Here is a 43,076-nt window from a genome sequence, read left to right on the forward strand (position 1 = left end):
GCCGCGTGTTCCGCGCCGTGCTCACCGACAACGGCCCCGAGTTCTCCGACGAGGACGCGATCGCGGCGCTGCTCGGCGAGGGGCCCGGCGAGACGAGGCTGTTCTACTGCGACCCCCGGCGCAGCGACCAGAAGGGCGCCTGCGAGCGCAACCACGTCGAGATCAGGAAGCTGCTGCCCAAGGGCCGCGGCCTCAGGTTCGACCGGCTCGCCCCGGCCGACCTGGCGCTGGCCATGTCGCACGTGAACTCCGAGCCCCGCGGCGCGCTCGGCTTCGCGACGCCCGCCCGCGCCTTCCGGGCGATGCTCGGCGGCGACGCGGCGGCGCTGCTCGAGGCGTACGGCGTGGAGGACGTGCCCGTCGAGGAGCTCGACCTGACGCCGGGGCTCATCGAGCGGGCGCGCGCGGAGAGGGGCGATGCCCCGCTGTCCTAGCCTAGAAGGAAAAACGGAATAGACGGACCGACCGTCCGGCTGAGTCTGGGAAGAGGCGCCGGGCGGCGGGCGGAGCATGGCCACCGGACCCATCGAAACACATCTCCCCCGTTCCTTCAACTGGGAAAATGCCGCCCCCGGACCCCGGGGGGGGCCGCGGGGGCGTTCGGCTAACTGCGGGAATGGCCTATTTGCTCAATGTGTTCGGCTGAGATCGAAAATCAACCTATCATTTAGATCAATTTATACGGCATGCGCTTTGGCATGACCATTCTGGTGAGTTAGAGGCGCCGAAGCGAGTCCGGTATTTTGGCTGTATTTTCCTTTGCCGTCCGCTAGTTCAAATAAAATAAATTACTTGCGTATTGGCTGCAGGATTGGATATTAATTAGCAATGCTACGTGACGGTACCCTCACATATGTTTCCCTTTTCAGCTCCGCAGGCGTCGGCTGCTATGGTTTTAAACAAGAAGGGTACCAATGCATCGCTTCCAATGAACTCAACGCCCGTAGGATGGCTGTACAAAAGGCTAACAGCAAATGCCATTTCAATGAGGGGTACATCATTGGCGATATTACCGAATCTGTGGTCAAGGAGAAAATTTACAGCGAAATAGATAAATGGCGTAGGTTGGGCAATGATTCAGTCGACGTCCTTATCGCAACGCCACCCTGCCAGGGGATTAGCGTAATTAACCACAAAAAAAATAAGAACGACATTGCTCGCAACAGCCTGGTTGTAGAATCAGTTCACATCATAAAGCAGGTACAGCCGCGGTTTTTCATATTTGAAAATGTTCAGGCATTCCAAAAAACGATTTGCGTCCCAAACAATGGAGAGCCCGTTCGCATTGGTGAATATATCGAAAAAGAGCTTGGCACCAACTATGAAATTTGTGCCAGGATTCTAAATTTTATGAACTATGGTTCAAACTCATCAAGGACAAGAACACTCGTAATAGGAGTCAATAAAAAATATCAGAATTTTATTGCCCCCATTCAGCTTTTCCCTGCCTATCAAACCGAAAAAACCTTGAGGGAAGTCATCGGCGGGTTCCCAAAATTGGAGTGGGGAGAAATCTCCGGCTCTGACTTTTACCATGCTTTTAGGACCTATAGACCCCAAATGCGATCATGGATTCACGACATTAAAGAAGGTGAGTCTGCGTTTGACAACACCGATCCCGAGAAGAGGCCCCATCACTTTGTCAACGGAAAGCGAGTCGAGAACGCGAGAAAAAATCGCGACAAGTACACTAGGCAGCTTTGGGACAGATTCCCCCAGTGCATCACAACCCGAAACGACCAGCTTGCTGCGCAAAATACAATTCACCCCGAGCAAGATCGAGTTCTCTCTATTAGAGAGCTCATGGCACTCATGACTATTCCTGACAGCTTTCAGTGGGTTCCGTATCAGCTTGCTGAACTAAATAATATGCCTCACGAAAAAAAGAGAGAGATCTATAAGAAACACGAGTTGAACATTCGTCAATGCATCGGCGAGGCAGTGCCGACAAATATCCTTCGGCAAGTTGCTTCTCGCATCAGGGTATTTCTTAGCAGTAGGCATTTAGGGCCCGCCGAGACAACTACAGTTGTATCGACTCTCACAAATAAAGGGAAGGACGCCCTGCAATCTTACATAAGCGATAACCCAGACAACCTTGACGAGGCTTCTTTCATGAGGGTTGTTGAACTCTGCAATGCAAAGCGTGAGGAAAATGCCGCCTATTACACGAATCGTTTTATTACCAGCAAAATTGGTAGTGCTTTACCGATCTTCACCAAAAATCATATTCGCATTCTCGAACCTTCTGTTGGTGCGGGCGGCTTTCTACCAGTTGTTTTCAAAACATATGATTATATTCCAAAGGTGACATTGGAAATAGTCGATATCGATGAAGACAGTCTTGACGCTTTAAAATTGTTACTCAGGCGCATGGAAATACCTGACAATTTTGAAATTATTTTTCATAAAGCTGACTTTCTTGCTGAAAAATTCTCCCAAAGGTTCGATCTAGCTATCGGGAACCCTCCTTTTTCAAAAATAAAAAACCCCTCAAAAGAGGTCATCGAGACACTCAAGCTGAATGTCAACAAAAATACAAAAGATACGGCTGCGGCATTCCTTGAAAAATGCACTCGCATCAGCAATTGCGTTGCAATCGTTTTAAATAAAACTATTTTGAGTTCCTCTGAATATGAATTGACTCGCACAATGCTAAGGAACATGAGAATCGATACCGTTATTGACTTCGGTCGTTCTGGTTTTAGCGGCGTTTCAATTGAAACAATGTGCTTGATCGTATATCCGAACTCAGCCCCAGGGAAGACGACGGTTCGCAACACAAAGCACAATTTATTGCTAGAACAGAAGCAGTCTTACATTACCGACAAGAAGTATCCGTGCTTCCTTCTCTACCGTAACGATTCCTTTGACGCCGTTGCTTCCAAACTGTCTTTCGACGCATTCCGGGTATTCCGCGATCGACAGATTACGAAAAGAATAACAACTCATGTTTGCACCCCTAATTCAATATGGGTGATTAAGGCGAGGAACATTAACGATGACGGTTCTGGCGTTACCCACCTTAATGGCTACGACGTTTATATCGACGCTGATGCTGCACGGGAAACCAGCGCATTCGCCTATATGGATCGAAACGATGTCTATTTGACTCCAAACATGACGTATAACCCTCGTGTTATACGGAATGATATCGGCGCGATTCCCGACGGCTCAGTCGCAGTGTTGATTCCAAAATATAAAATGAAGCTATCTGAACGACAGAGACTCTTTTTCTCCACCGACGAATACCGTAGCTTCTATCGTATCGCAAGAAATCTATCTACTCAGTCAATTAATGTCGATGCTGTTAGTGTTTTTTTCTATGGAGTGTTGAAAGATGAACAGTGCTGAACTCGCCGCATTCTTTGCTCGCCATGAATACGACCTTAGGAACACGCGCAATGGCTGCTGGATTGACCAAAAATGCACAATGGACGTTGTCTGTTTTGTGGCAAATCAAATAATTGACTATCTCGAAAGCGGGGGCGCCGAGCCATTTACAAACAAGGATATCTGGAAATACCGAGGCGCCGTCGATCAAGTCCAGATGGAATTTACAAAACCAAATCCTTTGTCGAGAGCCATGGTTGATGAATACAATAAGTTTTATCGACAAATTATGAAAATGCTAGCAGCAGCTGGGGTGCTCAACGAGACAGGCAAAAGACCGATTTATTTTACAGTTGCCTCGTATGAAGTGCTCGATTATATTTCGAGAAAAGATGTAAACGCCCTTCTTTTCCTCTGTGGCTATATCGAAAAAACACTTAAGGATAGCTGTGCATGGAAACCTTTCAGAATCTTTTTTGAAGAGCAGGATGAGGCGTCTTACAAGAGGCTGAAAGAAGCTTTCGCCTCCTTTGAAATTGCGAATACGCCCAAGGGAACCCCACGCGAAGCCAATCGTATATTTGCAAAGGTTGTTAATCCACTAGCATTCAGGCGTAATATGCACGGCACTGTTGGTGGTCATTTATCTCCCAATGTAATTACTAAAAACGACATTATTTACAACCGCCCAAATTGGCGAGATGTAAATAATGGCAAAGATAATAACATCGCGCGCAGTCAATTTGTTCCTCTCGTCGAGTATGACAGCAAGAGCGAGCAGGCGATCGCCAAGGCAATGGGTGAAGTTCGTAACCTAAACACTGCCTATCGTGATGGTCGCTCCGAAGTTCTAGACTGGAACGCCACTGACATCGCAAACGCGGCCCATCATATGTTCCCGAAAAGCCAGAAAAAGGAGATTGCGTCCTATCGCGAAAACCTAATTATGCTTACTGCCGCTCAGCATATGGGAAGTGCCCATCAAAACGGCAAGACCTCTACCATTGACTTGAACTATCAATACAAATGTCTCGTTTCCAAATTACGACGAATCCAAGAATATTCTGTCGATAGTAATCCTGAAGTTGCACATTTTTACAGCCTTGAACGCTTCGCGTCCGTTCTGGATATCGGACTCGAAACAGATTATTTTAAAACCCTTCCATTTCTCGATTTCGCACCAATAGAAAGTGGTCTTGATCTTTTCTACCCCGACCATCCAAAAATGAACATCAGCTAACACGAATGGCAGCCGACAGTCAGGAATTCATCTCGGACTGTCGGCTGCCATTCGCAGGAGCATCCCGTAAGGGCCTCATCCACCTATTTCCCGCGCTCCTCATACCCGCGCTCAAGCTTCTTCCCAAGCTCCGCGGCATTGCGCTTCGTCTCCTCAATAAACAGGTCATCGATAGCCCTGTCGATTCGCACGCAGGTCTCGAAATGCTCGTCCTTCCAGGGCAGATCGAGTCCCAGACTCGTATCCCAATAGCCGCCGAGCTTTGCGTTGATTACGTCCTCGGGGTACAGCACGTCGCGACGAACGCCTTCAATCGCCTCGTCCTCGTCCATATCGCAGGCTGCATCGTCCTTCTCGAGGCACTTGCGCAGCTCCTTTTGCTCGCGGATGCGATGCAGCGCGCTGGCGCACACCACAGCCAAAAAGCGATAACGTTCGCATAGGTCCCATTCGCCGCCGAGCCATACGCGATAGCCTAGAACGACGCTTGCAGGCTCCTCGTTCAGTAGGAACAGTTCCCACGGGTACACCTCAGCACACGCGGCCTCCCCTGACTTTTGCGCGCCACTGCGTGTAAAGGCGCACGGCTCCACGTCGTAATAGCCAAAGCCGTGGCCTGCACCACGACGATTGATGACATGCTTGGGCAACAGGACGATCTTGTCGCTGGGCTCGGGATCTATCTTCCGCAGCTTTTTGATCTTGCGGCGGGCGCGCTTTAGGTCGCGCTCGTTATCGACACGGCCACGGTCATCCGGCTTGCCGCCGTATCGCAGGGCAACCTCGGGTGCCAGGATCTTTGTGTCAGCAGCGCACAGCAGGTCGCTCACGGTGGGCAGATCTTCCCACTCAATACCGTCGACATCCCAAATCCTACTCATGTTCAACCTCTTTCTGGCTGTTCAACTACGTGCTCATTCGCCCTGTTTAACGTGCTTGTAGGGCATATGCCCCGCTAGAGCGCCTTCTTACTCGGAGCAATCACCTCGTCCACCAGGCCCAGCTCCAGGGCGCGCTTGGCGTTGCACCAGCAGTCGCGCTCGGTGAGCTCGTGGAACTCCTGCGCGCTCAGGTTGCCATGCTCGGCCAGCAGCTCGTCCAGCTCGGCGCGCATGGCCGCTGTATGCTGGGCCACAATCTCGATATCGGTCTGCTGCGCCATGCCTGTGCCGCCCATCAGTTGGTGGATGAGCACCTGCGTGTGGCGGTACACCTGGCGGTGGTCGCCGCAGGCCAGGATCACCGCGGCCATCGAGGCCACGACGCCCTCGCCCACCGTGATCACGGGGCAGTCGAGCGACTGCATGGTGTCGATGAGCGCCAGCCCCGCCGTAACGCTGCCGCCCGGGCTGTTGATGATGAGGGTGATGGGCTCGGCCGCGCTTTGATGTTCCAGCACCAGCATGGACTTAATGAGGCCGTTGCAGGTTAGGTCGTTGACCTCGCCCTCCAGCAGCAGCACGCGACTGTTGAGCAGCTCGCTTGCCATATCTACGGCGGCAACGCGACCGTCCTTAGACTTCTTGATGATGCTGGGTTCACGATACATAACGGACATGGTAATTCCCTTCTAAACGGAATCGGTAAGGAGGCAAAACGGGGCCGCACGGTTTACGGCTAATGGAAGCCGTGCGGCCAAATAAGCAAGATGGAGCACGCGAAGCCGCAAGGACTAATCCCTCAGCCACTTGGCCGCATTGGGATGATCACCGCAAAAATACTTCTTGGCACGGAAGGGGCGCATGCCGGTCACTTTGACCAGACAATCGGCGCGCGGCATAAGCCCCACCTCGCCCGGGGTTATCACGCAACCGCGCACATCGACGGCAGTGCGCTCGGCGCCCACATAGTTGGTGCCCAAAACCGACTCGCCACACAGCTCGCTTATGTAGTTCTGCGTCGCGATGTTGCTGCCGCCGCCCATGTAGACCAAGCTGTCGCAGTTATCGAGGATGGTATGAGCTGTGGTTTCGCCATACACACCATCGAGCTGGCTCAACGACTGCGCGCACATCAAAAAGCTCATGCCACGGCTGCGCACGGTCGCAATACTCCGCTCAAAATCGGGGATGCGGCCCACGTTGGGAAACTCATCCAGAATAAACTGCACGCGGCGCTGCAAATGCCCACTAGGGCTGGCGTCGGCGCGGCGCTGGGCCAGGTTAAACAGCTGCTTAAGGGCAACGTTGGCAAGCCATGCATTGGTCGAGTCGTTGTCGCTCACCTTAAGATCGATTACGCGCTTGCCCTCGTCGATACGGTCAAGACGCATTTCATCTTTCTCATAGACGCGCATAAGCTGGGGAGTCTTAAGCCGCGAGATGGTCGCATTGAGTGTGATCAGAATACTCTTAAGCGTCCTATCGGCTGCTCCGCGAAAATCGCGGTACTGCTCAACGCCATACAGGTCCGCGTTCGCCGACTCATACCTGCCAAGAAATTCCTTGGACTCCACCTGCCCCACAAGGTAGTCCAACGGAAATCGGCCCTCGCCATCTCCCGTGACCTTGATGAGCGCGGCCAGCTTAAAGACGTTGTTCATCTTAAGGTAGCGGCGCGGAGCCGTGGGATCCCCACCCGGCGCAAATGTGCCGGCAAGGCACTCCAAAAGGAACAGGATTCCAATAATCGCTCGGAGCAGCAGATCGCTCGCGTTGTCCCAAAACGGGTCGTTCCTAAAGCTGCGCCCATCAGGATCGACCCCCTCCATGATTGCCGCCACTGTGGTGGGGATATCCTCGACATCCATCACGTAACGCAGAGGGTCGTATCCGGCCGACCGCTCGGGATTAACAGTATCGAGAACCGTTACCTCGTAGCCGTCCTCTTCAAAGCCTTTCCCCGTACGGCGCAGCAGCTCACCCTTGGTGTCTGTGACCACATAACAGCATTCGTGGTGATTGAGCAGGTTGGGCAAAACGAAACTCGCCGTTTTGCCGCTGCCGGTTCCGCCAAAGACAAACACGTTGTTGGACACGCTCGTCTCCCAGTGCTTATCGCCCTCGTAAAAAGCAACCGTGGCACCGTGCGCCAAGATCACATCGCGCTGCTCATCGCCGGACGACAGCGCCTGCATTTCCTCCTTGGTCGCCCACTTCTTGGCTTGATACTCCGTTTGCTGTGCGGCCTCGTAGCCGTACATCTTAATGACCGACATGTCACGGCCCCTTTCTTGTCGATGGTTCTGCGTAGTTGCTAGGAAATACGGCCGATGCCTTCGCCCTCCTTGGGGCTTGTCGCGCATGGCAACTTGACCGCGCCGTCAATCAGTCGCTCGGCCTGCGCCACATAGCTCTCGCGCGCCACGGTTGAGACCGTCCCGTCGCGCAGATACGCAAGCAACGACTCGATCATCAGCTTGTCGAGCAGGTCGTATCCCTTGGCCTGAGCGTAGTTGAGGGTGTAGCGGTCCCGAAGCCTCTGTACCTTGGTTGCCAAATCGGTTTCCATCTTTTCCTCCCTGTAATAAAAGTTCTGCCGATTGTCCGAAAGCGCCTCAAACGGGCGTTTGACACATAGCTCGAAGTTGAAACGCGAACTCGCATCGAATACGCGTTGCTGAATCACGCGGTAACGTTCGAAAAACATGACGGCATCGTCTTCGTCCGCCGTAAATCCATGCGATCCATCGCGATGCACGTGGTCGCTGGGTCTTTTGTAGTCGATGCTTCGCACAAAGCGAGACGGAATGCGTCCCCCTTTTTCGGACGAGTACTTCATACCTGTCGAAACCTGCTCAAACATGAGCACGCCGCTCGATTTAAAGCGCGGATTGCTTCCGTGCCGAAACAGGCTAATTAAGATGGCCATGCAGCGCATACAGTTATCGCGCTGGGGAAAGTACAGCGACAGCAAAGCGAGCGCCGCCGCGGCCAAAAGCTCGCGAGCCTCGTGCACATCGTCTCGATACTGCTCGGGCACCAGCCCGGGAATATCGGGTGAATGCTTTTCCAGTACGCCAACAAGCGCCTTAGCGAGGCGTTCAACGTTCTCCTCACCGCAGTACGGATACGGAAACGGCTTCTCTGCCTTCACGTTCTTTTCGCACATGCCACGGAGGTCTTCGTCGAGCGTGTTGAGGAATACCTCATAAATGTTGTCTTCGTTCTTCATGGATGCTTCTTCCTGTCCAGTTGCAAATGTTTGTCGGTAAGTTTGTTCTAGGTTTTAGAATGTTCTGAGGCATAGGTAGTAGTTATTGACCTAACCTGCTGCTTCGTAAGTGAAATTGCCCTGCTCGATAGCGCAGTTTGCCTAAAGGCTGCATAGCGGTTGTATCAAGCAGTTATTATTGAGTTGGTTTTGGATTGCTTCGAGGATAGCACAGTGCGCTGTTCTCGTCATTAGAAATTATCAAATTATTCTGCTAATATATAACCCACTAAGAAGAAAGGTCTCTATACATGCGTGAAACAACATCATTGCCACGTCTCACCGCCGCCGCCCTCTCACGCGCGCTTAATCTGGAGCAGGGCAGCCGTCTACTCACCGTCCGTCTGCCTGGCGCCATCGACTGTAAGGCGCTTCGTGAATGTTTCAGTCTGAACAGCAACGGCGTACCCGATATTTGCGAGCTTGAACCCGGCAGGCAGGGCGCGGGCAATGGCGATGAGGCTCCGGTGTTTATCGACGCATCGGGGTATTACTGTACGGGCAAACACGACATCGAAAAAGAATGTATCGCCTTGATCGATTACTTAGAGCCCGGCTACCTCGATTTCTGTGACTGGGGTCCCTTTATTTGGTGTCTGTATGCGCTCGCCCTTTCGAATCGCACTCGCGCAGCCGTAGTGCTGCCCGCCGACCTACTCGATAAAGCCGAGCAGGCGCGCACGATCCTGATACGCGAAGGACTCATCGAGAGCGTCGTGTATTTGCCACTTTCTGAACCCAGGCCCTACATGACAAGCGCGCTTCTCATACTGTCTTCGGGAAATCGCAGCGTTGCATTTCGCAGCGCAATCGAATCCGGGCCGCGTTTTCGATATGTGACAGAAACATCGTATTACTCAGATATCACCTTTGCTATCTCCCCCGACTGGACCCGCATTGATACCAATACGTCCAGATCAACGCCTATCGAAACGTCCACTTTTGCCACGCGTGAATTGCTGCTGCATCGCGCAGCCCTCTCAAAAGGCAAAATCAGCCTTATCAGCCTCACCCGAAACTACAGGGCTACGCTCGGTGACGCTTTTACGCGAGTAGCTCCATTTATGCCCCGCGAGAGCACCACATCAAACGACATTGATGCAATCGAGGTACGCCGCATCTCATCTCAGGATTTTCAAGACGGCAACCTTCTACCCGTAGATGCTGTAGAGAGTGCAAATGGCTCGGATTCCAAAATCGTAAAGGTGAACCCCAGCGTTCTCGATCGCTACGAACTCCGCGCTGGAGATATCGTCATGCCACGCATGCTGGGTCGCTACGGCGCGTCCAACCTGCTCGTCGTCAGCGCCGATGACGCGAAGCAACACCTGGTTGCTTCGCATAACACCACCGTCATTCGCCCGTCGTTCCAAACGATGACCGAAGAGGAGCGCGTGGTGTTTTCGGAGATAATCGTTGGATACCTTACAGAAGGCCATGGAGCGCAGCTGATTCAAGCATTAACCGAAGCAGCCAGCATCCGCGCCATCCGCCCTAACGACCTGTTCGAGATCGAAGTCCCGCCAGCGCTCGACCCGCGCACGCGCGAGTACAGCGAATCCATCAATCGCTTCGCCGAGGTCGTAGACGCAAAGAAACAAGCCGAGGCTGCCGTCGCCCAAGCCCAGCGCGACCTCGAAGCCGCAAAGAAGGCCGTCACTCAGGTGGTCGACCAGACCTGCGAATAGAGCATAGACGGCAGCAACGTCCCAAGCCGGCGGCAGGAACTGGTCCTGCCGCCGGCTTAACTATCCCATGTCCTCCGTTTCGCATTAGCCGTTTAGCACAACCAGCAATGGCCTCATCAGTTCGCGTCGTTTGGCGGTTTTAGAGTTCTCTTCCACGAGTTCTTTCAGCCGCTGCGTATCGAGCCCACGCCCAAGCGCGTCGTGATAGGCATCGATGATTAATGAAGGATCCTCGCAATCGAGGCAAAGATCGACAAGCGTGCGCTCGGGTTTGGTTACCGGCAGGTCGTCGAGCCAAACGATATCCTGCTCAGCAATCTCGCGCTTTGCAAAAGAAAGGGATTCGTTTCTTGTATTGATGCGCATGGGTGCGGTCATTCTGTAGGGGGACAGATAGAAATCGCCCATTTGCTGTAGGTTCGCCGCAGTCGTACCGCTCACGGCAATGCCATCCCACTGGCGCTTTCTCTCCCACGCGCAAAGGGAGGGATTGGTGAGCTTCCAAAGAGCGTTGAGCTCGTCGGTGTCTCGGCGCTGTGTTCCAACCATCCGGTAGGCGCCGTGGCATATCCGCTCAAGACGCCCCGCACGGCATGAGTGTGCCAGCGCATCTCGAGAGATGCCCATGCGGGCCGCCTGGGCCGTAGTGAACACGCCCTCGCTCTCGGAAAGCTCACTTATCGCCGTTATGTTGCTAAAGTACTTCATGTCGCAATTATAGGATATTTTCAGACTTTTGCAACGTGATTTTGATTCTATATGATCGGCATGCCTTGTTTGTCCCTTTTCTGCCGCTGCCCTGCTGCTTGGCAACAGCTCTTCTCCATCGAGGTCTAATACTTTTCCGCGAAGTGAACGGCTGTTTTTGGACCCCTGGAGCATCCGCATTTTTCGGCGGCAAAATCGCAGGATTCCAGTATCGAAACCGCAGGAAACAGTGGCCTTAAAGTGTCGATGCTTCGGGGGTCCGATTTAGCTCGTTCACTTCTCGGAAAAGTATTAGACCTCGCTGCTAGCTACCCAGAAGGACACCTCTCTCTTCCCTACTGCCACCCAAAAACTCATCCAACATTAATCTTGGCTCAAGAATCGCTTAATCTATAACCTGCACTATAGAGTTCGACCAAGGGCGGAGCGGTGCAACGCAGGCCGCCGAACACAACGCTCGCGCCTGGGTAGATCGCCCGGCGTCGCGCCCATCGAACGAAAGGAAAGGTCATGGACGACCTCGAAAAAGTTGAAACTATCCGCACCAAGTGCAACGTGAGCTATACCGATGCCAAGGCCGCGCTCGACGTCTCCGACGGCAACGTTCTGGACGCCATCATTTGGCTCGAGTCGCAGGGCAAGACCCAGACCACGTCGGCGCACGCCGCCACCGAGTCCGCGCCGGCCGACGAGCCCTCGGCCGAGATGGTCGCCGCGCAGGTCGCCTACGAAAAGTCGAGCGAAAAGACCGACTTCTCCAAGAAGATGGACGGCGTGTGGGAGTACCTCAAAAAGCTCTTCCGCCTGAGTCTGGACACCAAGTTTATCGCCACGCGCCGCGACGCGATCATCCTCAACATCCCCATCCTGATTCCCATCGTCGCCCTGTTTGCCTGGGGCGCCACGATATGGCTGATGCTGCTTGGCCTGTTCTTTGGCATGCGCTACCGCATCGATAGCGACGGCGACGTGCCCGGCAGCATCAACAACCTGATGGACAGCGCTGCCAATGCCGCGGACGACATCAAGCAAAATCTGAACGACGACAAGTAATCGCAGACGGGAGCACGCATGGCACGGATCCTGATCGTAGAGGACGAGGAGAAAATCGCCCGCTTTGTGACGCTCGAGCTGGAGCACGAGGGCTACCAGGTGGAGCACGCCGCCGACGGCCGCACCGCCGTTGACCTGGCGCTGGAGCGCGACTACGATCTGATTCTGCTCGACGTGCTGCTGCCGCAGCTCAACGGTATGGAGGTGCTGCGGCGCGTGCGCAAGCACAAGGATGTGCCGGTGATCATGGTCACCGCGCGCGATGCCGTGATGGACAAGGTGGCCGGGCTCGATGCCGGCGCCGACGATTACTTAACCAAGCCGTTTGCAATTGAGGAGCTGTTCGCACGGATCCGTGTGGCGATGAAACGCTCGGAAGCCGTGCGGGCGGCTTCGGGCGGTGCGGGCGGGTGCGCCGTTGCGATACCCCCGGCTAGCGACTCGGCCAAGACCTCTGCCGTGCCCTCCCCCGCCGTGCTCACCGTGAGCTCGGTTGCGCTCGACCCCGACCGCCGCGAAGTCACGGTCGGCGGCTCGCCCATCGCGCTCACGGCTCGCGAGTTCGACGTCCTCGCCCTGCTTATGGCGCACGCCGGCACCGTGCTCACGCGCGAGCGCATCGCGCACGAGGCGCTGGGCTACGACTACGTGGGCGACACCAACAACGTCGACGTGCACATTGCGCACCTGCGTGCCAAGATCGAGGACGCTGGCGGAGCCCGTATCATCCAGACCGTGCGCGGGGTGGGCTATGTCTGCCGTGCGTAACGCCGAGGCCAAGCGCGTCACCTCCATCGCCCGCGCCATCAACTGGGGCTATATGTGGCGCCGCTTGGTGAGCTACGTCTGGCTGGATCTGTTACTGCTGCTTGTTGCGGCGGCGATCCTCGTCTATGGCTACAACCAGACGCTGCCCGATGGCGCGTTTACCGCGGGATGGATCCCCGGCGCCGCCGTTCGCAGCATGTCGCTGACCCCTGCGCGCGGCTGGGACCTGACCACGCTCACCTATACCGTCGAGCTCGCGCGTAACACCAAGACCTTCCCCCTCGCACAGGACCTCGTCACGCTATGGCCTCTCTGCCTTGTCGTTGCGGGCTGGCAGGTTATCAGCGTGCTCAACATGCTCGGCGGAGCCCGCCGCGTGCGCCGCACTATGGCGCCGCTCAACGACCTGGCCCTGCGCGTTGACGAGCTCGGCCGCATGCAGCTCGCCGGCGGCAAGATGGAAACGCTCGAGCAGGCCATCGAGCGCGCAAGCGTCGACTCGCCGAGCGTCACCACCGGCGATGCCGATCTGGCGAGTATCGAGGTCGCGCTCAACCGCCTGCTGCGTCAGATGCAAGAGGCAAAGCTGCAGCAGATGCGCTTTGTCAACGATGCAAGTCACGAGCTACGCACGCCCATCGCGGTGATTCAGGGTTACGTGAACATGCTCGACCGCTGGGGCAAAAACGACCCGGACGTGCTGGCAGAATCCATCACCTCGCTCAAAGCCGAAAGCGAGCATATGCAGGAGCTCGTGGAGCAGCTGCTGTTTTTGGCACGCGGCGATGCCGGTCGCACCGTGCTGCGGCGCGCGAATACCAACCTGGCTGCACTGGTCGGCGAGGTTTGCGAAGAATCACAGATGATCGATGCCGGGCACACATATCGGCTGGCGTACGATGCCGCACTTACCAGCGACCCGCGCTGCAGCGCATCGGTTGACGTGGCACTCGTGAAGCAGGCACTGCGCGTGATCGTGCAAAACGCCGCCAAGTATTCGGACGCGGGCACGCCCATCTCGTTTGGCGTAGCGCCGGATGCGGGCGCGGGCACGATCGACATAGCCGTTGAAGACGAGGGCATCGGCATGAACCAGGAATCCGCAGCTCAAGCGTTCGAGCGGTTCTACCGTGCCGACAACGCACGCGATGCCGGCGCACAGGGCTCGGGCCTGGGGCTCGCTATCGCCAAGTGGATCGTCGACAGCCACGGCGGCGTCATCGGCGTGACCTCGGTCGAGGGCGTCGGAAGCCGCTTTACGATTCGCCTGCCACGGTAGGGATGCCCCCTCGTGGATCGAGGTCTAATACTTTTCCCGAGAAGTGAACGACCATATTCGGACCCCCGAAGCATCCGCATTTTTCGGCCGCAAAATCGCAGGATTCTAGCATCGAAACTGCAGGAAACGATGCCCTTAAAGTGTCGATGCTTCGGGGGGCTGATTTGTCTCGTTCACTTCTCGGAAAAGTATTAGACTTCGGTTTTTTGACCGTTGCAAAAGTCGATCCCTCGGCATAAATAAAGGGATAAGGCCATGCGGCCCTATCCCTTTTTGCTAGCTATGGCAGCTTGTACGCTACTCGCGGCACAGATGCACGGCGAAGCCGGCGAACTCGCGCTTAAAGTACACAAGCTTGGTGCTACCGTCGGGCAGCAGCGCGCGCGACTCCTCGTTGACCTCGAGCCCGCGCTCGGCAAACCACTTCTCGGCCGCATCGATGTCGTTGACGGCAAAGCCGATGTGGCCCTTGGTGCCACGACCGTTCTGCTTCATGATCTCGACCAGCGAATCGTTAAAGTACGAAACGGGGGTCTCGATGACGGGCAGGCCCATCATCGTCGAGAACAGCTCCGCAATCTCCAAGGCGTCTGCCGGGTCGGCGGCGTTAATGCCCACATGGGCAACGCGCATACCAAAGAGCTCTACCGGATTGGCGTTCTGCTCACTCATGCAGTCAGCGCCTACTGAGCCATGACGTCAAGAACGGCCTTCTCGGCAGCGACGCGGTTCATGCCGGTCATGAAGGGCACGCCGCTCACGTACGGGCAGGTGAGGCCCTCGGGGGCAACGGTGGTGGCGATCAGCAGGTCGGCGCCCTCGTCGCAAGCGTCCTTGGCCTCGGAGATGGCGCACTGCACGATCTCGTACTTGTCGGCATAACCGTTGGCGTCGAGCATGGTGGCGACCTTCTGGGCAACGAGCGTGGAAGTGGCAGCGCCAGCACCGCAAGCCAAAACGATCTTCTTCATAGGTAATGTCTCCCTTCATGGTTTACTTTAGGTAAGTGTACCGCAGCGAGCGATGGCGCTCGGCCTCGATGAGCTTTTATGCCAGTTTGCTTGCGCGCTGCGTATAATACATCTAGTACGTGTTGCCATACCGCTCGCTTTACGAGCGACTAAGGACCCTAATATGCCCGATTCCCGCACCCTCTGGACCGCCGTCGTTATCATCTGTATCGCCGTGTCGGTATTCTTTAGCGTCAAAAAACGTACCACGTTTAAGCGCCTGCAGCAGCTTATGGCTGCCAAGCGGTGGGACGAGTTCGATCGCCTGCTCGACGCCAAACTCACCAGTATGCTGTACCCGCGCTACAACCGCGACTACCTGCGCCTGAACTCCTATCTGCTGCGCGAGGACCACAAGCGTGCCGACGAGATGTTCGATTTGCTGCTGGGACTCAACCTGCCCAAGATGCAGCGCGTCGACCTGGTAATCAAGGCCTTCAACTACTACGTTGGCCAGGAGGACCGCAAAAAGTCCAAGGAGTTACTGCACGAGATCAAGGGCTTTGAGGGCGGTCAGGCCGAGGCAGTCGCGCACGAATGCCAGCTGATGTACGACACGATGATCCTCAAGCGCCACAACGACATCCCCGAGCTGGAGCGCATGCTCAAGGAGGCCGGTGACGACAAGGTCAAGAGTTGCCGCCTGGAATACCTGCTGGCCCTGCAGTACAAGAACAAGGGCGACGAGGCCAAGTTTGCCGAGTACTTGGAAAAGTCGGGCCAGCACTCGATGGCTGTCAACGCGTAACGGGCGGCTTGTGCTAGACTTCTAGTCTCACGGGGGCGTGGCGGAATTGGCATACGCAGGAGACTTAAAATCTCTCGCCGCAAGGATTGTGGGTTCGAGTCCCACCGCCCCTACCATATGGAGCTTTCGAGCCCGTGTCCCCCAGGGATGCGGGCTCGTTTCTTTTGGACGCCGGTGGGGCTCGAACCCGCGAGGGGGCGAGCGTCAAGCGGACGCGCAGCGTCCGCAGCGAGCCGGCGAGGGCGCCGACAGGCGGCCGAAGCCGGTGCGTATTTGCGCAGCAAATACGCGGACGTCCCACCGCCCCTACCACGTATTGTTTACGGGCCCGTGTCCCCCAGGGATGCGGGCCCGTTTCTTGTGGATGCCGGTGGACTTTAGAAGTTGCGGTGGAATAGTTCCTGTTTTGACTGGTTACCAGCTTATTTAAGAACTATTTCACCGCAACTTAGATTGGCACTCCCACATTTTTCGATGGAAAAACGTGGTTATCTCGCACATTTTCCGATGGAAAAACGTGGTTGTGTCGCACATTTTTCAAGGGAACCGTCCAAAGGGCCTTATACTAGCCAAGAGAGTTGGGAGGCAATATGCAGCGACAGCTTATGAGTGAACTTATCGCTTGGAAATCGAGAGCGAATCGCAAACCCCTCTTGCTTAAGGGTGCCCGCCAGACAGGAAAGACTTGGCTTCTTAACGAATTCGCGAGCCAACAGTATCGAAACATCATTAGTTTCGACTTTATGCTCGAACCGAACGCACGCTCGCTGTTCGATGGAGACCTCGACCCCAAGCGCATCATCTCCCAGATAGAGCTTCTTCGCGGCCAAACCGTAACTCCGGCAGACACGCTCATCATCTTTGACGAGATCCAAGAGGCACCGCGCGGCACCACCTCGCTCAAGTACTTCAACGAGCTTGCGCCCGAATACCATATCGTCGCAGCCGGCTCCTATATGGGCCTCGCGCTCCGGCGCGAAAACGAGTCATTTCCCGTCGGCAAAATCGACCAGCTCACCATGCGTCCCATGGGGTTTACCGAGTTCGTTCGCGCCGTCGATGGCGACCCGCTCGCCGACGCCATCCTTGCCGCAGACATGAATCTTCTGGCAAACGTTACCGAAAAGCTCGAGCACTTGCTCAAGGAATACCTCGTTGTCGGCGGCATGCCCGAAGTCGTCTCCGCCTTCGCCGCGACCCGCGATTTCATCGAAGCCCGCAGGCTTCAGCAACAAATCATCGAGGCTTACGAATCCGATTTTGGCAAACATGCGCCCGCCCGCATTGTCGAGCGCATGAGGCTGGTTTGGAAATCCCTCCCCGGCCAGCTTGCAAAGGAAAATAAAAAGTTCATCTACGGAGCCCTTCGCCCCGGGGCGCGCGCACGCGATTTCGAAGAGAGTCTCCAGTGGCTCATGGATTACGGAATCGTTCATAAGGTGCCGCGCGTTTCCGCTCTCAGGGCACCGCTTTCGAGCTATGAGGACCTCTCGGGCTTCAAGCTGTTTTGCATCGACACCGGCATCCTCGGCGCGCTCTCCAACCTCCCACCGACCATCGTCCTGGACGGCTCCGCTGTTTTCACCGAGTTTAAGGGCTCGCTCACCGAGCAATATGTCGCACAGGAACTCTTGCTGCAAGACAAAAGTCCTGCGTACTGGTCCTCTACCTCCGGCAATGCCGAAACCGACTTTGCCATCGACCATGCGGGAACCGCGCTTCCGCTTGAGGTCAAGGCGGCGGAGAACCTTAAAGCGAAGAGTCTGAAAATAGCCTGCGAAAAATTCAAACTCATGCGTTGCGTGAGGACCTCCCTGGCGGCATATAGAGACGAGGACATGCTCGTCAATATTCCGCTTTGGGAGATTGGGCAGATCGACAACCTGGCATAGGCGCTGTGGGGACGCCCCGCAAGGACTGGCCCAAGGTGCCGGCAGAAAAGGAACGTCCCTAAGTGCCGGCTGTTGAGTTGCGGTGGAATAGGGACTGTTTGGGGCCCGAAAGGGCGATTTTAGTCCGTATTTCACCGCAACTTATTGGAGGGCACTCAGGCTGGGGATCCAACCGATGGTGGGGGTCGCGCCGTCGAGAACCTCATTGATGGTAGCGGCCATGCCGGCGAGTAGGCTGTTCTCGCTTACGGCGAGCGTGTCGTAGCCGCCGGCTCGCATAAGCTCGCGGATCACCGCGGCGCCAGCGAGAATCACGCCCGCGCGTTTGGGCTGCACGCCCGGCAGCGCGGCAATGCCTGCAACATCCAGCGTGGACATGCGCTCGATAGCAGCCGAAACCTGATCCAGCGAAAGCTCGCGCAGGTGCACAAAGCTCGAATCGTACGGTTCCAGCTCATGAACGAGCGCCACGAGCGTGGTGACGGTGCCACCCACCGCGACCAAGCGCTCGGCGCGTTCAAAATTGCTCGGCAGGCCCTCAAAATAGGCAGCGAACTGCTCGCCCGCCCAGTTGGCGGCGGCAGCAAGCTCGCCGTCCGTTGGCGGCAATGCCGAGAAAAACCGCTCCGTCACGCGGCGGCAGCCAATGTCCAGCGAACGCGTGCCCTCCAGCGCAAAGACCCCACGCTCCGGTGCGTACACACCCGTCGCGAGTTCCGTGGACCCGCCGCCCGAATCCGCGACAATAATGCGCTCGCCTGCAAAGTCGTGCGCCACGCCAAAAAACGTCAGGCGCGCCTCGACCTCGCCCGGAATCACCTGCGGCTCAAGCCCCAGATCGCGCAGGCCGTCCAGCAGCAGTGCGGCATTGGATGCATCGCGCGCGGCGCTCGTGCAGGTGGTGCAGATGCACGCGGCCCCAAAGGCACGTGCCTCGTCCACAAACATGCGGCACGCAGCGAGCACGCGCTCAACGGCCGCCTCGCAAAAGCGGCCCGTCGCGTCCACGCCCTCACCCAGGTCGGTAATCTCGGTATGCTTGGACGAGTCAACGATCGCACCGGCCTCGACCTGCGCCAACACCAGTCGCGACGACACCGTTCCCAGGTCGATCGCCGCCACCTTATATCGTTTGTCGCAATGCGTCATTGCAGGCCCCCTCCGAACAATCCTCGCCTATTCGCCGCTGGACGCGACCGTCTGACCCTCGACGCCGTTAAATCCAAACAGCATGTCGAGCGTCTGGATGTACCACGGCACGTCCTTGCCCACCTCTTCGATCTCTTTGGCCACTTCGCTGGCCTTTTTGGCGTTCGACGACTTCTTGCTCGAAGACGAATCCGAATCGTCGTCCAGGCCCAGCACGTCAATCTTGGTCTCGCCGGGCATCACCAGGCCCAGATCCTCGGTCGCCGCGTCCTTAATGCCCTCCTCCGAGAGCAGTTTGTCGACGCTTTTCTGCAGCTCGTCGTTGTACTGCTGGCGAATCTCGACCTGCTTGGCCAAGATGTCGCTCGAGCGTTTGGCAACGTAGAGGTCGCGCACGGGAAAGTACAGGCTCACGAGCACCAGGGCAACGACAATACCGATAAACAGTCCACGCTGGGGCCCATGGGTAAAGTCGTAGATTGCCTTAATCACCGCGTTGTCGTTGGCGTAGTGCATGAAGTCCGAGCCCGAAAGACGGCTCGAGGGCTTGGTCGACTTGTCGTGCGCTTGAGCAGACGGGCGCGATTCGTACGTCGCGCGCGACGGACGGTCCGGGCGATGCGTCGACATATTCGTTTGAGCATGGGAGTGCGAAGTGCCCGGCGTGCGATGCGTGGGACGGGCAGCACCCGTATATTCGGGCCCGCCAAGCTGCACCGAATGCGCGCGGCGAGACGACGGCTCACGCGAACCGGCGGAATAGTACCTGTTGTCGTAAATCTGATCCATGTGCGCCTTGTGCGGTTGAGGTTTGTTTGCGCTAAGTATTCTAGTTATAGCACGAGCGCGCGCACCGCCTTCGGCAGCCTTTGCTCGACATAAAAAAGGCGCTGAGCCACACGGCCCAGCGCCCAATAGCGGCCATCAGAAGTGGAACGGAGCCGAGTCAACTCCGCCCCCGCGAGCACCGCTTGTTTAGCGAATGTTGTAGAACGCAGACTTGCCGGCGTAGCGCGCGCTGCCCTCGAGCTCGTCCTCGATGCGGATGAGCTGGTTGTACTTGGCGATACGGTCACTGCGGCACGGGGCGCCCGACTTAATCTGGCCGGCGTTAACGCCCACGACCAGGTCGGCGATCGTGGAGTCCTCGGTCTCGCCAGAACGGTGGCTCACGATGCAAGCGTAGCCGGCCTCCTTGGCGGTCTCGATGGCCTCGAGCGACTCGGTGAGCGTACCGATCTGGTTAACCTTGACCAGGATTGCGTTGGCGGCACCCAGCTCGATGCCCTTCTTGAGGCGCTCGGTGTTGGTGACGAACAGGTCGTCGCCCACCAGCTGCACCTTGTTGCCAATGCGGCGGGTCAGCTCGACCCAGCCGTCCCAGTCCTCCTCGGCCATGCCGTCCTCGATGGAGATGATGGGATAGGTGTCGACGAGCTTCTCCCAGTAATCGACCATCTGGGCACTCGTGTACTCCACACCCTCGCCCTTGAGCTCGTACATGCCGGTCTCGGCGTTGTAGAACTCGGTCGATGCCGGATCCATGGCGTACATGAAGTCGACGCCGGGCTTAAAGCCGGCCTTCTCCACGGCCTTGGTGATGTACTCGAACGGCTCGGCGTTGGTCTTAAGGTTGGGCGCAAAGCCGCCCTCGTCGCCCACGCCGCCGCCCAGGCCTGCCTCGTGCAGCACGCCCTTGAGGGTGTGATAGACCTCGGCGCACCAACGCAGGCCCTCGGCAAAGCTCGGGGCGCCCACCGGCATGATCATGAACTCCTGGAAGTCGACGTTGTTGTCGGCATGCACGCCGCCGTTGAGGATGTTCATCATAGGCGTGGGCAGCAGATGGGCGTTGACGCCACCCAGGTACTGGTACAGTGAAAGACCCGCCGACTCGGCAGCGGCGCGAGCGACGGCCAGCGACACGCCCAGAATGGCGTTAGCGCCGAGCTTGGTCTTGTTGGGGGTACCGTCCGCGGCGATCAGCGCGGCATCGACGGCGCGCTGATCGAAGGCATCGAGGCCCACGACGGCATCGGCGCACTCGTTGTTGACGTGCTCGACGGCCTGAGAGACGCCCTTGCCCAGGTAGCGACCCTTGTCGCCGTCGCGCAGCTCGCATGCCTCAAAGGCGCCGGTCGAAGCGCCCGAAGGCACCATCGCGCGGCCGAAGCTGCCGTCCTCGAGCACGACCTCGACCTCGACAGTGGGATTGCCGCGGCTGTCGAGCACCTCGCGACCGTAAACGTCCAAAATATCGCTCATGTTGTCTCCCTCTCACTTGGGAACGTAGTGGATGCAAGCGACTGGCCGACTGTGCACCATCGGTGTGCCTCCGTAAGTTAGCCATGTCGCACTTTTTGCATTATGCCCTAAGTTAGCCAAGGGATACATATGAATTGGAGAAATCATTCTTTGGGGCGCTTGTTTTTGCACCGGCATTCATCTCTAGAGGTCCTCTCCATTAAAATCTCCAATCCGCATACCGTCTTTACCCGACTTGCGAATGCAAGAGCCAATAATGTGTTTTCACATCATGCAAAGTTCTGGATATCGTGCAAATCTAAGGGTCTGAAGTTCTGGATATCGTGCATAATCAGGTTATAAAAGTTCTGGATATCGTGTACGAGGTAGCCATGCTTAAACGAAAAGCCTATGACAAACTACTAAAATGGAAGCATGAAAGCGCTGGTAAAACAGCACTTCTTATTGAAGGAGCCCGTCGCGTCGGCAAGAGCACGCTTGCCCGCATGTTTGGAGAAACCGAATACAAGTCCTGCCTTGTCATTGATTTCTTTCAAGCACCTGCCGAAGTTAAGCAATATTTTGAGGACTACCGCACTGACTTCGACTCGCTTTTCCTCTATCTCTCGGTTTTCTATAACGTCAAACTCTATGAACACGAGACGCTTATCGTCTTTGACGAGGTCCAGATGTACCCGCAAGCACGCGGACTCATCAAGTATCTCGTTGCAGACGGACGTTACGACTACATCGAAACTGGATCCCTGCTCAGCATCAAGCAGAACATTAAAGATATCGTCATCCCATCCGAGGAAGAGTCTCTGGAACTTGAGCCCCTCGACTTTGAGGAGTTTCTTTGGGGCATGGACGAAAAGGGGCTGGCCGATCTCATTCGCATGAGTTTTAACAAGATGAAGCCGCTCCCCGATGCCCTACATCGCAGAGCGCTCTCCCTTATGCGCGAATACATGCTCGCAGGCGGCATGCCTGAGCCGGTATCCATCTATGTTGAACAGCGCGCTTTTGCGCCCGTCGACGCTTCGAAGCGCCGAATCGTCCAGCTCTATCGCAACGATATCTCTCGTTTTGCAACCGGTTACGAATTCAAAGTCGTCTCCGTACTCGATGGCATCCCGGGTCAGCTCTCTAGGCACGAAAAACGATTCAAGCTTTCCTCACTTGATAAAAACGCACGCATGCGTACCTACGAAGAAGCCTTCTTTTGGCTGGCAGACGCGCGAATTGCCAATATCTGCTATGCCGCAAGCGAACCGAGCGTGGGCCTTTCGCTCAGCATGGAGCAAACGGCCCTCAAGTGCTACATGGCAGACACCGGCCTGCTTGTAACGCTTGCCTTCTCTGACAACAACGATACCGATGAAGACGTTTACAGGGCCGTGCTTCGCGGCGACATCGGATTAAACGAAGGAATGCTGACCGAAAACTACGTTGCTCAATCTCTAAAAGCCAATGGTCACAGGCTCTTCTTTTATTCTCAAAGCGGAAAGAAGGAGGGAGAGGAGCGTATGGAAATCGACTTCCTCGTTACCCGGCCCTATGCCAATGCCGCTGGAAAGCCGCGCATCAGCCCCATCGAGGTTAAGTCGCCGCGCAAATACGGGACCATCTCCCTCGATCGGTTCCGCGCACGCTTTAACAAAAAAATCGGGACGGCATATGTGCTGCATCCTAAACAACTCGAGTGGGATGCCGAAGCACAGCTGGCACATCTTCCGCTGTATATGGCTTTTTGCTTGTAGAGACCTCTCTGTGAGGCGCTGACGCAAACGAATACTGCGTGAGGCGCAGGTCACTCGTTTGCCTTGGCGGCATCCCAGAGGTCATTGAGGCCGTGGGTCGAAAGCTCGGCCAGATCCACGTGGGCGTCGGCCGCCATCTGCTCCATCGCGGCCCAGCGGCGGCGGAACTTTGCCGTGCTGGCACGCAGGGCGCTCTCGGCGTCGATTCCCTCCTTGCGCGCAACGTTGACCAGGGCAAAGAGCAGGTCGCCAAACTCCATCTCGCGCTCGGGCGAGCCGGGAGCCTCGGCCTCAAACTCGGCACGCTCCTCAGCGACCTCGTCCCACACGTCCTGGACCGTCTCCCACTCAAAGCCCACGGCAGCCGCCTTGCGCGACACCTTCTGAGCCTGCATCAGCGCCGGCAGGTGCGTGGGCACGCCGTCGAGCAGACCCTCGGGCGCAGTCTCGCCTGCCGCCACGGCCTGGTCTTTGGCGGCCTTCTCGGCAAGCTTGACCTCGTCCCAAATCTTGAGCACCTCGTCGGAGCTCTCGGCATCCGCATCGCCAAACACGTGCGGGTGACGACGGATGAGCTTGGCGTCGATATCGCGCGCCACATCGGCAAGCGTAAACTCACCGGCATCCGCCGCAATCTGCGCATGCAGCACCACCTGCATGAGCACATCGCCCAGCTCCTCGCGCAGATGTGCCACGTCGTCCGCCTCAATGCAATCGAGCGCCTCGTAGGCTTCCTCGATCATGTTCTTGCCAATGCTCTGATGCGTCTGCTCGCGGTCCCACGGGCAGCCATCGGGCTGACGCAGGCGCCAGATGGTCTGCACCAGATGCTGCAGCTCGGCCGACGCGTCGACCAGCGTGGACAGGTCGCGCGAACCCTCGGCATTTTGCTGAGCCATATGCTCGGCCATGGTTACTCCTCCTCCAGGATCACGTGACGGAACGCGCCGCCCTCGTAGATGCCGTAGCTGTGCGCACCGTCCTTGGGAATGCTCACGCTGCCGGGGTTGAAGAGCCACAGGCCCGGGTGCGCGGCGCTTGCCTCGTTAACCTTGATGTGCGTGTGGCCGTAGACGAGCGCGGAGCCCTCGGGCAGCGCGGGCGCGTGGTCGACGCTGTTGTGCATGCCGGCGCCAAAGACGTGGCCGTGCGTCAGGAACAGCTCGCGACCGGTCTCGTCGAACAGCGTGGCGTAGTCCGCCATGACGGGAAAGTCGAGGACCATCTGGTCGACCTCGGCGTCGCAGTTGCCGCGCACCGCGATGATGCGGTCGGCCAGGGCGTTGAGCAGCGGAATCACACGCTTGGGGGCGTAGTCGCGCGGCAGGTCGTTGCGCGGGCCGTGGTAGAGCAGGTCACCCAGCAGCACGATGCGGTCGGGCTGCTCGGATTCGATGGCGGCGACCAGGCGCTCGGTCCAGTATGCCGAGCCGTGGATGTCGGAGGCGATGAGGTATTTCATGGGGAGTCCTTTCGGGTGGGGTTGATGGGGGCTGTATACGGGGTCCGGCGGATGTGGAGCCCATCTACCGTGTTACTCGAATCGCAGCGCCGCGCTCTGAGCCGCCTGCATCACGCGTTGGAGCGGCACGCCATGTTCGCGGGCAAGACGGGCGCAATCCTCGTACTCGGGTGCCGCGCGCTCGCTGCCGTCGGGCAGAGTCGCCACCTTAACGGATACCTCGCCCCAAGGCGTTGTCACCTGTTCGAATCGGCGCGGCAGGCAAACGCGTTCCATCACCTGGCGACGAACGGCGTTGGTCGTGGTCTCCAAAAAGATAATCGTCTGCAGGCGCTCAATATCCTCGTGCGAGCAGATCACCTGCAACTGCCATCCGGGGCGGCCTTTCTTGCAGTAGAGGGGCAGCCAGTGCACCTCGCGGGCGCCGGCCTCGCGCAGGCGGTCGGCGGCATAGGCGAGCACCTCGGGCGACGCATCGTCGATGTCGCACTCCAGCTTGACGATGGTTTCGGGCGCATCGGTCTCGCGGGACAGCGGAGATGTACTTCCACGTTGCATACGGTCCGGATCCTTTCCGCACGGGCTCGTTTTATTCACCCAAACGCTAGCACATCGGACGTGGCACAGGCGTGACTTTCGTTCGTCGCCGCCCTTGCCCCTATCCAAACATGTACGTCAGCCTCCAAACATGTCATTTTTTGTCGGTTTTGGAGGCTGACGTACACGTTTTGGAGCGGGCCGCACACGATCAAAATTGCGCCCGCATTCCGTCCACCACAAAGTTCGCCGCACTCAACAATTTTGAACTTTCTACGCAGTTCATCGGCTAAAAATTACCCTCGGCATACTTACCCGCTGCACGATGTTACTCTAGTTGCATTTGGCTAACTAAGCGGCTGCCGAGGACCCAGCCCGGCACCGTTACGGCATAGGAGGTTTCATGTTCGAGAAGCGGCTCTTCTCCCTGGTTCCGCAGGCAACGCCCTACATTGTGGCGAGCGTCCTGTTTAAATGGATCGCGCTGATGGCAAACATCACGGTGATGTGGATCCTCGCGCGCATTCTGGGCGGCATCGTTGCCGGCGGACTGCCGGCTGCACTCGCCGTCGACGCGCTCGCGCAGGCAACTCCGCCGCTCGCCGGCGCCATCATCGTGCGCGCCGCCGCCATCTATCTGGCGCAGCGTTCCGGTGACAAGGCCGCCTTCAAAGCCGTCCGCCGCGTGCGCTCGCTCGTCTACGACAAGCTCACCGCACTCGGCCCCTCCTACACCGAGACCGTCCCCACCGCCGAGGCCGTCCAGACCAGCGTCGAGGGCGCCACGCAACTCCAGGTGTACTTTGGCGGCTACCTGCCGCAGCTCTTCTTTGCGGGCTTGGCACCCATCACGCTGTTTGTACTGCTCGTGGGCCAGGCGGGTCTTCCCGCCGCGCTGCTGCTCGCCTGCGTTCCGGTCATCCCCGTCTCCATCATGATGGTCATGCGCAACGCCAAAAAGATCGGTGCCGAGTACTGGGGCAGCTATGTCGATCTGGGCGGCATGTTCCTGGAGGCCGTGCAGGGTCTCACCACCCTTAAGGTCTACCAGGCCGATCGCAGCTGGCACGAGCGCATCAACGCAGAGTCCGAGCGTTTCCGCACAGCGACCATGCGCCTGCTGGTGATGCAGCTGCGCTCCATTTGCGTTATGGACCTGGTCGTCTATATGGGCGCCGCGCTCGGCATTATCGTAGCCGCGCTGCAGCTCGCCACGGGCAAGATTGGCTTTGAGGCTGCCTTCCTCATCGTCTTTCTGTCGCAGGAGTTCTTTTTGCCCATGCGCCGCCTGGGATCGCTGTTCCACACGGCCATGAACGGCATGGCCGCCTCGCGCCGCATGTTTGGCATTTTGGATACGCCCGAGCCCGAGCGCGGCGATGTTGAGCTTGACGGTCGCGGCGATATCGAGCTCGCGGGCGTGAGCTATGCATACGGCGACCGCACGGTGCTGGACAGCGCCAGCGCGACCATTGCGCACGGCTCGCTCGTGGCACTCGTGGGCGAAAGCGGCGGCGGCAAGTCCACGATCGCGGGGATTATCGCGGGCCGCAAGGGTGCCTACCGTGGCAGCGTTCGCATCGGCGGCGTCGAGCTGCGCGACGCCACGGCCGCCTCACTCATGCGCTCCGTCACCCTGGTGCCCACCAACGGTTACCTGTTTGCCGGCACCCTGCGCGACAACCTGCTGCTCGCCCAGCCCAGCGCCACCGATACCGAGCTTTTGCGCGCACTCGACCGCACGCGCGTGGCGGCCTTTGTGCAGGCCAACGGCGGGCTCGACATGGTGATTAACGAGGGCGGCACCAACCTTTCGGGCGGTCAGCGCCAGCGCGTGTGCATGGCCCGCGCCCTGCTGCACGACTCGCCGATCTATGTGTTTGACGAGGCGACGAGCAATGTGGACGCCGCAAGCGAAGCCGCAATCGGCGAGGTCATTGCATCGCTCGCCGGCGGGCACACCGTAATCGTGGTGGCACACCGCCTGTCGACGATCGTAGGCGCCGATCAGATCCTGGTGCTGGAGCGTGGCCGTATTGTCGAGCGCGGGACTCACGGCGAGCTCCTGGCCACCGCGGGCGCCTATGCGCGCATGTGGAACAGTCAGGAGCAACTCTCGGCATATGCGTATGCGGAGGGTGATGCCGAGGATGCCGGCGCGGTTGAGGCTGTTGACGGCAGCCCCGCCTGTACCGATGGCCTCAACGGTGCTGGCTCGTCTTCCGCTGCCGCGGCGCCTGACTCCGGCCGCGCCCGTCGCTCGGCGCCGTCCATCATGTGGCGCATGATGGGGCTCGTCCGACCGCTTGCCGGCTGGCTTGTGCTAGCCGTCGCGCTGGGCAGCATTGGCATGCTCACTGCCGCGTTCGTGCCGGCCTTTGGCGCCTTTGGCCTTATGGCCGCGCTGGGCCGCAACGCCTTGGGGCTTGGTCTTATCGCAGCATGCGCGGCCTGTGCCGCCTGCGGCATCGCACGCGGGCCGCTCCACTACGGCGAGCAGCTCTGCAACCATTACATCGCATTCCGTCTGCTCGCACACATTCGCAACCTGGTGTTTGGCGCCCTGCGCCAGCTCGCCCCCGCCAAGCTCGAGGGCCGCGGCAAGGGCGAGCTCGTGAGCCTGGTCACCTCGGATATCGAGCTGCTCGAGGTCTTCTACGCGCACACCATCTCGCCCATTGCCATCGCTCTGGTCTGCACCGTTGTGTTTGAGGGCTTTTTGCTGGCTGTGAGCCCCGAGCTCGCGGGCATCGCGCTCGTGGCCTACGCGGTCCTGGGCGTGCTGCTGCCCCTGACCTCGGCCAAGGCGTGCGGCACCACCGGCCGCCAGAGCCGCGAGGGCGCCGGTAAGCTGGGTGCCTTTGTGCTCGACAGTCTGCGCGGCGCGTCCGAGACTATCCAGTTTGCCGGTGGCGCCGATCGCAGCCGTGCCCTGGGCAAGCTGACCGAGCAAGTCGGCGCCGTGGACGCGCGCCTCAAGCGCCGCCAGGCGGCCAGCGAGGCCGTAGCCGATGCGCTTATTCTTGCGGCCAATCTGGTGATGCTCGAGCGTGCGCTGCAGCTGGTTTCTGCGGGAACGATTGATTTTGCCGCGGCGTTTGTCGCCGTCTTTACCTTTGTGTCGTCGTTTGGCTCGGTGATGGCCGTGAGCCGCCTGGGCGCCTCACTGCAGGAGACGCTCGCCTCGGGCGCACGCGTGCTCGATTTGCTCGACGAGCGGCCCCAGTGCGCCGAGGTCGCCGATGGACAGAACGTTGAGTTTGCCGGCGCCGCAGCCGAGCATGTGAGCTTTAGCTATGTGGGCGGCGTGGACGCGGGCGGTGCGGGCGCCACAGAGCAGGTCGCGAACGACACCGCTGCGAGTCTCATCCTCGACGACGTGACCCGCACCTTTGCGCCCGGTACCATGACCTGCATCATGGGGCGCTCGGGTTCGGGCAAGTCGACGCTGCTTAAGCTGCTCATGCGCTTTTGGGACCCCGCAGCCGGCACCATCACGGTGAGCGGCGTCGATGCCCGCCACATCAACACGGCGAGCCTGCGCAGCCACGAGGCCTATATGACCCAGGACACACATCTGTTCTGCGGCACCGTACGCGAGAATCTGCTGGTTGCGCACGCCAGCGCCACCGATGCCGAGCTGCTCGACGCTTGCCGCTCCGCTTCGCTTACCGCCCTCATCGACCGCCTGCCGCAGGGTCTCGACACGCCCGTTGCCGAGCTGGGCGACTCGCTTTCGGGCGGCGAGCGCCAGCGCATCGGCCTTGCGCGCATCTCCCTCAACGACGCGCCTTTCATCTTGCTCGACGAGCCCACCAGCGCACTCGACGCCCTCAACGAGGCGTCCGTAATGCAGGCCGTTGACGAGCTCAAGCGCCGCGGCAAGACCATCGTACTCGTAAGCCACCGTGCCAGCACCTGCGCCTTTGCCGATTGCTCGCTTTCGGTCGAGCACGGGAGGCTGAGCTAGATGGCGCGCACCGCCGACACACCGGAGCTGGCACGCAAACGTGAGCGCGAGGCCCAAATGGTGTCGCAGATGATTGCGCTGTGGTGTCGTGGGCATCATGGCGGCGGGCATGCGGTCGAGCAGGCTGGCGACGATGAGCCCGCACGCGTAAAGCTCGGGCTTCGAACCATCACACTCTGCCCCCAGTGCGCCGAGCTGCAGGCATACGCTGTCGCACGCATAAAGCACTGCCCGCACATGGGCACCAAGACGTTTTGCTCGGCCTGCCCCTCGCATTGTTATAGACCTGCTATGCGCGAAATGATCCGCGAAGTCATGCGTTGGTCGGGCCCGCGCATGATCCTCTACCGCCCCATCACCGCCGTGAGACACGCGATGGTAACGGTGCAGGCCAAACGAGCGGCGGCACGAAGCAAGTAGTCGCCGGCGCCGGCACGCGCCGCGCAGTCTTTCCGGTCGATTTCGAGCTCCGGCGTGCGCGGTGTGTTGAGAGCTGCACCATTACAATGGAGCGGATTCACCAAATGCAAAGGAGTCGCCATGCCCGCCTGCCCGCTGGTCGATTGCCACACCCATACTTCGTTTTCGGACGGCCATGCCTCGTTTGAGGACAACGTCCGCGCCGCCGCGGCCGCCGGCTGCCGTGTTATGGTCTCGACCGACCACCTCACCCTGCCCGCCAGCATGGATGCCAATTGCGAGGTGCAGGTTGTCGAGAGCGACCTGCCGACGCATCGTTTGGCCTTTGAGGACGCCCGCAGGCTTGCCGCGCAAATCGCGCCGGAGCTCGAGCTTATCTATGGCTTTGAATGCGATTGGTACGAGGGCTGCGAACCCTTGGTAGAGCGCTGGTCCCAGGGCGCCGTGGTGCGCTTGGGCAGCGTGCATTGGATTGGCGACCCGGGCGATATCATGGCCGGCGCCGCGGGCACGGCGGGAACGGAGAGCGTCGCTCGTCCCGATACGCCCGATTCGCTTTGTGGCTGGATCGACGACGATACCAACCTGCATGTTTGGGAAAACTTAGGCGTACGCGGCGTATGGGAACACTACGTCGACGACTGGTGCCGTGCTTGCGAAAGCTCGCTTAACTTTGATGCGATGGCTCACCCCGACCTAGTCATGCGCTTTTCGAAGGAAGGCTTTGCGCCCGACTTTGACCCCGCGCCGTTTTGGCAGCAGATGGCCGAGTGCGCGCACGATACGGGTCGCCGCGTTGAGGTCTCGACGGCTGCACCGCGCAAGGGCCTTGACGACTACTATCCCGCAACCGGCCTTTTGCGCTGTTTTGCCCATGCCGAGGTGCCCATTACCTTTGGCTCAGACGCGCACCGCGCCTGCGATATTTGTTGGAACATCCGCGAGGCCCAGGCCCACGCCTACGACTGCGGCTACCGGGCCTTCGATATCCCCCACCCCACCGGCGAATGGGAATCCACGCCCCTCGCCTAACTGGTCGTTTTAGAACGTCCCCAATGACTAGTGGCGGCGGGCGTTGAGTTCGCCGGCCAGTTCGTCGAGGGTGATGCCGTAGCGCTCGAGCGTCACGAGCAGGTGGTAGATCAGGTCGCCGGCCTCGTAGCGGATGTGATCGTGGTCGTTATCCTTGCAGGCCATGATCACCTCGCTCGCCTCCTCGGCAAGCTTCTTGAGCAGCTCGTCCTCGACGTCGGTCAGCAGACGCGCGGAATAGCTCTCCTGCGGCGGCGCATCGCGACGGCCGTGAATCACCTCGGCCAGTCCCGTCAGCGTCTCACCGATGTTTCCCGGCTGCACGTTAGCTGTTCTGACTCCCATGGTTATTTCCTCTCGTTACTGCAGCGTAAAGTAGGTACCGGTCTCATCGAACCGAGGCTTTGCGCCCTTTTTCTCAAAGAACTCGACGATGACGGCATGGGCCTCATTGAGCCTTTCCTTCTCGGCCTCGAGCCAAAGCGACTGCGCCCCGCAGGCATCAGTCAGGTGCACGCGGCATGGCACGCCCGCGCGGAGGAGCTCGGTGTTGCAGTCGGCGACCTCGAACGGCGTCACGACTTTCATCACACTCCCCCTTCCACGCGCTTAAAGAAGCAGGTACGGTTGCCGGTATGGCAGGCCGGGCCCGGTGAGTCCACCTTGACCAGCAGCGTATCGCTATCGCAGTCGGCCCAGAGCTCCTTGACCTCCTGCATGTTGTCACTCGTCGCGCCCTTGCTCCAGAGCTCCTGACGGCTGCGACTCCAAAACCACGTGGTCCCGGTCTTGAGCGTCAGCCCCACCGATTCCTCGTTCATCCAAGCAACCATAAGCACCTCACCGGTGTCATACTGCTGAACCACGCAAGGAATCAGCCCGCGGGCGTCGTACGTAAGATCAGCCGCTTCTATTACCTCAGTCATCATTTCTCCCAAGTAATTACCGTAAACCCCACAGGTCGGCGAGGGTTGTCCAGGTGCCGCAGGTTGCCGCGAAAGAGGAGCGACGCGTACTTTGGTACGCGAGCGACGGTTTGAGCGGCAAGATGCGGTGCCTGGGCAAGCCGCAGCACTAGAAGTCCAGCCTCACAGGGATGCCTTGGCTGGCCATATACTCCTTCACCTGGCGAATGCTGAAGGTTCCAAAGTGAAAGACGCTCGCCGCCAGCACGGCATCGGCCTCGCCCTCGATCACACCCTCGGCAAAATGCTCGAGCGTACCCACGCCGCCGCTCGCGATGACGGGAATCGGCACCGCGCGCGCCACGGCGCGAGTGAGCGCCAAATCAAAACCGGCCTTGGTACCGTCGCGATCCATGCTGGTCAGTAGGATTTCGCCGGCGCCGCGACGAGCCACCTCCTCGGCCCACGCCACCGCGTCGATACCCGTAGCGTTGCGGCCGCCCGCCGTAAAGACCTCCCACTTATCGGCGCCCGGCTCCCCGGGCAGCCCCACGCGCTTGGCATCGATCGCCACGACCACGGCCTGGCTGCCAAACGCCGCGGCGGCCTGGCTGATCAGCGACGGGTCGCGCACGGCGGCGGAGTTGAGCGACACCTTGTCGGCACCGGCGGCAACCATGGTGCGCATGCCCGCCAGGTCGCGAAAGCCGCCGCCCACGGTATAGGGGATGGCCAGCTCCTCGGCCGCGTGCGCCGCCATCTCGATGGTCGTCGCGCGGTTGTCGCTCGTGGCGGTAATGTCCAGAAAGACGACCTCGTCCGCACCCTCGCGGTCGTAGGCACGCGCCAGCTCCACCGGATCGCCCGCATCGCGCAGGCTCACAAAGTTGACACCTTTAACCACACGGCCGTCCTTGACGTCTAGGCAGGGAATTACGCGTTTGGTAAGCATGGGCTACACCTCCCCTCGGGCGGCGGCCAGCGCCTGGGCCAGCGTAAAGTTGCCTTCGTAGAGCGCACGGCCGGTAATGGCGCCTTCAATCGCGCCCTCGCCCACCGCGGCCAGTGCGCGGATATCGTCGAGCGTCGAGATGCCGCCCGAAGCCACGACGGGAAAGCCCGCGACCTGCGCCACATGGCGATACGCCGCCACGTCGATGCCTGTCTGCATGCCATCGCGCGCGATGTCGGTGTACACCAGGTGCTTAAAGCCCAGCTCCGTGAGCTGCGCCACGGCATCGTCGAGCGCCACGCCCGCGCCGTCGCGCCAGCCGTTCACCTTGACCTGGCCATCGCGCGCGGCGATATCCGCTACCAGCAGCTCGCCAAAGCCCTGCGCCGCCACCTCGGCAAAACCCGGCTCGGTCACCAGTACGGTGCCCAGTGCGATACGACGTGCCCCGAAGCCAGCCAGCTCGTCGATGCGCGCGAGCGAGCGGACGCCGCCGCCCACGTCCACGGACAGGCCGTCGACGCCGCAGATGGCCTCAATCGCCGCCGAGTTGGCAGCGCACGCGTCCTCGTCCTCGCCAAAGGCAGCGGACAGGTCGACGACATGCACCCAGCTCGCGCCCTGCTCGGCAAACGAGCGGGCAACGGCCATGGGGTCGTCGGAATATACCTTGCAGCGGCTGCGGTCGCCGCGCTCCAGGCGCACGACCTTGCCGCCGATCAGATCGATTGCGGGAAACAGGATCATCGGCCAACCTCCTCGACGATGCTCACGAAGTTCTTAAGAATGCGCTGACCCAGCGCAGAGGATTTCTCGGGATGGAACTGGCAGCCCCACACGTTGCCATGGCGCACGATGCACGGGAAGCTCCGCGTATAGTGCGTGCGCGCCAGCACATCGGCGGCATCGGCGTCGTCGGCCACCGCGTAGCTGTGGGTGAAGTACATGTTGGCACCCTCGGCAAAGCCGGCAAGCAGCGGATCGGCCGCGCCAGCAGGCGTCATGTGCACCTGGTCCCAGCCCACGTGCGGCACCTTCAGGCGGCTCGACTCCAAGCGCGTGCACGAACCGCGCATAATGCCCAGGCCATCGACCCAGGGACCACCGGCCTGCTCGGAGGCATCGTCGTCCGCGTCCGCGTCCTCGTTCGCAGGCACGCCCTCGTTGCCGCGCTCAAAAAACAGCTGAAGGCCCAGGCAGATGCCGAGCAGCGGAGTTCCGGCGGCAACGGCATCGAGCACGGCCACCTCCTCGCCGCTCTGACGCATAAAGGCGATCGCGTCATAGAACGCACCCACGCCCGGGATGACCAGGCCGTCGGCGTTGCGGATCTGCTCCGGATCGTCCGACGTGCAGGCGGCAGCACCGGCGCGCGCAAGCCCGCGCACGACGCTCGACAAGTTGCCCTTGTGGTAGTCGACCACCACGATCTTCGGTTCGCCCACGCGACCCCTCCACTTCTCATCATCCAAAACCACCACAAAGAGGACAGGCATCTTCGTGGTGGTTTTACCCTTGTGACGGTTACAGCGAGCCCTTGGTGCTGGGGATACCCTGCACGCGGGGATCGAGTTCGCAGGCGCGGCGCATCGTGCGGCCCACGGCCTTAAAGGCGGCCTCGATAATGTGGTGCGAATTGCCGCCCGCCAGCTCGCGCACGTGCAGCGTGAGCTTGGCATCGCGCGCAAAGGCATAGAAGAACTCGACGGCCAGCTCGGTATCAAAGCTGCCCACGCGCTCAGTCGGCACGGGCAGCTCGCAATAGGCCTGCCCGCGCCCCGAGATATCCACGGCGGCCATCACGAGTGTCTCGTCCATGGCGATCGCCGCGTCGGCAAAGCGCGTAATACCCGCCTTGTCGCCCAGCGCCTGGCAAAACGCCTCGCCCAGCACAATGCCCGTGTCCTCAACGGTGTGGTGCGCGTCGACCTCGACGTCGCCCACCGCATGCACCGTCAGATCGAACAGGCCATGGCGGCCAAAAGCGTTGAGTATGTGGTCGAAAAACGGCACGCCGGTCGAGATATCGCACACGCCAGATCCGTCCAGGTCGAGCTTTACGACAATGTCGGTCTCGCCCGTCTTGCGGGTTACCTCGGCATAGCGGTCCATCTACATCTCCTCCTTCACCAGCGCGGCAAACGCGGCCAGCACCTCGTCGTTTTCCTGCGGCGTACCCACAGTGATGCGCAGACAGTCCGCAAGCCCCGGCGCGTAGCTAAAGTCGCGCACCAAAATCGAATACTCGTCGCGCAGACGCTCGCGCACGCGCGTGGCATGCGGCGTGCGCACGAGCACAAAGTTCGCCGCGCTCGGCCATGCCTCCACGGGCATGCCATCGGCAGCCATTGCGCGCAGGGCGCACAGCTCGCGCTCGCGCTCGGATGCGATCTGTGCCACCACGGGCGTGTAGGCATCACGGGCACGCACGCAGGCAAGTGCTGCCGCCTGGCTCAGCACGTTAACTGAATAGATCTGGCGAATCGCCGCGAACACGTCGACGACCTCGGGTGCCGCGATCACATAGCCCAAACGCATGCCGGCGGCGCCAAACGCCTTGGACAGCGTATGTAGAATCACCAGGTTGGGATGCTCGGCGATAAGGCCTTGCGCCGTGGTGGCCGCGCCAAACGAATCGTCGGTAAACTCCACGTAGGCCTCGTCAACCATTACCATGCCGGGGCACGCATCGCACAGCGCCGCGACAAAGTCGAGCGGTGCCACGTCACCCGTGGGGTTGTTGGGCGAGGTCACGATTGCCAGGTTACACTCGGGTGCCACCGCAAGCACGGCGGCCTGGTCGAGCTCAAAGGTCGCGGGGTCGCGCCACACGTCGCGCACCTCGGTCTGGCAGAGCGACGCAAAGAACGCATACTCGCTAAAGCACGGCGGGCAGTTGAGCAGGGTCCGTCCCGCGCCGCCAAACGCCAACAGGTAGTTATAGAGCAGCTCGTCGCCGCCGTTGCCCACGCAGACATTCTCGCGCGTCACGCCATGCCAAGCGGCAAGCTCGTCGCGCAGATCGTTGGACATGGGATCGGGATAGCGGTTGAGCGGCGTGGCAGCCAGGGCGGCGTCGACCGCCTCGCGCACGCCAGCCGGCACGGGATAGGTGTTCTCGTTGGCCGAAAGGTTGATGCGCGTGGGCGTAAAGTTGGGATCGTAGGGCTCAATACCGGCCAGGTAAGGCTGGACGAGCTCCTTCATGCGAGGCGTGAGTTCGGCCATATTAGGCCTCCCCGCCGGTTACGCCAGCGCCATCTGCGCCTGCAGCCGCCAGGTCCACGCCCTCGGCAACCGTCGCCACGGCGTCGCCCGGCCAGGCAACCTTGGTCAGGTCGGCCGCGGCGAGCGACTCGGCGCTCACGGCATCCTCGCCCTGCTCCAACACGCGGCGACGCAGTGCGGCCGAAAGCGCGTGCGCCCACAGGCCCTCGGCCTCGGCTAGACGCTGTGTGGCGGGAGCGTCCGAGAGTAGGCCCTCGGGCGTATAGCAAATGACACTCGAGCGCTTAACGAACTCTTCGACCGAAAGCGGGTTGGAGAACATGGCCGTGCCGCCGGTCGGCAGCGTGTGGTTGGGGCCGGTAACATAATCGCCGAGCGGCTCGGAGCTCCAAGCGCCCACAAAGATGGCGCCGGCGTTGCAAATGCCGCCGAGCAGGCCCATCGCGTCCTTGCAGTGCAGCTCAAGGTGCTCGGGCGCCACGGTGTTCACGGCCTCGACGGCGGCAGCCATGTCGGCGGCCACCACGATGGTGCCTTCGTTATCGAGCGAAGCGCACGTAATCTCGGCACGCGGGGACTGCGCTACCAGAATGTCGATACCCGCCTCGACCTCACGCGCAAACTGCTCGTCGCAGGTCACCAGATAGCAGGCCGCCAGCGGATCGTGCTCGGCCTGAGCCATCAGGTCGGCCGCGACCACCATAGGCTTGGCCGTGGCATCGGCCAGCACGCAGACCTCGGAGGGACCGGCGACCATGTCGATACCCACGTCACCCGAGACAATCTGCTTGGCAGCGGCAACAAAGGCGTTGCCCGGGCCGGTGATTTTGTCGACGCGCGGAATGGTCTCGGTACCGTACGCCAGCGCGGCCACGGCCTGGGCACCGCCCACCATATAGATCTCGTCCACGCCGCCGAGTTTCGCCGCGGCGAGCGTATACGGGCTAATCAGTCCATCCTTTTGCGGCGGGGTTACCATGACCACGCGTTTGACGCCGGCCACCTTGGCGGGAATGGCGTTCATAAGCACGGTGGAAGGGTACTGTGCACGACCGCCCGGCACGTAGATACCGGCCGCAGCAAGCGGGGTCACCTTAACGCCGAGCATCGTGCCGTCCGGGCGCGTGGTAAACCAGCTCTGCTCGACCTCGCGCTGGTGGAACTCGCGAATCTGGCGTGCAGCCTTTTCGAGCGCCGCGACAAAAGCGGGATCGAGGCCTTCGAGCGCGGCATCGATCTGCTCTTGTGGCAGGCGGAAGCTCTGCAGCTCAACACCGTCAAAACGCTGGCAATAATCGCGCACCGCGGCATCGCCGTTGGCACGCACGTTGGCCACGATATCGCGGGCGGCGTCGACGATGTTTTGCGGCAGCACGCCCTTACGGTTGAGCTGGTTGGTAACGAGGCGCTCACCGGGAGCAAGCTTGATGGTCTTCATTTCGGTATCCCCTATCGGTCGAGGTTGTGTTCGAAAAACGAGAGACCGGGCGGCGGCGCCAGTCGGCCCGCAGCCCGGACGTTGGGGCGCCCGTGCGTGCTCGCGCTATTGTGCCGAGCCCGCAACGGGCTCAAAATGCTTGTCCTTAACGGCCGGGGCCAGGCGATCTGCCAGATTGCGTACGCGCGGATCCAGGCGCGCGGCACCCGGATTGACGAAGAAGCGGGCCGTGCAGTCCATAATGCGGCCGGTGATGACCAAGTCGTTGTCGCGCAGCGTGGCGCCCGTCGCGGTAATATCCACGATGCGATCGGTCATGCCGACGATGGGGCCCAGCTCGATGTTACCGTGCAGCGAAACGATGTCGGCGTTCACGCCGCGCTCGGCATACCAGGCGCTCGCGATGCGCGGGTACTTGGTGGCCACGCGAAGCGACCCGCGGCGGGCATAGTTGCGCTCGGCCTGGCCGGCGCGCCATGCGGGCTCCGCCTCAATGAAAGTGCACAGGCCGTAGCCCAGATCGACCAGCTGCAGAAGGTTGAGGTCGGCCTCGATAAGCGAGTCCCAGCCGCAGATGCCGCAGTCGGCGCCGCCGCAGCCCACAAAGGCGGGCGCGTCGCTGGGGCGCACAATGACAAACTCGATATCGCCGACCGCGCCCTCGCCGGCACGCGTGTCGCGACCGCGCACGATCAGGTGACGGCCGGGGTCACGCAGCTCAGAGACGTCCAGACCCGCGGCCTCGAGCACGTCGAGCGTGTCGGCCTTAAGCGAGCCCTTGGGCACGGCGATGCGCAGCGGGCCCTCGGCGCCACGGCCCGCGGCATGGTCGCCATCGGAAGCGGCATCCTCGGCCGAGGTGCGCGCGGCCTCCAGGCGCTCGAGCGAAAAGGCGAAGCCCGCCGCCGGCACCTCGATACCGTCGCCAAATGCGCCGGTAAAGATGGAGTCATAGCGTCCGCCCGAACCGACCGGATCGGGCAAGCCGCCGGCATAGGCCTTAAAGACCAGGCCCGTGTAGTAATCGAAAGAGTTCATGATAGAGAAGTCGAACGACAGCACCTGGGCGTCCTCGGGTGCCAGGCCCTCGACCAGGGCACGCAGCTCGCGCGTCAGCGGCGCGACGATACCGGCGGCCTCCAGCAGCGCGTCCACGCGGTCGAGTACCTCGGCACCGCCGTGCAGACGCGGCAGCTCGCTAATGGCGGCCTTGACGGCATCGGACTCGGCGCTTGCCGCCACGCGGGCATCGAGGCCCACAAAGTCGTTGGCGTGCACGCAGCGCAGGGCCTCGGCAGCCAGCTCACGATCCTCGCATACCGCGAGCAATTCCTTAAAAGGACGCACGCTGCCTGCGATGATGCGCGCATCGGGAAGTGCCAGCTCACGCACGGCCTCCGCCACCAGCGAAACAATCTCGACATCGCCCGCGGTATCGCCCGCGCCGATAAGCTCAAAGCCCAGCTGCGTAAACTGACGCGAGCCGCCGGCATTGCGCTGACACTCGCGAACCACCGGCGCCTCGTAGCGCAGGCGCAGGGGCAGGTCGGCCGCGCGCATGCGGGTCGAAACCAGGCGCACGATCGGCAGTGTGTTGTCGGGGCGGACCACCAACAGACGCCCGTCGTCGTCAAAGAGCTTAAACGGCGTGTCCGCGATGCGGCCGCCTTCCTCAAGCGAACCCTTGTCCTCGAGCAGCGGCGTCTCGACCGGAAGGTAATGATGCTCCCTGAAGCAGCCCTTCACCGTCAGCGCAATCTCCTCGCGCGCCTGAGCCTCCTCGGGCAATATGTCCCGGAATCCCCACGGTGTGGCCGTCATCTGGTGAGCCTCCTCATGCTGTGTTTCATATAGAGCAGAAGACCGGCATAGCTCCGCCGGTCTTCTGGGTACTTTAGCATACTAGAGTGCTTGCGGGGAAAATCCGTCGCAGCCGCTCACACCGTATTCATCTGGAAACATAGGGTAGGTTGCCGCAGCCCGACCCCACCTAGGCGCCAATCGCACGACGATACTCTGCCATTACCTGCGCATCGGCAGCTGCGGGGTCGGCAAAATAGCGCCCGTCATAGGTCTCGGCCGAAACAACTCCGCGATAGCCGCGCGCCACCAGCCTATCCAGGTCGGCGCGCATATCGCGGTCGCCGTCACCCCAGGCAAGATGCGTCGTGCCATCTGCCGCAACATCGACAAAATGCACGTGGGCGACATCATCGCCAAGCAGATCGAAATAATCGTCGATGGTATCCCCCGCCACCGCCATGGCGCCCATATCCAGACACGCCTTAAGTGCCGGATGGTCAACTGCCTCAATCATGCGCTTCGTGTCGGCCGCCGAGTTCACGATTATCGACTCAACCGGTTGTAGAGCCTCGAGCACCAGTCGCACGCCACGTTCTCCCGCATGCTCGGCAATCGCACGCAGCATCGAGGCACTGCGACCCCACGCGTCCTCGATCGGCTCGTTCAAAAATGCCCAGCCGCTCGAGACCATGACCTGCTCGGCTCCAAGTTCCGCCGCGATATCCACAACGTTCTTAAAGTACGCGAGCGTGCGGGTACGCGCCTCATTCCCGCGCGCCGCGATATTCCACGGCTTGGGGTTGTTCTGTTCGGGACAAAGCCCCACAATCCGAACCCCATACCGCTGTGACAGCTCCCGCACCTGCTCGATCGAATCGTATCCATGGCAATCGACATACAGATGCATCGCCCCGGTCCAAAGCTCGCAACACGTGTAGCCCGAGGCCGCTGCCGAGGAAAAGAATTCCTCAAGGTCAAAATAACGATGGCTGATATTCATGACGGCAAGCTGCGGATACTCCATCTTGTCCACCTTTCGGCAAAAGGGCGCCGCAGCACAATGTGCGCGACGCCCCCTCTTATATTGTTTTAATTATGACGGATACCCTACTGGACACCAAGCACTCCAAAGAACGCGCCGGCGATACTCACGAGTAGGATCACGAGCATGATGAGCAGCGGATTCATCTTCTTCTTGAGCATGAGATAGACAATTCCAAACAGCCCCATCGTGACAAAGCCCGGGAAGATTCCGTTGAGCAGCTCGGCGAGCGTCTGAGCGCCATCGCCCGCGCCGACCATGAGCGGAATGTCCACGGTGACCATCTCCATGGTCATAGCGCCGATCACCATGGCGCCCATGATAGAGGCCATCTTGACGATCGTGTCCATAATGCCCGATTCCTGGACCTTGCTGATCATGTCCGAGCCAAAGCGATATCCCACAAACGTCAGCAGGTAACGGATGATGTAGTGGGGGACGTTGAACACGAGCAGGAACAAAATCGGGCCAAGAATAGAGCCCTGCAGCGCCAGCGACGTGCCGACACCCGTTGCCAAAATTCGCAGCGTACCCCAGTAGAAGGCATCGCCCACGCCGGACAGCGGTCCCATCAAAGCAAGCTTGACATTAGAGATCGCGCTCGTGTCAAAGTTATCTTCGGTGGCGTTGACTTCTTCCATTGCGGCAGCAATGGACATGGGGAGCGTCGAGATATACGGCGTGACGTTATAGAGCTCCATATGGCGCTTGAGTGCGGCCTTAAAGTCCGCATCCTGCGGATACAGCTTGCGAAGGATCGGCATAAGGGCCCACATAAAGCCGATATGGCCCATACGCTCGTAGTTCCAGGAATGCTCATAGGGAATCGAGCGCCAGAACAGCTTCTTAAGGTCTGCGCGGGAAATCAGCCCGTCGTAAGAAGACTCAAACTTAAAACTCATCGAACCCACTCCCAATCGCAGGATCCTCGGTTGCCGCTGCGGGCTGCTCCGCCTTTTTCTTGTCACCCAAAACCGTCATCGCGACGACGATGATCGCGGCAAAGATCGCCACGCCCGTCGTGCTAATGCCAAAGTAGGCGACGAGGAAGAAGCCAGCGAAGAAGAACGGAGCCACTGTTTTGTTCATAATCATCTGCGCCAGCATCGCAAAGCCGAGTGCGGGCAAGAAGGCGGCGGCGACATCCATGCCGGTCTGAACGAAATCGGGGATGATGTTGAGCAGGCTGGCAACAGCATCGGCACCAAAGAAGAATGCCAGGGGAATAATCAGCAGGCCGCACCAGCTCTGCGCGTAACCGGCGATGAGCATGTTGCGCGTGATGGCCTTGGTGTCTCCGTCCTCGACGTTTTTGTCGATACGGTGCACCAGCAGCAGCATGACCGGTTGGCCCAGGGCCGTGTCGAGCGCCAGGACGATCGTGGCGATAGGAATACCCAGGGTCAGGGCCGCCGAAGCGTCCGCGCCGGCCTGCATGGCAAGAGATACGCCCAGGATAGTGCCGGAAATCGTATCGGGCGGGTTATAGGCGCCGACCGAGATGGCGCCGACCATGGCAAGCTCCATCGTGGCGCCCATGATCGTGCCGGTCACCATGTCGCCCATGACAAGGCCAACCAGAGGTCCGAGCACGATCGGGCGCTGGAGGTAGCTCGTGCCCGTCAGCCACTCGGAATAACCCAAAAGGGCAATAAGGAAAATCAGGATTGTCTTGATAACCATGACGGCCCCTAACCGATGACCTTCGCGGCGTCAGTCTTCGCATCTGCCGGAATCATCTGAATGAACAGTTCATAGCCCTCGCCGAGCAGCTCCTTCACGTAGGCCTCGTTCTCGGGCGTGAGGAACACGCTCGTCGAGACCTGGCGGGCATTCTCGCTAAAGGCAACGTTGCCGAGGTTGATCTTCTTGACTCCCATCGCCTTGGCGACGGCACCGGCCTGCTGAATCGTCTCGCAAACCACGAAGAGTTTGTACTTATCGGTCACACCGCTCTGGAGCGCCTTGACAGCATCCTCGGTGTTTTTGACGACGACCTTGCATCCTTCGGGCTTTGCAAGGGACAGGGCCTGCAGACGAAGCTTGTCATTGAGGACCGTGTCGCTCACTAACAGGATGCAGTCGGCACCCAGAGCCGAGGTCCAGCTAACGGCAACCTGGCCGTGAAGCAGTCGATAATCTACACGAATCATCTGAATCATGATGTGCTCCTAACGATTAAAACTCATCGAGTTCGGCCTGCCCCAGCAGGTCGTTGACGTACTTGACCTTAGTGTCGTCCGCCTCGACGATCTGGCGAATGGCCTCGTCGATCGGAGTGGAATCGGGTACGAACAGCAGCTGAATAAGGAGTGGCAAGTTCATATTGGTCACGAGGTGCGTGTTGGGACGCGTCTGGACGATCTTGGTGAACTCGTTGTTGACGCTGCCGCCAAAGAGGTCAGTGCACACGACAACTTCGTCGTCCGCGGCAAAGCCGTCCAGAATCGCTGCAGCCTCCTTGGACAGGTCCTCGTTTCCGTCGACATACATAGAGAGCGCATGGACGTTTTCGCGCTCACCGGAAAGCAGGCCGATGCTCTCGACGATTCCAGACGCGAAATGAGCATGGGACGCCACGATAAACTGCCTCATTCGATCCCCTTCCTAGCGAATTTCGGCATAAAAATGCCCGGACGCATGCGCCCGGGCAGGGTGCTTCTTAAATGAGTGGTCAACTATTAGTAGTCGAACTGGTGATAGTAGCGACGGTAGTTGAGGTTGTGCTTGGTGACCGTCTCGTAGTAAGCGGCAAGGCGATCGGTGATCAGCGAGGAAAGGATCCACGGAGACACGATGACGCGGAACTCGTCGTCAAGGCCGGGGATCGCGAACTCGGCGGTGGCGATGATGTTGATGTCGGTGTCGCCGGTCACGCCGCGGTTGACGAACGCGCGGACGCGCTCGTCGAGCTTGCGGTTCTCGTCCTCGCCCATGAACAGGAACACGGGGACGCCGGGCTCCACGAGCCCGAGGGTGCCGTGGAAGAAGTCGGCCGAGGTGATGTAGCGGGTGCGCTTCCACTGCATCTCCTCCAGGATGCACATCGAGAACAGGATCGTCTCGCCCCACAGGGCGCCGGAGCCGATGAACATGGTGTAGGGGGCCAGGGCGTACTTCTTTGCGAGCTCCTCGGCGCGCGGCTCGAAGCTCTTGCGGATGTCGACCAGGTGGGTCCAAACGTCCTTGGTCTGCTCGATGAACTTATCGAACTGCGGGAAGCAGCCGCGGCGGTTGAGCAGGCGCAGGCCGAAGCAGTCGGC

The 43,076-nt window shown here is 59.8% G+C and carries 41 protein-coding genes, 1 tRNA gene and 1 pseudogene; 14 read left to right on the forward strand and 29 right to left on the reverse strand.

Going from position 1 to position 43,076, the window contains the following annotated elements; genetic code table 11:
• The 3 genes and pseudogenes from DWZ15_RS10575 to DWZ15_RS08160 form a co-directional block, all read left to right on the forward strand.
• A pseudogene (locus DWZ15_RS10575) lies at positions 1–434 on the forward strand (IS30 family transposase); the annotation flags it as partial.
• A 394-nt stretch (positions 435–828) separates the two neighbouring features.
• Positions 829–3,354 (forward strand): DNA cytosine methyltransferase, encoded by a 2,526-nt coding sequence (locus DWZ15_RS08155; RefSeq protein WP_118450392.1) that lies wholly within the window; start codon positions 829–831, stop codon positions 3,352–3,354.
• A complete protein-coding gene (locus DWZ15_RS08160) occupies positions 3,341–4,573 on the forward strand; it encodes a restriction endonuclease (protein WP_118450394.1) in 1,233 nt (410 codons plus the stop codon). The genes DWZ15_RS08155 and DWZ15_RS08160 overlap by 14 nt, the downstream gene beginning before the upstream one ends.
• Positions 4,574–4,656: 83 nt before the next feature.
• On the opposite strand, the gene DWZ15_RS08165 is transcribed toward DWZ15_RS08160, so the two are convergent.
• The 4 genes from DWZ15_RS08165 to DWZ15_RS08180 form a co-directional block, all read right to left on the reverse strand.
• The gene (locus DWZ15_RS08165) at positions 4,657–5,454 is read right to left on the reverse strand and encodes a hypothetical protein (protein ID WP_118450396.1); all 798 of its coding nucleotides are present in this window, start codon (positions 5,452–5,454) and stop codon (positions 4,657–4,659) included.
• 74 nt (positions 5,455–5,528) lie between these two features.
• Positions 5,529–6,131, reverse strand: a complete 603-nt coding sequence (locus tag DWZ15_RS08170) for a ClpP family protease (RefSeq protein WP_117799836.1) — start codon at positions 6,129–6,131, stop codon at positions 5,529–5,531.
• Positions 6,132–6,245: 114 nt separating this feature from the next.
• Positions 6,246–7,730 carry a VirD4-like conjugal transfer protein, CD1115 family gene (locus DWZ15_RS08175; protein WP_158564414.1) on the reverse strand — a complete coding sequence of 495 codons (1,485 nt, stop codon included), beginning with the start codon at positions 7,728–7,730 and terminating at the stop codon, positions 6,246–6,248.
• Positions 7,731–7,768: 38 nt separating this feature from the next.
• Entirely contained in the window at positions 7,769–8,686 is a 918-nt protein-coding gene (locus DWZ15_RS08180) for a hypothetical protein (protein ID WP_117767002.1), read from the reverse strand.
• A 290-nt stretch (positions 8,687–8,976) separates the two neighbouring features.
• On the opposite strand from DWZ15_RS08180, the gene DWZ15_RS08185 reads away from it, so the two are divergent.
• Complete coding sequence (locus DWZ15_RS08185) at positions 8,977–10,413, forward strand: hypothetical protein (RefSeq protein ID WP_118450398.1); 1,437 nt, start codon at positions 8,977–8,979, stop codon at positions 10,411–10,413.
• 84 nt (positions 10,414–10,497) lie between these two features.
• Here the strand turns inward: DWZ15_RS08185 and DWZ15_RS08190 are convergent, their stop codons facing one another.
• The gene (locus DWZ15_RS08190; protein ID WP_369833268.1) at positions 10,498–11,301 is read right to left on the reverse strand and encodes a type IV toxin-antitoxin system AbiEi family antitoxin domain-containing protein; all 804 of its coding nucleotides are present in this window, start codon (positions 11,299–11,301) and stop codon (positions 10,498–10,500) included.
• 330 nt (positions 11,302–11,631) lie between these two features.
• Here DWZ15_RS08190 and DWZ15_RS08195 point away from each other — a divergent pair, with 330 nt between their 5' ends.
• The 3 genes from DWZ15_RS08195 to DWZ15_RS08205 are packed head-to-tail and all read left to right on the forward strand — an operon-like array spanning position 11,632 to position 14,221.
• Positions 11,632–12,174, forward strand: coding sequence for a DUF4342 domain-containing protein (locus tag DWZ15_RS08195; RefSeq protein ID WP_118450402.1), 543 nt, complete (start codon positions 11,632–11,634; stop codon positions 12,172–12,174).
• An 18-nt stretch (positions 12,175–12,192) separates the two neighbouring features.
• Positions 12,193–12,942 (forward strand): response regulator transcription factor, encoded by a 750-nt coding sequence (locus DWZ15_RS08200; protein WP_118450404.1) that lies wholly within the window; start codon positions 12,193–12,195, stop codon positions 12,940–12,942.
• Positions 12,926–14,221, forward strand: coding sequence for a cell wall metabolism sensor histidine kinase WalK (locus tag DWZ15_RS08205; RefSeq protein ID WP_118450406.1), 1,296 nt, complete (start codon positions 12,926–12,928; stop codon positions 14,219–14,221). Before DWZ15_RS08200 ends, DWZ15_RS08205 begins: the two co-directional genes overlap by 17 nt.
• A 297-nt stretch (positions 14,222–14,518) precedes the next feature.
• Here DWZ15_RS08205 and DWZ15_RS08210 read toward each other — a convergent pair whose 3' ends face one another.
• Together DWZ15_RS08210 and DWZ15_RS08215 are read right to left on the reverse strand one after the other, a co-directional pair.
• Positions 14,519–14,893, reverse strand: coding sequence for a VOC family protein (locus DWZ15_RS08210; RefSeq protein ID WP_118450408.1), 375 nt, complete (start codon positions 14,891–14,893; stop codon positions 14,519–14,521).
• Positions 14,894–14,904: 11 nt separating this feature from the next.
• A complete protein-coding gene (locus DWZ15_RS08215; RefSeq protein ID WP_117736040.1) occupies positions 14,905–15,192 on the reverse strand; it encodes a PTS sugar transporter subunit IIB in 288 nt (95 codons plus the stop codon).
• Between the two features lie 163 nt (positions 15,193–15,355).
• Here DWZ15_RS08215 and DWZ15_RS08220 point away from each other — a divergent pair, with 163 nt between their 5' ends.
• From DWZ15_RS08220 to DWZ15_RS08230, 3 genes are all read left to right on the forward strand, one after another.
• Positions 15,356–15,979, forward strand: a complete 624-nt coding sequence (locus tag DWZ15_RS08220) for a hypothetical protein (protein WP_118450410.1) — start codon at positions 15,356–15,358, stop codon at positions 15,977–15,979.
• A gap of 31 nt (positions 15,980–16,010) precedes the next feature.
• Positions 16,011–16,095: transfer RNA gene (locus DWZ15_RS08225), tRNA-Leu, on the forward strand.
• A 489-nt stretch (positions 16,096–16,584) separates the two neighbouring features.
• Complete coding sequence (locus tag DWZ15_RS08230; RefSeq protein WP_233544701.1) at positions 16,585–17,871, forward strand: ATP-binding protein; 1,287 nt, start codon at positions 16,585–16,587, stop codon at positions 17,869–17,871.
• Between the two features lie 141 nt (positions 17,872–18,012).
• Here the strand turns inward: DWZ15_RS08230 and DWZ15_RS08235 are convergent, their stop codons facing one another.
• The 3 genes from DWZ15_RS08235 to eno all read right to left on the reverse strand — a co-directional run bounded on the left by DWZ15_RS08235 (position 18,013) and on the right by eno (position 21,285).
• The gene (locus tag DWZ15_RS08235) at positions 18,013–19,020 is read right to left on the reverse strand and encodes a hypothetical protein (protein ID WP_118450414.1); all 1,008 of its coding nucleotides are present in this window, start codon (positions 19,018–19,020) and stop codon (positions 18,013–18,015) included.
• A 27-nt stretch (positions 19,021–19,047) separates the two neighbouring features.
• On the reverse strand, positions 19,048–19,809 hold the full coding sequence (locus tag DWZ15_RS10725) for a septum formation initiator family protein (RefSeq protein WP_233544693.1): 762 nt from the start codon (positions 19,807–19,809) through the stop codon (positions 19,048–19,050).
• A 186-nt stretch (positions 19,810–19,995) separates the two neighbouring features.
• Positions 19,996–21,285: a phosphopyruvate hydratase gene (gene eno, locus DWZ15_RS08245; protein WP_099432260.1), complete on the reverse strand. Its 1,290-nt coding sequence runs from the start codon at positions 21,283–21,285 to the stop codon at positions 19,996–19,998.
• Between the two features lie 323 nt (positions 21,286–21,608).
• Here eno and DWZ15_RS08250 point away from each other — a divergent pair, with 323 nt between their 5' ends.
• Positions 21,609–23,024 carry an ATP-binding protein gene (locus DWZ15_RS08250; protein WP_233544695.1) on the forward strand — a complete coding sequence of 472 codons (1,416 nt, stop codon included), beginning with the start codon at positions 21,609–21,611 and terminating at the stop codon, positions 23,022–23,024.
• Positions 23,025–23,074: 50 nt separating this feature from the next.
• On the opposite strand, the gene mazG is transcribed toward DWZ15_RS08250, so the two are convergent.
• The 3 genes from mazG to larC all read right to left on the reverse strand — a co-directional run bounded on the left by mazG (position 23,075) and on the right by larC (position 25,044).
• Entirely contained in the window at positions 23,075–23,935 is an 861-nt protein-coding gene (gene mazG / locus DWZ15_RS08255) for a nucleoside triphosphate pyrophosphohydrolase (protein ID WP_118450418.1), read from the reverse strand.
• 2 nt (positions 23,936–23,937) lie between these two features.
• Complete coding sequence (gene yfcE, locus DWZ15_RS08260) at positions 23,938–24,486, reverse strand: phosphodiesterase (RefSeq protein WP_117640918.1); 549 nt, start codon at positions 24,484–24,486, stop codon at positions 23,938–23,940.
• 72 nt (positions 24,487–24,558) lie between these two features.
• Positions 24,559–25,044, reverse strand: a complete 486-nt coding sequence (gene larC / locus DWZ15_RS08265; protein WP_118450420.1) for a nickel insertion protein — start codon at positions 25,042–25,044, stop codon at positions 24,559–24,561.
• Positions 25,045–25,426: 382 nt separating this feature from the next.
• Between larC and DWZ15_RS08270 the strand changes: the two genes are divergently transcribed.
• The 3 genes from DWZ15_RS08270 (at position 25,427) to DWZ15_RS08280 (ending at position 30,445) form a co-directional block, all read left to right on the forward strand.
• Positions 25,427–28,993: an ATP-binding cassette domain-containing protein gene (locus tag DWZ15_RS08270; protein ID WP_118450422.1), complete on the forward strand. Its 3,567-nt coding sequence runs from the start codon at positions 25,427–25,429 to the stop codon at positions 28,991–28,993.
• Positions 28,994–29,413 (forward strand): nitrous oxide-stimulated promoter family protein, encoded by a 420-nt coding sequence (locus DWZ15_RS08275; protein WP_118450424.1) that lies wholly within the window; start codon positions 28,994–28,996, stop codon positions 29,411–29,413.
• Positions 29,414–29,533: 120 nt separating this feature from the next.
• Positions 29,534–30,445 (forward strand): PHP domain-containing protein, encoded by a 912-nt coding sequence (locus DWZ15_RS08280; RefSeq protein ID WP_118450426.1) that lies wholly within the window; start codon positions 29,534–29,536, stop codon positions 30,443–30,445.
• A gap of 27 nt (positions 30,446–30,472) precedes the next feature.
• On the opposite strand, the gene hisE is transcribed toward DWZ15_RS08280, so the two are convergent.
• The 16 genes from hisE to DWZ15_RS08360 form a co-directional block, all read right to left on the reverse strand.
• Entirely contained in the window at positions 30,473–30,790 is a 318-nt protein-coding gene (hisE, locus tag DWZ15_RS08285) for a phosphoribosyl-ATP diphosphatase (protein ID WP_118237127.1), read from the reverse strand.
• Positions 30,791–30,805: 15 nt separating this feature from the next.
• A complete protein-coding gene (locus DWZ15_RS08290) occupies positions 30,806–31,033 on the reverse strand; it encodes a hypothetical protein (RefSeq protein WP_118237125.1) in 228 nt (75 codons plus the stop codon).
• On the reverse strand, positions 31,033–31,371 hold the full coding sequence (hisI, locus tag DWZ15_RS08295) for a phosphoribosyl-AMP cyclohydrolase (protein ID WP_118450428.1): 339 nt from the start codon (positions 31,369–31,371) through the stop codon (positions 31,033–31,035). Before hisI ends, DWZ15_RS08290 begins: the two co-directional genes overlap by 1 nt.
• A gap of 148 nt (positions 31,372–31,519) precedes the next feature.
• Positions 31,520–32,302, reverse strand: a complete 783-nt coding sequence (gene hisF / locus DWZ15_RS08300) for an imidazole glycerol phosphate synthase subunit HisF (protein ID WP_118450430.1) — start codon at positions 32,300–32,302, stop codon at positions 31,520–31,522.
• A 3-nt stretch (positions 32,303–32,305) separates the two neighbouring features.
• Entirely contained in the window at positions 32,306–33,049 is a 744-nt protein-coding gene (locus tag DWZ15_RS08305; protein WP_118450432.1) for a HisA/HisF-related TIM barrel protein, read from the reverse strand.
• The gene (locus DWZ15_RS08310) at positions 33,046–33,747 is read right to left on the reverse strand and encodes an imidazole glycerol phosphate synthase subunit HisH (protein ID WP_233544699.1); all 702 of its coding nucleotides are present in this window, start codon (positions 33,745–33,747) and stop codon (positions 33,046–33,048) included. The genes DWZ15_RS08305 and DWZ15_RS08310 overlap by 4 nt, the downstream gene beginning before the upstream one ends.
• A 79-nt stretch (positions 33,748–33,826) precedes the next feature.
• Positions 33,827–34,414 carry an imidazoleglycerol-phosphate dehydratase HisB gene (gene hisB, locus DWZ15_RS08315; protein ID WP_089573595.1) on the reverse strand — a complete coding sequence of 196 codons (588 nt, stop codon included), beginning with the start codon at positions 34,412–34,414 and terminating at the stop codon, positions 33,827–33,829.
• Entirely contained in the window at positions 34,415–35,530 is a 1,116-nt protein-coding gene (hisC, locus tag DWZ15_RS08320) for a histidinol-phosphate transaminase (protein WP_118450436.1), read from the reverse strand.
• A gap of 1 nt (position 35,531) precedes the next feature.
• On the reverse strand, positions 35,532–36,968 hold the full coding sequence (hisD, locus tag DWZ15_RS08325) for a histidinol dehydrogenase (RefSeq protein WP_118450438.1): 1,437 nt from the start codon (positions 36,966–36,968) through the stop codon (positions 35,532–35,534).
• Between the two features lie 105 nt (positions 36,969–37,073).
• Positions 37,074–38,789 (reverse strand): ATP phosphoribosyltransferase, encoded by a 1,716-nt coding sequence (gene hisG / locus DWZ15_RS08330; RefSeq protein WP_118450440.1) that lies wholly within the window; start codon positions 38,787–38,789, stop codon positions 37,074–37,076.
• A 169-nt stretch (positions 38,790–38,958) separates the two neighbouring features.
• On the reverse strand, positions 38,959–39,795 hold the full coding sequence (locus tag DWZ15_RS08335) for a sugar phosphate isomerase/epimerase (protein ID WP_117862625.1): 837 nt from the start codon (positions 39,793–39,795) through the stop codon (positions 38,959–38,961).
• Positions 39,796–39,878: 83 nt separating this feature from the next.
• A complete protein-coding gene (locus DWZ15_RS08340) occupies positions 39,879–40,715 on the reverse strand; it encodes a PTS system mannose/fructose/sorbose family transporter subunit IID (RefSeq protein ID WP_099432276.1) in 837 nt (278 codons plus the stop codon).
• Positions 40,705–41,496 (reverse strand): PTS sugar transporter subunit IIC, encoded by a 792-nt coding sequence (locus DWZ15_RS08345; RefSeq protein ID WP_117564886.1) that lies wholly within the window; start codon positions 41,494–41,496, stop codon positions 40,705–40,707. Before DWZ15_RS08345 ends, DWZ15_RS08340 begins: the two co-directional genes overlap by 11 nt.
• A gap of 8 nt (positions 41,497–41,504) precedes the next feature.
• Complete coding sequence (locus tag DWZ15_RS08350) at positions 41,505–41,975, reverse strand: PTS sugar transporter subunit IIB (protein ID WP_117564885.1); 471 nt, start codon at positions 41,973–41,975, stop codon at positions 41,505–41,507.
• 16 nt (positions 41,976–41,991) lie between these two features.
• Entirely contained in the window at positions 41,992–42,408 is a 417-nt protein-coding gene (locus tag DWZ15_RS08355) for a PTS sugar transporter subunit IIA (protein WP_117564884.1), read from the reverse strand.
• Between the two features lie 86 nt (positions 42,409–42,494).
• Positions 42,495–43,076, reverse strand: a 582-nt coding sequence (locus DWZ15_RS08360; RefSeq protein WP_369833271.1) for an SIS domain-containing protein, incomplete at its 5' end; no start/stop codon positions are given.

The sequence above is a fragment of the Collinsella sp. AF29-7AC genome, from assembly GCF_003475665.1.
In the GTDB taxonomy this organism is placed as follows: domain Bacteria; phylum Actinomycetota; class Coriobacteriia; order Coriobacteriales; family Coriobacteriaceae; genus Collinsella.

Coding starts and splice junctions, on each gene's coding strand:
- DWZ15_RS08155 (WP_118450392.1), top strand. CDS start 829: ATGCTACGTGACGGTACCCTCACATATGTTTCCCTTTTCAGCTCCGCA.
- DWZ15_RS08160 (WP_118450394.1), top strand. CDS start 3,341: ATGAACAGTGCTGAACTCGCCGCATTCTTTGCTCGCCATGAATACGAC.
- DWZ15_RS08165 (WP_118450396.1), bottom strand. CDS start 5,454: ATGAGTAGGATTTGGGATGTCGACGGTATTGAGTGGGAAGATCTGCCC.
- DWZ15_RS08170 (WP_117799836.1), bottom strand. CDS start 6,131: ATGTCCGTTATGTATCGTGAACCCAGCATCATCAAGAAGTCTAAGGAC.
- DWZ15_RS08175 (WP_158564414.1), bottom strand. CDS start 7,730: ATGTCGGTCATTAAGATGTACGGCTACGAGGCCGCACAGCAAACGGAG.
- DWZ15_RS08180 (WP_117767002.1), bottom strand. CDS start 8,686: ATGAAGAACGAAGACAACATTTATGAGGTATTCCTCAACACGCTCGAC.
- DWZ15_RS08185 (WP_118450398.1), top strand. CDS start 8,977: ATGCGTGAAACAACATCATTGCCACGTCTCACCGCCGCCGCCCTCTCA.
- DWZ15_RS08190 (WP_369833268.1), bottom strand. CDS start 11,301: ATGCGGATGCTCCAGGGGTCCAAAAACAGCCGTTCACTTCGCGGAAAA.
- DWZ15_RS08195 (WP_118450402.1), top strand. CDS start 11,632: ATGGACGACCTCGAAAAAGTTGAAACTATCCGCACCAAGTGCAACGTG.
- DWZ15_RS08200 (WP_118450404.1), top strand. CDS start 12,193: ATGGCACGGATCCTGATCGTAGAGGACGAGGAGAAAATCGCCCGCTTT.
- DWZ15_RS08205 (WP_118450406.1), top strand. CDS start 12,926: ATGTCTGCCGTGCGTAACGCCGAGGCCAAGCGCGTCACCTCCATCGCC.
- DWZ15_RS08210 (WP_118450408.1), bottom strand. CDS start 14,893: ATGAGTGAGCAGAACGCCAATCCGGTAGAGCTCTTTGGTATGCGCGTT.
- DWZ15_RS08215 (WP_117736040.1), bottom strand. CDS start 15,192: ATGAAGAAGATCGTTTTGGCTTGCGGTGCTGGCGCTGCCACTTCCACG.
- DWZ15_RS08220 (WP_118450410.1), top strand. CDS start 15,356: ATGCCCGATTCCCGCACCCTCTGGACCGCCGTCGTTATCATCTGTATC.
- DWZ15_RS08230 (WP_233544701.1), top strand. CDS start 16,585: ATGAGTGAACTTATCGCTTGGAAATCGAGAGCGAATCGCAAACCCCTC.
- DWZ15_RS08235 (WP_118450414.1), bottom strand. CDS start 19,020: ATGACGCATTGCGACAAACGATATAAGGTGGCGGCGATCGACCTGGGA.
- DWZ15_RS10725 (WP_233544693.1), bottom strand. CDS start 19,809: ATGGATCAGATTTACGACAACAGGTACTATTCCGCCGGTTCGCGTGAG.
- eno (WP_099432260.1), bottom strand. CDS start 21,285: ATGAGCGATATTTTGGACGTTTACGGTCGCGAGGTGCTCGACAGCCGC.
- mazG (WP_118450418.1), bottom strand. CDS start 23,935: ATGGCCGAGCATATGGCTCAGCAAAATGCCGAGGGTTCGCGCGACCTG.
- yfcE (WP_117640918.1), bottom strand. CDS start 24,486: ATGAAATACCTCATCGCCTCCGACATCCACGGCTCGGCATACTGGACC.
- larC (WP_118450420.1), bottom strand. CDS start 25,044: ATGCAACGTGGAAGTACATCTCCGCTGTCCCGCGAGACCGATGCGCCC.
- DWZ15_RS08270 (WP_118450422.1), top strand. CDS start 25,427: ATGTTCGAGAAGCGGCTCTTCTCCCTGGTTCCGCAGGCAACGCCCTAC.
- DWZ15_RS08275 (WP_118450424.1), top strand. CDS start 28,994: ATGGCGCGCACCGCCGACACACCGGAGCTGGCACGCAAACGTGAGCGC.
- DWZ15_RS08280 (WP_118450426.1), top strand. CDS start 29,534: ATGCCCGCCTGCCCGCTGGTCGATTGCCACACCCATACTTCGTTTTCG.
- hisE (WP_118237127.1), bottom strand. CDS start 30,790: ATGGGAGTCAGAACAGCTAACGTGCAGCCGGGAAACATCGGTGAGACG.
- DWZ15_RS08290 (WP_118237125.1), bottom strand. CDS start 31,033: ATGAAAGTCGTGACGCCGTTCGAGGTCGCCGACTGCAACACCGAGCTC.
- hisI (WP_118450428.1), bottom strand. CDS start 31,371: ATGACTGAGGTAATAGAAGCGGCTGATCTTACGTACGACGCCCGCGGG.
- hisF (WP_118450430.1), bottom strand. CDS start 32,302: ATGCTTACCAAACGCGTAATTCCCTGCCTAGACGTCAAGGACGGCCGT.
- DWZ15_RS08305 (WP_118450432.1), bottom strand. CDS start 33,049: ATGATCCTGTTTCCCGCAATCGATCTGATCGGCGGCAAGGTCGTGCGC.
- hisB (WP_089573595.1), bottom strand. CDS start 34,414: ATGGACCGCTATGCCGAGGTAACCCGCAAGACGGGCGAGACCGACATT.
- hisC (WP_118450436.1), bottom strand. CDS start 35,530: ATGGCCGAACTCACGCCTCGCATGAAGGAGCTCGTCCAGCCTTACCTG.
- hisD (WP_118450438.1), bottom strand. CDS start 36,968: ATGAAGACCATCAAGCTTGCTCCCGGTGAGCGCCTCGTTACCAACCAG.
- hisG (WP_118450440.1), bottom strand. CDS start 38,789: ATGACGGCCACACCGTGGGGATTCCGGGACATATTGCCCGAGGAGGCT.
- DWZ15_RS08335 (WP_117862625.1), bottom strand. CDS start 39,795: ATGGAGTATCCGCAGCTTGCCGTCATGAATATCAGCCATCGTTATTTT.
- DWZ15_RS08340 (WP_099432276.1), bottom strand. CDS start 40,715: ATGAGTTTTAAGTTTGAGTCTTCTTACGACGGGCTGATTTCCCGCGCA.
- DWZ15_RS08345 (WP_117564886.1), bottom strand. CDS start 41,496: ATGGTTATCAAGACAATCCTGATTTTCCTTATTGCCCTTTTGGGTTAT.
- DWZ15_RS08350 (WP_117564885.1), bottom strand. CDS start 41,975: ATGATTCAGATGATTCGTGTAGATTATCGACTGCTTCACGGCCAGGTT.
- DWZ15_RS08355 (WP_117564884.1), bottom strand. CDS start 42,408: ATGAGGCAGTTTATCGTGGCGTCCCATGCTCATTTCGCGTCTGGAATC.